The sequence below is a fragment of the Lutibacter sp. B1 genome (assembly GCF_012524075.1).
Taxonomy (GTDB): domain Bacteria; phylum Bacteroidota; class Bacteroidia; order Flavobacteriales; family Flavobacteriaceae; genus Lutibacter.
Genome location: NZ_JAAZUI010000022.1, coordinates 1 through 57073, shown reverse-complemented (window position 1 = coordinate 57073; position 57073 = coordinate 1). Strand labels below are relative to the sequence as shown.

General features: G+C 32.0%; 56 protein-coding genes. 35 read left to right on the top strand and 21 right to left on the bottom strand.

Annotated features, from left to right (window positions below):
- Nucleotides 1–63: 63 nt before the first annotated feature.
- From HGB55_RS12500 to HGB55_RS15600, 5 genes are all read right to left on the bottom strand, one after another.
- Entirely contained in the window at nucleotides 64–1839 is a 1776-nt protein-coding gene (locus HGB55_RS12500) for a hypothetical protein (protein ID WP_247649219.1), read from the bottom strand.
- Nucleotides 1836–2483, bottom strand: coding sequence for a hypothetical protein (locus tag HGB55_RS12495; RefSeq protein ID WP_168817235.1), 648 nt, complete (start codon nucleotides 2481–2483; stop codon nucleotides 1836–1838). Before HGB55_RS12495 ends, HGB55_RS12500 begins: the two co-directional genes overlap by 4 nt.
- Entirely contained in the window at nucleotides 2456–3778 is a 1323-nt protein-coding gene (locus HGB55_RS12490) for a hypothetical protein (protein ID WP_168817234.1), read from the bottom strand. Before HGB55_RS12490 ends, HGB55_RS12495 begins: the two co-directional genes overlap by 28 nt.
- 164 nt (nucleotides 3779–3942) lie before the next feature.
- Nucleotides 3943–4542, bottom strand: coding sequence for an N-acetylmuramoyl-L-alanine amidase (locus HGB55_RS12485; RefSeq protein WP_247649218.1), 600 nt, complete (start codon nucleotides 4540–4542; stop codon nucleotides 3943–3945).
- Nucleotides 4508–4633, bottom strand: a complete 126-nt coding sequence (locus HGB55_RS15600) for a hypothetical protein (RefSeq protein ID WP_256368433.1) — start codon at nucleotides 4631–4633, stop codon at nucleotides 4508–4510. The genes HGB55_RS12485 and HGB55_RS15600 overlap by 35 nt, the downstream gene beginning before the upstream one ends.
- A gap of 146 nt (nucleotides 4634–4779) precedes the next feature.
- Here HGB55_RS15600 and HGB55_RS12480 point away from each other — a divergent pair, with 146 nt between their 5' ends.
- The 8 genes from HGB55_RS12480 to HGB55_RS12445 are packed head-to-tail and all read left to right on the top strand — an operon-like array spanning nucleotide 4780 to nucleotide 11645.
- The gene (locus HGB55_RS12480; protein ID WP_168817232.1) at nucleotides 4780–5067 is read left to right on the top strand and encodes a hypothetical protein; all 288 of its coding nucleotides are present in this window, start codon (nucleotides 4780–4782) and stop codon (nucleotides 5065–5067) included.
- Between the two features lie 37 nt (nucleotides 5068–5104).
- Complete coding sequence (locus HGB55_RS12475; RefSeq protein WP_168817231.1) at nucleotides 5105–5389, top strand: hypothetical protein; 285 nt, start codon at nucleotides 5105–5107, stop codon at nucleotides 5387–5389.
- Entirely contained in the window at nucleotides 5376–7787 is a 2412-nt protein-coding gene (locus HGB55_RS12470) for a TraG family conjugative transposon ATPase (protein WP_168817230.1), read from the top strand. Before HGB55_RS12475 ends, HGB55_RS12470 begins: the two co-directional genes overlap by 14 nt.
- Before the next feature lie 21 nt (nucleotides 7788–7808).
- The gene (locus HGB55_RS12465; protein ID WP_168817229.1) at nucleotides 7809–8402 is read left to right on the top strand and encodes a conjugal transfer protein; all 594 of its coding nucleotides are present in this window, start codon (nucleotides 7809–7811) and stop codon (nucleotides 8400–8402) included.
- A 17-nt stretch (nucleotides 8403–8419) separates the two neighbouring features.
- On the top strand, nucleotides 8420–9250 hold the full coding sequence (locus tag HGB55_RS12460; RefSeq protein WP_168817228.1) for a hypothetical protein: 831 nt from the start codon (nucleotides 8420–8422) through the stop codon (nucleotides 9248–9250).
- A 22-nt stretch (nucleotides 9251–9272) separates the two neighbouring features.
- Nucleotides 9273–9899: a conjugal transfer protein TraK gene (locus HGB55_RS12455; protein WP_168817227.1), complete on the top strand. Its 627-nt coding sequence runs from the start codon at nucleotides 9273–9275 to the stop codon at nucleotides 9897–9899.
- Nucleotides 9880–10815 carry a conjugative transposon protein TraM gene (gene traM, locus HGB55_RS12450; RefSeq protein ID WP_168817226.1) on the top strand — a complete coding sequence of 312 codons (936 nt, stop codon included), beginning with the start codon at nucleotides 9880–9882 and terminating at the stop codon, nucleotides 10813–10815. The genes HGB55_RS12455 and traM overlap by 20 nt, the downstream gene beginning before the upstream one ends.
- Before the next feature lie 11 nt (nucleotides 10816–10826).
- Nucleotides 10827–11645 carry a DUF4138 domain-containing protein gene (locus HGB55_RS12445; RefSeq protein ID WP_168817225.1) on the top strand — a complete coding sequence of 273 codons (819 nt, stop codon included), beginning with the start codon at nucleotides 10827–10829 and terminating at the stop codon, nucleotides 11643–11645.
- Nucleotides 11646–11859: 214 nt separating this feature from the next.
- Here the strand turns inward: HGB55_RS12445 and HGB55_RS12440 are convergent, their stop codons facing one another.
- From HGB55_RS12440 to HGB55_RS12365, 15 genes are all read right to left on the bottom strand, one after another.
- A complete protein-coding gene (locus tag HGB55_RS12440) occupies nucleotides 11860–13917 on the bottom strand; it encodes a copper-translocating P-type ATPase (RefSeq protein ID WP_168817224.1) in 2058 nt (685 codons plus the stop codon).
- Between the two features lie 18 nt (nucleotides 13918–13935).
- Nucleotides 13936–14229 carry a phosphoribosylpyrophosphate synthetase gene (locus HGB55_RS12435; protein ID WP_168817223.1) on the bottom strand — a complete coding sequence of 98 codons (294 nt, stop codon included), beginning with the start codon at nucleotides 14227–14229 and terminating at the stop codon, nucleotides 13936–13938.
- Between the two features lie 6 nt (nucleotides 14230–14235).
- Nucleotides 14236–14880 carry a hypothetical protein gene (locus HGB55_RS12430; protein ID WP_168817222.1) on the bottom strand — a complete coding sequence of 215 codons (645 nt, stop codon included), beginning with the start codon at nucleotides 14878–14880 and terminating at the stop codon, nucleotides 14236–14238.
- Nucleotides 14881–15082: 202 nt separating this feature from the next.
- Nucleotides 15083–15337, bottom strand: coding sequence for a hypothetical protein (locus HGB55_RS12420; protein ID WP_168817221.1), 255 nt, complete (start codon nucleotides 15335–15337; stop codon nucleotides 15083–15085).
- A 36-nt stretch (nucleotides 15338–15373) separates the two neighbouring features.
- Nucleotides 15374–16216 carry a restriction endonuclease gene (locus HGB55_RS12415; protein WP_168817220.1) on the bottom strand — a complete coding sequence of 281 codons (843 nt, stop codon included), beginning with the start codon at nucleotides 16214–16216 and terminating at the stop codon, nucleotides 15374–15376.
- A gap of 2 nt (nucleotides 16217–16218) precedes the next feature.
- Complete coding sequence (locus tag HGB55_RS12410; protein WP_168817219.1) at nucleotides 16219–17049, bottom strand: universal stress protein; 831 nt, start codon at nucleotides 17047–17049, stop codon at nucleotides 16219–16221.
- 78 nt (nucleotides 17050–17127) lie between these two features.
- Entirely contained in the window at nucleotides 17128–18189 is a 1062-nt protein-coding gene (locus HGB55_RS12405) for a class I fructose-bisphosphate aldolase (protein WP_168817218.1), read from the bottom strand.
- Between the two features lie 11 nt (nucleotides 18190–18200).
- Nucleotides 18201–19214 carry a type II glyceraldehyde-3-phosphate dehydrogenase gene (locus HGB55_RS12400; RefSeq protein WP_168817217.1) on the bottom strand — a complete coding sequence of 338 codons (1014 nt, stop codon included), beginning with the start codon at nucleotides 19212–19214 and terminating at the stop codon, nucleotides 18201–18203.
- A 19-nt stretch (nucleotides 19215–19233) separates the two neighbouring features.
- Entirely contained in the window at nucleotides 19234–20583 is a 1350-nt protein-coding gene (locus HGB55_RS12395; RefSeq protein ID WP_168817239.1) for an APC family permease, read from the bottom strand.
- A gap of 13 nt (nucleotides 20584–20596) precedes the next feature.
- Nucleotides 20597–21919: a Na+/H+ antiporter NhaA gene (nhaA, locus tag HGB55_RS12390; RefSeq protein ID WP_168817216.1), complete on the bottom strand. Its 1323-nt coding sequence runs from the start codon at nucleotides 21917–21919 to the stop codon at nucleotides 20597–20599.
- Nucleotides 21920–21933: 14 nt separating this feature from the next.
- Entirely contained in the window at nucleotides 21934–23280 is a 1347-nt protein-coding gene (locus HGB55_RS12385) for an NAD(P)/FAD-dependent oxidoreductase (protein WP_168817215.1), read from the bottom strand.
- Nucleotides 23281–23314: 34 nt separating this feature from the next.
- A complete protein-coding gene (locus tag HGB55_RS12380; protein WP_168817214.1) occupies nucleotides 23315–24097 on the bottom strand; it encodes a helix-turn-helix domain-containing protein in 783 nt (260 codons plus the stop codon).
- A gap of 142 nt (nucleotides 24098–24239) precedes the next feature.
- Nucleotides 24240–24515 (bottom strand): DUF5676 family membrane protein, encoded by a 276-nt coding sequence (locus HGB55_RS12375; RefSeq protein WP_168817213.1) that lies wholly within the window; start codon nucleotides 24513–24515, stop codon nucleotides 24240–24242.
- A gap of 312 nt (nucleotides 24516–24827) precedes the next feature.
- Nucleotides 24828–25100 (bottom strand): hypothetical protein, encoded by a 273-nt coding sequence (locus HGB55_RS12370; protein WP_168817212.1) that lies wholly within the window; start codon nucleotides 25098–25100, stop codon nucleotides 24828–24830.
- Between the two features lie 70 nt (nucleotides 25101–25170).
- Nucleotides 25171–25752 carry an AraC family transcriptional regulator gene (locus HGB55_RS12365; RefSeq protein ID WP_168817211.1) on the bottom strand — a complete coding sequence of 194 codons (582 nt, stop codon included), beginning with the start codon at nucleotides 25750–25752 and terminating at the stop codon, nucleotides 25171–25173.
- Between the two features lie 414 nt (nucleotides 25753–26166).
- Here HGB55_RS12365 and HGB55_RS12360 point away from each other — a divergent pair, with 414 nt between their 5' ends.
- The 19 genes from HGB55_RS12360 (at nucleotide 26167) to HGB55_RS12270 (ending at nucleotide 40843) form a co-directional block, all read left to right on the top strand.
- The gene (locus tag HGB55_RS12360) at nucleotides 26167–26322 is read left to right on the top strand and encodes a hypothetical protein (RefSeq protein ID WP_168817210.1); all 156 of its coding nucleotides are present in this window, start codon (nucleotides 26167–26169) and stop codon (nucleotides 26320–26322) included.
- A 199-nt stretch (nucleotides 26323–26521) separates the two neighbouring features.
- Entirely contained in the window at nucleotides 26522–26938 is a 417-nt protein-coding gene (locus tag HGB55_RS12355; protein ID WP_168817209.1) for a hypothetical protein, read from the top strand.
- Between the two features lie 395 nt (nucleotides 26939–27333).
- A complete protein-coding gene (locus tag HGB55_RS12350; protein WP_168817208.1) occupies nucleotides 27334–29652 on the top strand; it encodes a multicopper oxidase domain-containing protein in 2319 nt (772 codons plus the stop codon).
- Between the two features lie 161 nt (nucleotides 29653–29813).
- A complete protein-coding gene (locus HGB55_RS12345) occupies nucleotides 29814–30398 on the top strand; it encodes a hypothetical protein (RefSeq protein ID WP_168817207.1) in 585 nt (194 codons plus the stop codon).
- Nucleotides 30399–30468: 70 nt separating this feature from the next.
- On the top strand, nucleotides 30469–31776 hold the full coding sequence (locus HGB55_RS12340; RefSeq protein ID WP_168817206.1) for an APC family permease: 1308 nt from the start codon (nucleotides 30469–30471) through the stop codon (nucleotides 31774–31776).
- A gap of 20 nt (nucleotides 31777–31796) precedes the next feature.
- Entirely contained in the window at nucleotides 31797–31985 is a 189-nt protein-coding gene (locus HGB55_RS12335) for an SHOCT domain-containing protein (protein WP_168817205.1), read from the top strand.
- Nucleotides 31986–31991: 6 nt separating this feature from the next.
- A complete protein-coding gene (locus HGB55_RS12330; protein ID WP_168817204.1) occupies nucleotides 31992–32378 on the top strand; it encodes a DUF302 domain-containing protein in 387 nt (128 codons plus the stop codon).
- 11 nt (nucleotides 32379–32389) lie between these two features.
- The gene (locus HGB55_RS12325; RefSeq protein ID WP_168817203.1) at nucleotides 32390–32821 is read left to right on the top strand and encodes a hypothetical protein; all 432 of its coding nucleotides are present in this window, start codon (nucleotides 32390–32392) and stop codon (nucleotides 32819–32821) included.
- A gap of 408 nt (nucleotides 32822–33229) precedes the next feature.
- Nucleotides 33230–33910, top strand: coding sequence for a rhodanese-like domain-containing protein (locus HGB55_RS12320; RefSeq protein ID WP_168817202.1), 681 nt, complete (start codon nucleotides 33230–33232; stop codon nucleotides 33908–33910).
- 141 nt (nucleotides 33911–34051) lie between these two features.
- Entirely contained in the window at nucleotides 34052–34270 is a 219-nt protein-coding gene (locus HGB55_RS12315) for an SHOCT domain-containing protein (protein WP_168817201.1), read from the top strand.
- Between the two features lie 73 nt (nucleotides 34271–34343).
- Nucleotides 34344–34796, top strand: a complete 453-nt coding sequence (locus HGB55_RS12310; RefSeq protein ID WP_168817200.1) for a heme-binding domain-containing protein — start codon at nucleotides 34344–34346, stop codon at nucleotides 34794–34796.
- Nucleotides 34797–34818: 22 nt separating this feature from the next.
- A complete protein-coding gene (locus tag HGB55_RS12305) occupies nucleotides 34819–35358 on the top strand; it encodes a DUF3347 domain-containing protein (RefSeq protein ID WP_168817199.1) in 540 nt (179 codons plus the stop codon).
- Nucleotides 35359–35708: 350 nt separating this feature from the next.
- Entirely contained in the window at nucleotides 35709–35849 is a 141-nt protein-coding gene (locus tag HGB55_RS12300) for a hypothetical protein (RefSeq protein ID WP_168817198.1), read from the top strand.
- A 10-nt stretch (nucleotides 35850–35859) separates the two neighbouring features.
- Nucleotides 35860–36411 (top strand): potassium channel family protein, encoded by a 552-nt coding sequence (locus tag HGB55_RS12295; RefSeq protein WP_168817197.1) that lies wholly within the window; start codon nucleotides 35860–35862, stop codon nucleotides 36409–36411.
- Between the two features lie 246 nt (nucleotides 36412–36657).
- On the top strand, nucleotides 36658–36837 hold the full coding sequence (locus tag HGB55_RS12290; protein ID WP_168817196.1) for a hypothetical protein: 180 nt from the start codon (nucleotides 36658–36660) through the stop codon (nucleotides 36835–36837).
- A gap of 12 nt (nucleotides 36838–36849) precedes the next feature.
- Entirely contained in the window at nucleotides 36850–37416 is a 567-nt protein-coding gene (locus HGB55_RS12285; RefSeq protein WP_168817195.1) for an AraC family transcriptional regulator, read from the top strand.
- Between the two features lie 18 nt (nucleotides 37417–37434).
- Nucleotides 37435–38229: a cation transporter gene (locus HGB55_RS12280; RefSeq protein ID WP_371807822.1), complete on the top strand. Its 795-nt coding sequence runs from the start codon at nucleotides 37435–37437 to the stop codon at nucleotides 38227–38229.
- Between the two features lie 119 nt (nucleotides 38230–38348).
- Nucleotides 38349–40607: a cation-translocating P-type ATPase gene (locus HGB55_RS12275; RefSeq protein ID WP_168817194.1), complete on the top strand. Its 2259-nt coding sequence runs from the start codon at nucleotides 38349–38351 to the stop codon at nucleotides 40605–40607.
- A 23-nt stretch (nucleotides 40608–40630) separates the two neighbouring features.
- Nucleotides 40631–40843 carry a heavy-metal-associated domain-containing protein gene (locus HGB55_RS12270; RefSeq protein WP_168817193.1) on the top strand — a complete coding sequence of 71 codons (213 nt, stop codon included), beginning with the start codon at nucleotides 40631–40633 and terminating at the stop codon, nucleotides 40841–40843.
- A 186-nt stretch (nucleotides 40844–41029) separates the two neighbouring features.
- Here HGB55_RS12270 and HGB55_RS12265 read toward each other — a convergent pair whose 3' ends face one another.
- On the bottom strand, nucleotides 41030–42244 hold the full coding sequence (locus HGB55_RS12265) for a site-specific integrase (protein WP_168817192.1): 1215 nt from the start codon (nucleotides 42242–42244) through the stop codon (nucleotides 41030–41032).
- 579 nt (nucleotides 42245–42823) lie between these two features.
- Here HGB55_RS12265 and HGB55_RS12260 point away from each other — a divergent pair.
- From HGB55_RS12260 to HGB55_RS15595, 8 genes are all read left to right on the top strand, one after another.
- Nucleotides 42824–45625, top strand: a complete 2802-nt coding sequence (locus HGB55_RS12260) for a LuxR C-terminal-related transcriptional regulator (protein WP_211047390.1) — start codon at nucleotides 42824–42826, stop codon at nucleotides 45623–45625.
- Nucleotides 45626–45850: 225 nt separating this feature from the next.
- A complete protein-coding gene (locus tag HGB55_RS12255) occupies nucleotides 45851–48811 on the top strand; it encodes a TonB-dependent receptor (RefSeq protein ID WP_168817191.1) in 2961 nt (986 codons plus the stop codon).
- 12 nt (nucleotides 48812–48823) lie between these two features.
- Nucleotides 48824–50272: a RagB/SusD family nutrient uptake outer membrane protein gene (locus HGB55_RS12250; protein WP_168817190.1), complete on the top strand. Its 1449-nt coding sequence runs from the start codon at nucleotides 48824–48826 to the stop codon at nucleotides 50270–50272.
- Nucleotides 50273–50316: 44 nt separating this feature from the next.
- Nucleotides 50317–51675 (top strand): glucoamylase family protein, encoded by a 1359-nt coding sequence (locus tag HGB55_RS12245; RefSeq protein WP_168817189.1) that lies wholly within the window; start codon nucleotides 50317–50319, stop codon nucleotides 51673–51675.
- 14 nt (nucleotides 51676–51689) lie between these two features.
- A complete protein-coding gene (locus HGB55_RS12240; RefSeq protein ID WP_168817188.1) occupies nucleotides 51690–52412 on the top strand; it encodes a prolyl oligopeptidase family serine peptidase in 723 nt (240 codons plus the stop codon).
- On the top strand, nucleotides 52402–54669 hold the full coding sequence (gene bglX / locus HGB55_RS12235) for a beta-glucosidase BglX (protein ID WP_168817187.1): 2268 nt from the start codon (nucleotides 52402–52404) through the stop codon (nucleotides 54667–54669). The genes HGB55_RS12240 and bglX overlap by 11 nt, the downstream gene beginning before the upstream one ends.
- A gap of 61 nt (nucleotides 54670–54730) precedes the next feature.
- Complete coding sequence (locus tag HGB55_RS12230) at nucleotides 54731–56713, top strand: hypothetical protein (RefSeq protein WP_168817186.1); 1983 nt, start codon at nucleotides 54731–54733, stop codon at nucleotides 56711–56713.
- A gap of 232 nt (nucleotides 56714–56945) precedes the next feature.
- Nucleotides 56946–57073: galactokinase family protein (locus tag HGB55_RS15595; protein WP_168813996.1), on the top strand; the 128-nt coding region annotated here is incomplete at its 3' end.

Below are 57073 nucleotides of genomic sequence, written 5' to 3'. Positions count from 1 at the left end.
TGATAACTTAATCGAACTGTTTGATCTTTAAACTCTTTACTGTAAATACGTTTTTTCATGTTTCTAAGATATTTGTTTTGTAACAAACGGTCTTAAATTTTGTGTCCGAGTAAAGGTAACAACTCCATCATTTAGTAATCCTTTTAAAATTGTCCAATTATTTAATTTCTTTTCTAAATCCCTAATGTCATTTTCTAAAGTTGTCTTTTGATTTGAAAAATAATCCTTGATTTTATCTGAATTACCAGTATCAAATATTGGATTTTTCACATAGGGAATATACTCACGAACACCACCTAAATCTAACCAAAAGCCATCCGCTTCATCTTTTATGATTTGTAGATTTTCAATGAGTAGCTTTGGATTTGGGATGTACCTTGATTTGATGCCATTTGTGGGTTCATTGGTGGTAATATTATCGTTTTGATATTTGTGTACTACACTTTCCTCTTTAAGGCTTAATTTTCTTTTGAGATTTAATGCCCAATGCGCAAGCGATGCAATATCATCGAGATTATTAAGGACTTTTAGCTTCCTTTTTTCGTCAAGCGAAGACTCAAAATCTTTAACCGTTTGAGCAATGGTTAATAGAATGTTCTTATTGAGTTTATCGTTCCTTCCGAAGAAGCTGTAAATATTATTATCCTTTAATAAAGATTTAAATTGTGCTATTCGCTCAATGTCCTGCTTATTTTTATGATATTTGTTATAATGTTCAGAAAGTTCTTTTCCTGTCTTTTCAAAATGCTGCATCCAAGAAAAGTACTTTTTCAAATCATTGCTTTTTCCTCGCCATAACATCCTAGCTGCCGAAGCTTTATCAAATTCTTCATCTAGAGCAGGTATATTTAATTTCAGTTCTTCAACTTTGGTTTGTGCAAAATTTTTAAGCCCATTTAATGTGTTTCGATTATTAAAAAAAGCATCTAATTTTTGCGTCATTTTTTTATTAGACCCTTTAATCTGCTCATTTAAATAATGAAATTTTGTGGTTAAAAATTCTCTTTTTGCTTTGTCTCTATCCTTTTTTAAACTGAGAAGTTCTTGTAGTACAGTCTGCTTATGAGTTAGCATATCTATTTCATCCCTGTTAGATTCAAACTGACGGATATCGCCACTCAATTCTTCTATAGCTTTTTCAAACTCTAGCTTTAGTTCCTTTTCCTTTTCATTTCCGAAGAGAAATTCCTGAATCTTCTCACTTTTCTTAATATCTAGTGATTCCCTAGAAAATGCTTGAATAATTTTAGCGTAGCTTTTTAGAGATTCTTGATTGATGGATAAGTCAACAGGAATGATAAAATTTTCAAATAACAGTTTGTGAAACTTATCTAATCGTGTCCAAGATTCGCATACATATCCTTTGGTATCGAATATGTGATTTTTTAAATCCTCTATTGGCAAAATACTGTTGTCCTGTAGAAAATCTGAAAAACTAAGAGCTTTACTAAATGGAAGCAATTCATCTTTTGGTTCAAAACTTTCGCCTTGTTGAATAACAAAAGAACGTGAGCTTCCGGTACTTTCAAGATATATACCAATAATTACAAAGGCATCTTTGCTAAGTTCTACATTGATAAAGGCATAACCCATATCTGTACCTTTACCAGCTGTCCTTAACACCATCGTTTTAGGTTTCCTTGATTCGCTACTATTGGTAGGCGAATGAAATGCAGCAGAACCCACAAAAATGAGTTGCAAAACATCAGCAATCATACTCTTACCAGAACCACCTTCACCCACAAAATCTGTTCTGAACGGGTTAAAATCATAATCAAATGATTGATGATGCACGATGCCCAAAGTAGATAGTCTTTTTATTCTAGGGTATCTTTTCATTTCAATTCATTTAAAGTTTTATCTATATTATTTATATGATCTTCGTGTATAGCAATCAATCTGTCAAAAGCTGGCAACAGGTCGAATTCGTCATCGTTTAAAGTTACCCAACCTATTTTTTTGAATTCCCTGAGTGCTGATTCTACTGTTGCATCTATGGCATCGTCATTTAAATTTCCGGGATTGGTATTCCTAGATTTTGCAATTAATCTATAAATACCTGGCTTCAAATCATCATAATCAGTCCTAATCTTTTTTTGCAGGTCTTTTACCGAAACCACATCAATCTGGTTATCAATAAAAAATATCTTGTAAATAACGAAACCTATTATAACGTGTTCACTTTTCATATGATATCTATGTCCAGCATCAATTTGACCTCTTGTATTGCCTATAAAATCTAAAAAGTAATATCCTCTTGTTTCTGTACCTCCAAATGTCAATTCAACATTGAATAAAAATTGGTAATACGCCTTTAAGCTATCTATATTTGAATAGATATAATTGTAGAATCTTGCTTGACTTCCTTCTCTTTGAAAATGTACACCATCTTTCAACATATAGTCTAAAGAAGCAAATAGTTCTTCTGTGTCAGGATGGTCTAAAAACTGTACTCTTATATCTTTTGTATGTTCATCTTCCATAAACTTATATGTTCTATTTTGCTGTTGGTCTGTTTGGTTTTATTCATTCTAAAGTCAAAACCTATTGATTTTCGTGCTTGTTGAATTGAACTGTAGATTGCGCTTACAGCTATCTGTCCATCATTAGTTTCTTCCATAATTTTGAAGAACGTTGCCGACAAATCGATGGTGCCTCTTAATTCTATTTTGGCAATAATGTGTTGTTCCCATTTCCTAATCAAATCCTGTTGAGTGAGTACTTTTAAAATCCCTTGTGTGTTTTCCTCAATCTTAACTTTGTTTGATTTATAGGCAACTCTTTTTTTGGGTTTAGAAGGAAATAATTCTCTTTCTCGCTCAACAATAGTAAAATTAGGTGTGTCTGTATGTAAAACAGGATTTTCGAACATCATTGGCAAAAGAGTATCCTTTTTACTAGTTACGGTACTTTTATCTAATAGAAAATGTAGAAATTTTTCAATTTTACTGTTGAACTGAGGTCTATTTAGAATAGCGAATAAATGCCTAATCTTTGGCTGAATTCTATCTAGTTTTCTATCAATGGAATCTAATCTTTCGTTAAGATATTTGATAAAGAAGTGAACATCAGCAATTAAATCGTCTGCTTCAGAATCTGTATCTTCTCGTTTTTCTAGAATTGAGCGTATCACTTTAGTTTCGGAATACGCTGCTGCTAATTCTCTACTTTGCCCTTGTGCTTTATCTAAATTACTTTCTACTTCTAGTAAAAGGTCAATAAAATTCTTATCGGAATTAGTAGTATTATTTTTAAGTTTATTTACAGATTCAATAATTTGTCTATCTAAAAAATCTACCTGTTCCCTTAGATCGGGTTCATATTTTTTGAACTCAGATTTGAGCCAAAACTTTAAATCTTCAAGTGATTCTCTCTGTTTTAAAGAAGCCGTAAGAAGAATGCAAATCTTTTCAATTTGTGTTGGACTAAAATTACCCTCTAAGGTTTCCTTTGCATAGGCATAGAACCTATAAGCATAATCTTTAAAATAATATTTCTGAGTTTCTTGGTTGTAGTCTAAAAAGTATTCCTGAAGATCTTTTATGTGTTCACTATAAATTTCTTTTGGATATCTTTCGTTTGGTTTACTTATCTGCGCGAACGCATCGTGAAGATCTTTTTCGATGAATTTTCCATTAGGTAGCGATTTGTTTTCAATTTTCTGAAACAAAATCATAACTGCTAACCCGACTTCCTTTTTTGGGAAAAGTAGTTGGTAAACGCCAGGCTCTTTAATCTCTTTTACAAAATCAAAATTTATTTTATCGTTTTCGTTCAATTCTAATATTCGGTCATTTCTTAAGGAAAAACTCTACAAATATAATTAATTGAAATTTCTCTATTTACGGTTATCCATATTTTTGTTAATCAATGACCTGAGCTGTATGTAAAATTTGTTTAAAAGCGATTTGATACAAACATAAATCTCAATAAAAAATGCTTTCATAATTCCATATTTAAATAGTTATACAATCCCATCAAAACAGCCAATGCCATCGCTCTTATATTTGAGGGTTTTAAAAAGTAGTTTGCTTCATCATAATTTGTTATAAACCCCATTTCAACAAGAATTGCAGGGCAAAAAACACAAGTTTCCCGTAGCACTTGAAAATCAGCAAATTTCACACCTCGTTTTTTTAAACCTAATTTTAGAGAGCTTTCATTTAGTACAGATAATCCAAGTAAAATAGATTCTTTAGTATTTAGATTATCAGAATTATGCAGATAAATTTCCACTCCTTTTGAAGCAACAGTAGAGGCATTACAATGCAAGGACAAAAACACATTGGCTTTTATACTTTTAGTCAATCTACTTCTATCAGAAAGTGAAATCAAGGTGTCTTTGTATCTGGTTAAAAAGATATCGAACTCATTATTTAAAATTGTTTTATTCAGTCTTAGAATTTCCAACGCAATATCCAACACCACATTTTTTTCTTGAATATAATTTATACCAATTGCACCTGAATCAATTCCACCATGTCCAGGATCAATAACAATAATATTTTTAGCAACGTGATTCTGACCAAAAATGATACACATTTTTAGCATCAAAACCCAAAAACTGACGTTTTTGAGCTTCATCAACTTCCAAAATTTTAGACTTATCAACATAGTACTTTCTATTTTTCATACAATTTGATGTCAATTCACATCAAAGAAATAGTATCTAATTTAAATTTTATTTTATTAACAAAATACTGATAATCAGTATTTTGAATTACAATATACACTATTTTTCAATTATAAAAATCAAACAAATTTTAAAGCAATTTTATTATGAAAAAATTACATTATCTAACCAGTCTGCTCATTCTTATTTCAACTTCCCTTTTTGCACAAATTGGAGGTATTGAAGATTCCGTAAATGATGTTTCCGATACTATCAGAGCCATTTTCCCCATTATTTTAGGAGTCATTTTCTTAATAGGGTTCTTGTTTAATGCAGGACATTTCTTTGGAGAAAATGCTGATTTAAAAAAGGGGATTACTAGAGTATTGGTATTTGTCCTTATTGCAGGAGCAGTAGTAGGCATCTTCACTTATTTAATAGGTATCGTAGTCTAGTCAATAAGCGATAGTAGGCAATTAAACATTAATAATTATGAAGAAATTCGAAATCTATAAAAATATTAGAAAAAGCGCCGTGATTATGGGCTTGCCGATAGCATTGTTTGCGCTGATGATGATTTGTGTTATTTGCTCATTGCTATTTATCATCTTTTCGTTCAGTTTTATGGTGATTATTTCTGTTTTTGTCATAAATGCTGTGTTATATATTGCCTTAACACATATTACGAAACATCCAGCATTGCTTCATTTTCAAAAAGTATTTCCACAGACCATAACTAATAAAAAATCAAGCCACTTACATTATGAAGAAAATTAATCTTTCTACATACCATCCAATTTTATCAGTCGAGCAAAACGTGCTGATGGCTAGTAATGGCAGTGTGGTACTATGCTATAAAAGTCTTTTGCCTGAAGTGTATTCTCTTTCAGAAAAGGATTTTGAAGATATCCACAGTTGTTGGTTTCAGGCTTTTAAATCCTTGCCGACTGCTACTGTTATACATAAACAAGACATTTATCAAAAAGGACACTATGAGGCAGATAAATTACCTGACAGTACTTTCTTGCAAAAAGCAACGCACAATTATTTTAAAGGAAGAAACTATGTTAAACACAGCTCCTATTTATATTTCATCCTTCCTAAAAATAAGGCTTTGAATGCTTCTAAATTTACCAACCCATTTAGAAAGTTAGAAAAAGGAATTCATCAGGAATTCGATCATACGGTTAAAGAATTTATTACTTCAATTTCAGATGCTGTTTCCTATATCAATAATTCTAGAAGAATATCGCTAACACCATTAAATGAAAATCAAATTGTAGATATCACGGATGCTTATTTCAATGGATTTAATGATGGTTTTAATACAGATATTGAGTTAAATAAAAATGAAATAGCCATTGGTGAAAATCATTTTGATGTATTGACAGTTAACAGTGAACTTTGTTTTGGAGATGTAGTTCAGAGTAGCAAAACCAATGATAAATTTACTTCTGATGATTTTGTTTTTCATCAAGGATTTATCGATGATTTAGGATTGAGTTTAGATGAAAATCATATCGTTAATCAAATCATTTATTTAGATGACAAGCATAAATGGAGAAAGCTACTGGAAAAGAAAATTGAAGCCTTGAATAAAAGCTCCAATTTTGGAACTCAGAATAAAGTTATATTAAAAAAGATTGAAGCCATTGTAGCTAAAATCAATGAAGACGATGCTTCCAGAATTATTCGAGGACATCTAAACATCATCTTCTGGAGCCCAGAAGCTGGGCAGCTAGGAAGTGTTGCCTCTAAGATCAAAGCAGCGTTCAAAGAATTAGACATTGTTCCCTATTATCCAAAAGGAGAAGAGCGAAAAAACTTCTTTTTAAACTCTTATTGCTCTTTTGCTTCAAATTTTTCTAATGAAGATTTGTATGTAACTGATTTAAAACACGCACTTTGCTTATATATCAACAATACTAATTATATGTCCGATGCAACGGGAATCATCTTTAATGATCGTCAGCATACCATACCTGTATTAAAGGATGTTTGGGATGAAAAAAAGAAAAGAATCAAGGCACGGAACTTTGCCATTTTCGCACCAACAGGCGAAGGAAAATCATTTTTAGCCAATAATATTTTAAGGCAGTATTTTGAACAAAACGTCCGGCTGGTTATTATAGATTTAGGAGGTTCTTATTCGAAGTTCGCCAAGCTCTATCCAAAAGATCATATCATACTTCGGTACGAGCAAGGAAAGAACTTAGGAATCAATCCATTTTATATTTCTAAAGAAAGTGATTTAACACCAGAACGTTTAGAAGATCTATCTATTTTTATATTGGAATTGTTAGCATCTGGAAAAAAAGCAACCAAAGCAGAAGAAGTTGCCATCAAAAAAGTACTTCTTTATTATTATAAATTCATTCAAAATAATCATTCCCTGACAAGTTTGTACCAGTTTGTAGATGACCGAAAAGACATCTTAATTCAAGAACTTAATATTCAAGAAACTTATTTTAGTATTTATAACTTTTTACACATTCTTTCAGAATATGTTGGGGATGGTTTGTACAGTTTTTTATTCAACACAAGCGAAGATCAAACCAATAAGATTGAAGACAAGCGATTGATTGTATTTGAACTCGATGAAGTAAAAGATAATAAAGAAATCTTATCGGTGATGTTGAAGCTGATTAAATCAGCCATTCAACGCACTATTTGGCGCAACCGTTCAGAAAAAGGAATCATTTTGTTTGATGAGTTTGCCAAACAACTCAAATTTGAAAATGTATTGGAAAGTGTTGAGTTTTATTACCAAGCCATTCGGAAACAAAATGGTGCTATTGGAATTATCCTGCAATCAATAAATCAATTGCCAGTCAATGCTACATCAGCAAGCATTCTTGAAAATACTCAGGTTGTGTATAGTCTCCGCAATGAAAAAGGCTATGATGAATTACAAAAGCGATTGAATCTTTCAGCTCATGATTTAAACCAATTAAAATCTATTCGCAACAATTTTACAGGTTCGAGAAAGTACACTGAAATCTTCATCAAGATAGGTAAAGTAAGTAATATTTTCAGGTTAGAAGTTCCAAAGGAAGTCTATGCAGCTTACTTAACAGATGGAAAAGAAAGTGACGCCATAATGGCGATTTATAAAAAGACAAATAATATGGAAGAGGCTATTGCCATATTTGTCAAACAACAACTATCAAATTAATAACCATTAAAATATAAACAAATGAAAACAGAAAAAAATATCAAAATAGGAGTAATAGCTCTAACGTTAATGCTGATTTTATTATTGCCTGGCCGTGCTACGGCCCAGGGGATGCCTGTTTATGACAATACGAATTTTATCAGTTTAGCAAAATCATTGATAGAATCAGCGAAACAGACTTCACAATTATTAAAAACAGTTCAATTTTTAAAACAACAAAAAGAGAATATTGAAAAAGTAAATAATGTGATACGGCAATTAAAAGCTGTGCGAGAAATGGCAAAAAACAATCAGCGATTGTTTGATGTTGTACAAAGTGATTTGAGGCAAATTTTAAATTCACCATATATCAAACAAGATGAAGTCAATCGCATATCAAAATCCTTTAATGCCATTATAGAAAATTCTTTGGAAGGTTTGGATTATATCGACCAGATATTATCCAGTAATAACCTTAAAATGACAGATGCAGAGCGCGCTGAAGTGCTTAAAGAAAAGGAATTACAATCCAAAGAAATGGTAGCGGAAATTGAAGCAAAGACGAAGCGTTATCGAGAAATTATTGCTTTTAGAGAACTACAAGCCAAAATCAATGAAAGAGAAACTTCCTATTAAAAATAATACATTAAACAATGATACTTAGCATAGGATTAGAATATATAGATACCATTTTTACCACCATTAAAAGCAGTGATTTCTCTCAGTACACCATAACTGGAATGAAAACATTAGCGATATTATTTTTTCTGATAAATATTTTAAAAAAGTACAATGAAGGAGTTGCAAGTAATGAAGGTTATACGTGGGGTTTAACACCTTCCGAGCTGGCAAAGAATTTTGCAGTGATCATACTGGTCATTTTCTCTACACAAGTATTGGGAGTATTCGATAGCATACTAGTGGCTATAGAATCTCAATATAGAGATACAGCTCCAGCACTCCTTCCATTACAACTACAAGACATCGATTTAGAGCAGGAGGTAGGTGCATTGGAAGCAGCTAAAAAAGCAATGGCAATGTTGTATGAAGCTCTGGTCACTCCGTTGTATGGACTGAAAATAATATCCTTTATCATCGCTATGTTTTTGTGGTTGTTGGATTTGTTTATTTATCCGCTATTCTTGGCAGAGCGTTTCTTTTTATTAGGAATTATGCAAGCCTTTTTTCCATTGGTAATCAGTTTGGCGGTCTTTGAAAAGTTTCGAACACTGGCCTATAATTTTTTTAAACTCTATGCAGGAGTATATATGTTAGTACCAGCATTTTTTTTAGTGAATGTTTTTGTAAATAATCTCTATACTGAAATCAATACCAACTTCTGGAGTAATCTATTTGGCACAGATTGGGGCAACCATTTGTTTGCACCTTTATTACAGCTGGGGTCTATTGGTTTTATAGTACTATTGAAATTCAAATTGTATCGAAAAGCTACCTCATTTACATTTAAACTCTTTGCTGCCTAAGGCGGATTTAATAAAAGAAATTATGAAAACACCCTATAAAAATATCTACCAAGTGCTAAAGTTAAATCGTTTTATTGTACTTGCTGTAATTATTGGAGCAATTGCTACCAGTATGGTATCGGTAATCTCGGTGATCAAATTGTATAAAGAAACGGTTAATAATGCTTTTGTAGTAGGCACAGATGGAAGTGCGATTCCAATAAAATTAGTTTCACAAAAAGAAAATTTAGAAGTTGAAGTTTTGTCACATCTAGAACTTTTCCATCGTTATTTTTATCATATTGATGCCAGTAATTATGAAAAGCATTTGGAGAAAGCCTTATGGCTTGGGAATAGTTCAATCGATGATTTGTACAAACAAAAAAAAGCAGAGGGAGTTTACAATCGATTGATTCAATATTCTTTGGTGCAAAAAGTCAAAGAAATTACTTCCATAATTGACCTGCAAACAGCACCTTATCAGTTTGAAACCAACACGGTATTTGAAATTAATCGAGGGTCAATAATTGACATGTATGAATTAACGACTACCGGAAATATCATTCACGTTGATCGGAATTTTCCTAACAACACTCACGGATTATTGATTACCAATTTTTTTGAAAATAAACTAAAAAAAATAGAAAATTATGAAAGTGGAAAAGAATAAAATTGTGTTTGTAGCGATTATTTTATGTGTTGTACTTTTTATAGGTTTCTATACTGTTATAAAATTTTCAGAAGATGAGGAGCCTACTATTGAAAGTAATCAAATTCCAATACCAATATTAATAGATGAACAAAAAGAGTACGATTCAAAACTAGAAGCATTAAATGATTTAAAAGAAACAAGGCAGACCAATGCACCAAGTATGTATGATGAGCGACTATTAGATTCTATGGGCGTTTATGATGCTGAGTTATTAACCAAAGAAAAGATGCGTTTGGTAGATAGTATTTACAATCAAGGACGCATCAGTTATTCAGATAGAAGTTATCGTAAACCTGAAATCCGTACTCCAATAAAAAAGATTCAAATAGATACGATTGAAACTATTGAATTAAACAAAACCATCCAGATCAAACAATTAGTATTGGAGCATCAATTATTTTTTGCTTCAGTTCCTAAAAAAGAGGAAGAGCTCACGATTCAATCTACAGATTCCAATATTTATGTAACTGTAAATGGCGCGCAAACCGTAAAGAAAAATTACCGTTTAAAAATGCGCCTTATAAATGATGCACTTATTGGAGGGACAATCATTCCAAAAAACACAAACATTTATGGTTTTGTGAGTTTTAAACCCAATCGGGTAATAATTGTCATTACTAATATTAATCACCGTCCAATTCATCTAAAAGCTTATGATTTGCAAGATGGAAATGAAGGAATTTATATCGAAAATAGTTTTCAAGCCGAAGCAAGGCAGCAAGTTGTTGGAGATATTGTAGATGATATTAATATCGCTGGAGTACCACAAGTTAGTGGGGTCAAAAAAATATTCCAACGAACTAACAAAAATGTAAAAGTTACCATTGCAGGAAACTACAAATTAATCCTAAAACCAACAAAAGGTACTTACTAAAACTTATTCTTATGAAAAGATATCTATCAATACTTCTATTTTTATTTTCACTAGCATCAGTTGCACAATTAAAAGGTCAATTACCACATAAATTAGATACCATTTTCGCAAATGAAGAGAAAAGCGTGGCGTTGTTTTTTCCAAATCCAATCCGACAAGCAATCACAGGATCTGAACATTTTGTATTTAATTACAATCGTGAAAAGCAGCAATATTTTGGGTTATTACAAGCCACACCAGGAGCAGAAAGTAATTTGCTTACAATTACAGAAAATGGACAGGTGTATAGTTATATTTTAAAATATAAAAAACAGCTTAAAAAAATAAACTATTTTATTACAGAAAAAGAAAGTGTAGGCAATGAAAAACCTATAAAAATTGCAGTAAAACATACGAAACCGATAATTAATAAACAAGCAACAAGAATTCCTAATTACCAAAAGTTTAGTGAATACCTATTAAGTTCAAAATTAAAAAATATTGCTACAAAACGTAAAAAAGGAGTAAAAGTACAGTTGCAAAAAATAGCATACAATGCTTCTGAAGTCTATTTGGTTATTGAAATAAGAAATAATTCCAAGATTGATTTTGAAATTGACTATTTGAATGTTTACAGAACCAATGGTAATAAAAAGAAAAAAGCATCCTATCAAAGTTTGCGACTAAAAGAAATATATAAACATAAAATGCCAAGTATTATTCACAAAGGACAACGTCATAAATTTATTTATGTACTTCCAAAATTTGTGTTAGGAGATAATGAGAAATTACAAATTGAATTACAAGAACTGAAGGGGAGTCGACGCATGGTTTTGGAAACTAAATTTTAAGAAAGAATGCTTTTGATAATATCAAAAAGACACTATCCAAATATCTGCATATTATCACTTTAGAAATGTTCCCATCAGGATTTGTCTTTTAAAGCTAATCTTTCTGTATAATATTTGAGGGTTTGTATTAAAATATCATAACCTAACCTAATATCACTACAAATAAACTCAACAGGATTAAAAATATCATGTTGAGTTTTTCTTTCCTTTTCATTTATTTTTTACCGATTTTTCGCTTCAATAGCTGTGCATTAATGGCCACTATAATTGTACTCAAACTCATTAATACTGCTCCCACTGCTGGTCCTAAAACAAAGCCTGAAGAATATAGTACACCAGCCGCTAGTGGAATAGCTATTACATTATATCCTGTTGCCCAGATTAGATTTTGAATCATTTTATTGTAGGTAGCCTTTCCAAATAATATTAGGTTGGCAATATCTTGAGGGTTGCTATTCACTAATATGATATCAGCTGTTTCAGCAGCCACATCGGTGCCCGAACCAACTGCAATTCCAACATTAGCTTTGGCAAGTGCCGGTGCATCATTTACACCATCTCCCGTCATAGCCACAAATTCTCCTTTATTTTGTAACTTTTCTACTATTTCAACCTTTTGATGAGGCAGAACTTCAGCATAATAACCATCTAGACCAAGCTTATCGCTAACAGCTTTAGCTGTTTGTTCATTGTCGCCTGTAGCCATCAACACTTTAATATTGTTCTTTTTAAATATTTTGATAGCTTCGGCAGATTCGGGTCTTATTTCATCGGCAAGAGCGATATATCCCGCTAATTGTCCATCGATTAATATGAAAACGACAGTTTCAGCAGCGTCACTATAAGCATCTTCAGGAATAGTTATTTTTTCATCCCTTAAATAACCAGGACTAACCACTTTTACTTGTTTGCCTTCTACATTTGCCTCTACGCCTTTACCAGTAATTGCATTGAAGTTTTCGGGTTTTGGGATGGTAATATTATCCTCTTTAACTCTCTTAATAATACCTACGGCAATAGGATGTTCTGAACTCTGTTCCAAAGCACTAGACAGTCGTAAAATTTCTTCGGTTGAATACGCTTCAGTTACAGATTCGATGCGTGTCACGCCAAAATCCCCTTTGGTTAGCGTTCCCGTTTTATCAAAAAGCAGGACTGAAATTTTACGTGATTCTTCAAATGCAGTCCTATTACGAATCAACAATCCGTTTTGTGCAGATACTGATGTAGAGATTGCAACTACCAAAGGTATGGCAAGCCCTAAAGCGTGTGGACAAGCAATAACCATAACGGTAACCATTCTTTCTAAAGCATAGACAAATGGAAAGCCTAAAATCAACCAAACTGCTAACGTACCAAAACCAATCGCCAAAGCTATATAAGTCAGCCATTTTGCTGCTCTATCGGAAAGGTTTTGCATTTTGGATTTGGTCTTCTGGGCTTCCTCTACCATTGTGATAACTTTGTTTAGGTAGCTATCTTTGCCCGTATGCTCTACTTTTACCTTTATGCTACCATTGCCGTTTACCGAACCTCCAATTACTTTATCCTTTTCATCTTTTTTTACTGGTTTTGACTCTCCCGTAAGCATAGATTCATTTAGATAACTTGTACCTTCAATAATAATTCCATCGGCAGGAACTTTCTCTCCCGGCTTTACCAATATTACATCATCTTTTAATAAATCTTCGAGTGAAATATCTTCGATAGTATCACCTTTAACGCGATGTGCCTCCGCCGGCATCATACTTACTAAAAGTTGTAAAGCTTTTGATGCACCTAGGACACTTTTCATTTCTATCCAATGACCTACAAGCATAATTGCGATTAGAGTTGCCAGTTCCCAAAAGAAATCAACACCTTCTAAACCAAAAACGGTTGCAGAACTATAGAAATAAGCCACACTTATTGCCATAGATATAAGTGTCATCATCCCTGGTGCACCATTCTTTACTTCGGAAACAAAACCCTTAAGAAAAGGCCAGCCACCATAGAAATATACAATGGTAGAGAATGCAAACAGTACATAAGGATTTCCTGGAAGTAAGAACTCATATCCAAAAAAATCTTGAATCATTGGCGAGAAGAACAAGATAGGAATTGTTAGGACTAGCGTTACCCAGAATCGTTTTCTAAAGTCTGCAATCATCATCTTATGATGGTCGTGACCCATTTTTCCGTGACCCGGATTATGACCCGAATGGTCTCCACCACCCTTTTTCATTTTAGAATGATCCATTTCGTTGTGTTTGTGCTGCTCGTGATTTTCCATTATAGTATTGTTTAAGTGTTATCGTAATTTTTTTCTCATTGCTTCCGAAATATTTTCGGCATATACACCATAGGCATCTACCAAAAGACCCTTAATGCCGTCTTTAGAAGATATTGCATATAAAATGCTATTATCATCGGTACTACTCATTCCTTCAAAGCGATATATTTTATCTACTTTAAAATCTTCTGGTCGAATCTCAATTTTCAGGGAAGCACATTCCAGACATTCTGGCGTTAAGTTGAAATCATAGGGATATTCGTTTACCTGTAAATCGTTTATGGCTTCTGATAATGTATCGTAATTTTTCATTTGTTTTTATTTATAAGTCATTGTAAAATAACTGTTATCTTCTTCGGTAAATTTCTGAAAGGTTAATAGACCTTTTCCATTTAATTTCTCGTTAACCGTATAGTCGAGTTGCTTGATACGAATTCCCCACGCATAGGCCTTAATATTGATTTTTGAATTAATATTGCTTTTGTTGCCATCTACTTTTCGGTCGTAAATCTTTATACTACTTTTTGAACCAAAAAAGTTTAATAAGCCCGAATCAAAACTCATTTCCAGTTCTATATCTTCCAAGTTTTCTAAATCATACAGCTCTTTAAACTTTGCGGATGTGGTATTGATTTCGGTTTCCTTTGATTTTGGGTTGGAAAATGGAAATGCCATTACCATTATACTGGCTTCATCAGGCTTACAGCTATAAGTCGTGGTATATTTGTCGGTAGATTTATTGTCTTTGTCAAATAATTCTGTCATTACCTCAATTTCAAAATATCCATTTTTCTTTATTGTTTCACCAGCTTCAAAAGTTTGTTTGTTAAGAAAAGTACCTACTTCATTAAAATTTTCTCGAACAATAAATCTGCCTGAAATCTGCCCAATGAGCATTTCAGTTTGTCCATTCATTGTAATACTGAATAAGATAAATAGGAACATGAAGTCTTGTTTTCTCATATATGGTTCATTAATTTCTTTACTTCTTTTGCCATAATATCGCTCAAATCAATTGCATTTGAAGAATGCAGAAGAGTATTGAAGGTTATTTTTTTCTACACCAGAATCCAATAAATCTTGATAGGTGCCCGAAAAACTGCGTGAATTTGAATACATATAATTGATTTCTAAAAATTGATCGTGGATGTTTCATTTTTATTATTTAGTGTCCACCACAACAGGAGGGCGAGTTTCCTTTATCCTGATTTGATTTGCTCAATTCCGCTATTTCATTATATAGATTACGAGAATCATCTTTGATAATAAGTGCCAACTTCTTTATGGATTTGGGTTCAAAGTTTACCATTCCCAGCAATATTTCAAGGGCTTCTTCTAGAAGTTTTGGATCATCTTCTAATGCTTGATAAAATGGCTCTAAATCTATACGGTTTTGTTCTTTCAGTTTATCTGTTTCCATCTGTTATGTTTTTAGATTAAAAATTTATTTAGTGCTCTAATGAATTTTACATAGTTCTCTTGAATCTTCGAGAACCTTTTTATGTCTTGATTTTGGCACTCCTATTTGTTCTAATATTTTTGGGGTTTCGTGAAGCTCTTTGCAGAGTACTAAACCTTTATCCAATAATTTTGTTTTTTCGGCTTTGGTAAGCGTTGTTAATGCTGTTAATGGATGCAACCCCGACTTATCTATTCTGTCTTTTAAACCGTTTCCCATTGGATAATCCCAACTTGTCAATAACATTCCTATGCATTTACCGTATTGTACCGCATCACTTGTAAACCGTGTGTTGGTGTATACACCTCCTTTATGAAGTTTGGCTTCGTGACCTTTTTGGTGTTCCCATTGTTTTTCAACATCTAAAAATCTTGAATGGATATATAAGGGGATTTTTACATTACAAAACCTACCTTGGTCACTATGGTATTTGCATTCAATCATATAATGGTAATTGTCTTTTTGCGCTATCACATCTATTTCGTGTTGTACACAGTTGCCTTGAACTATGACACCAACCTGTGTTGTAAACCCTTCGTGCGCCAATAGTTTGCCTACTAACTTTTCAAAAGGAAAACCTGAAGGTCCTAGTTCCATCAAGGCTTTTTTTAATTTGTATTTTGAAGCACTTATTCTCGATTTCCCTTTTAGCATTTTAAATGCCATTTGGTAGATTTTTTTAGTGGTCATTCCTTCTACAATCTCCCTTTGAATCTTACTGGCTATATCCTGTACTAAACCTTCATCTTGCTGTACACGTCGCAGCGAGTTGATGAGTTTGTTTACATCAAAAGCTTGATATTCGCCAGATTGTTTTTTTATTAATACTGAGTTATTCATCACTACACTTTAATGGTCATCACTGGCAATTCAGAATGATTGGTTACACCTTCAGCGATACTTTTGGAGAACAGGCTTAAGAAACCTGTGCGTCCTTTGGTACACATTGCAATTAAATCGGCATTTTGATACTGTAAAAAATTATTTATACCAATTTCAACGGTAGGTTCATTATATACATTCATTGAATATTTTTCTAAATCGGGAAATTTATTAAGGAATTCCTTAATTGGGTTTAGACCCAGTTCAATATTATTAAAATCCGTTTCAGTATTAACTCTCAATAAATGGATATTCGCTCCACATTTTTCGGCTATTGAAATAACTTCCTTAAATGCCTCGTTCACATCTTGAAGGAAATCTGAAACAAAAACGATATTCTTAAAAGGAAAAGATATTTTCTGTTCCTTAACCACTATTACTGGAACATCAGATTTTCTAACAATTTTTTCTACGTTGCTTCCCGTTAACTCCCTAACACGACCTTTTGTGCCACTACTTCCTGTAATTACAAAATCGTGGTGAAAATGGTCTGAATGTTCCAAAATATCTTTCTGTTCTGAATCAAACTGAAGAAAGGTTCTACACTTAAGATTTTCATTCTCAACTCTTTTTTCCAGTTCACGCAATTTAGCTTTGGCGGTGCCTATCTGTTTTACGATTTCGGGATAATGCTTTTCTTTGAGTTTATCGAGTTTTACCCAATCAATGGGAGTAGTTATTAGGTGTAAAAAGTGAATTTCAGCATTGTACAGTTTAGCCATTCTAATACCAAGGTGCTCCGCTTTGGAACAGTTTTTGGAAAAATCGGTGGGTACGAGTATGTTTTTCATAATATATTGGTTTTAATTATTTATTAAGTGAATAAGTTTATTTATTTTCTTTGGATCAGTTTAAATTTTGAAATATCATTATGCCACAGCTATGTTATTTTCCAGATATACCTTTTGCACAGTATGCAATAATTCAACTCCTTTACCAAAAGGCTTTTGAAATGCCTTCCTTCCCATTATCAAACCAGAACCTCCAGCTCTTTTATTGATTACAGCTGTAGTTATAGCCTCAACCAAATCGGACTTCCCTTTAGAGCCACCACCGGAATTAATTAATCCAATTTTACCCATATAACAATTGGCTACTTGCAACCTACAAAGGTCAATGGGATGGTCTGTTGTCAACGTTTCATACATTTCATCATTATATTTTCCAAATCCTATTTCTTTAAATCCAAAATTATTTGTTGGTAATTTTTGTTTGATGATATCTGCCTGGATAGTCACACCCAAATGATTTGCCTGCCCAGTTACATCAGCAGACGCGTGATAATCTTCTTTTTTTGTTTTAAAAGCTTCGTTTCGGGTATAGCACCATAAAATGGTAGCCATACCTAAATTGTGTGCTTCTTCGAAAGCTTCGGAAATTTCGTTTAGTTGTCTATTACTTTCTTGGGAACCAAAATAAATGGTAGCACCTACTGCAACTGCTCCCATATCCCACGCAGCTTTTACTTTGCCAAATAAGGTTTGGTCATATTTATTGGGATAAGTAAGCAGTTCATTGTGATTAATCTTTACTATAAAGGGAATTTTATGGACATATTTTCTTGCGTTTAATCCCAAAACACCAAAGGTTGAAGCTACTCCATTACATCCTGCTTCCATCGCCAATTTTATAATATTTTCTGGGTCAAAATAATCAGGGTTTTTATAGAATGAATAAGTGGCACTATGTTCGATACCTTGGTCAACAGGCAGAATGCTCAAGTAGCCTGTACTCCCAAGGTTTCCGTGATTATACAATTGTGAAAGACTTCGCAGTACTTGTGGATTTCTATTACTTTGGGTAAATATCTTATCTAAACTTGTCTTACTAGGGGTTTGCAGTTCGTCCTTAGTAATTTTTTCACAAACGTGTTCTAAATAGAAGTCTGCTTTTTCTCCTAAAAGTTCTATTATATTTTTGTATGTTTCCATCTTAATAGTGTTTAATAAATTCCTAAACTATCATTTGTTTTGGCTATGGATTTTGCTCCATCTGTTTCAATGCCAGTTAATGCTCTAATGGCATCAATTGTTTCAGGGATTACAATGGCTTGATTATCGACCACGTAGGCGTAAAAAAGTTCGTCACCCTGTACTTTTAGCATATCTTCCCATAGGGCTACTTCGTACATATCGCCCCAAGGTCTTCCCATATCCAAAAACATTTCTTTAATGGTGTTGTTTGAAACTAGGCCTTGGTCATACTGAATTAGTTTGATACGACTAGACGTCTTAAAAGCGTTCAGTACTTCTTCTTTTGAGACTTGTTTTTTTAACTTCACATTCCAATAGTGCATATGGCTTAAAGTTTCTGGAACTTTTACTGCGGCAGTAACGACATCTAAATCAGGGTCGACACTTTTAGCATCAGGACCTTGGTGGCTCGGGATGTCTTTTTCAGGAACCATCGTATTCATAATACCGCCTAAATGACTTTCCCAAGGATCTGTAGCTCTTCTTAAAAGTGTACCTCTAGCATAATCCAATAAATTGGCTCTTTTTAAAGCGGTTAATGTTCTTAAGATAGAGGTGGTGTTGCAGGAAACAACCCTTGTAGCATCTAGATTTAGAGCTGATTGATAATTGTTTTCAGCACTAAAAGAATGGCCTGTTGTTTCATGTTTTTCGCCTCCGTGCAAAATAAATTTGATGTTTTGTTTTTTATAGATTGCTACATTTTCAGTTGCAATTTTTTTAGGTGTACAGTCCACGACGAGATCCGATTTTTTTAACAGGTCTTGCATATCGCCTTTTACTGAAATACCTTCGGATTTCATTTTGTCTTCTGCTTCTTGAGTTGCTACGTAGATATCGTACTCTTTTCTTACCGCATTTTGAATGCGCCAATCGCTAATGATATCACAAACTCCTGAAAGTTTCATATCATCCTGAAGATTGATAGCATCAGCTACTCTTTTTCCAATCACTCCATATCCTATTACTGCTATATTTTTCATAAAAATTGAATTTTATTAATTATGTTTTATTGTTTTTTTTAGTTTCCATTCCCATCGGCATATTACCTTCATCGTCTGTATGCGAAATCATAAAAAGACGTTCCGCAACAATTATTAGAATAATCCCAATTGCCGCAACGATAAGAACCAATGGATCATTCAGATATTTTATATAAAGGAAAGCTGATAGTACTGCTATATCCATTACAATTGCTATTAATGGAATGATAGGTTGAAATTTCACTTCCTTTTTAAGGTGGCGATAAAGCCCCCAATGGATAGCTATATCCATAATGAGGTAAAAAATAGCACCAATGGAAGCGATTCTTGTTAAATCGAACAGCACGGTCAATAAAATAGCCAGTGAAACCGTGAATATGAGAGCTGGGTTTTTAAAATTGCCCATTCTTTTTAAAGATGGTACTTGTTTCATATTGCTTAACATCGCCAACAAGCGTGATGCCGAAAAAACACTGGCGATAACGCCTGAAAAGGTTGCTATAATCGCTATTGCAATAGTAATCCAAGAACCCCATTCCCCGAAAACGGGTTGTGCAGCAGCAGCCAAGGCATAATCTTTAGCTTCGATTATTTCTGGGATGCTCAAACCTCCTGCAACAGCCAGTGCCAATGCTACATATATAATGGTGCAGATAAGAATGGAAAACACAATAGACCGCCCAAGGTTTTTGTGTGGGTTTTTAATATCCCCACCTTGATTTGTGATTGTTGTGAATCCTTTATAAGCAAGTATTGCTAATGCCAATGCGGCTACAAATCCTAATCCTTTTGGCAAGGATTCGGTATTTTGAGGGATATATTCTCCAGTAATATCTGCAAATCCAGAAACTATTAAGCCTGCTATCGCAAGCAATGCAATACCAGCTACTTTAATGATTGCTGTAAAAGTGGCTGTTGCGCCAATTACTTTATTCCCTAAAATATTTACGATATATGCTGTTACTAATAGCAGAATACCAAGAACGGATGCGTAACCAGCAAAGCTTTCTGGGAACAGCCGAAGGGTATAGGCTCCGAAAGTGCCCGCCACCAAACTTTCTGAAACTACCATTGAGACATACATCAACAAAGAAAAAACACCAGTTGTCGTTCCAGGTCCATAGGATTTGTTCAGGAATTTAACCACACCTCCCGACGATGGAAAAGCATTTGAAAACTTGACATAGGAATATGAACTGAAACCAACCACGATAGCTCCAGCAATAAAGGCAATCGGGAATAAGTCGCCCACCAATTCTGCTATTTGACCCATAAGGACAAATATTCCAGCGCCAATCATTACACCTGTACCTAGTGATATGGAACCTATTAGGGTAAGCTTATTGTTTTTGTTTGTGGTGTTTTTCATCATTATGTTGTTATTAGTTTTTGGATTTTTTTGAGCTTTTGATTAAAATTAAGGAACCGATAATACCTGCAATTAAGGAAGTAAACAGGATGCTCACTTTTGCTGTATATATAAAATCTTCGTTAGCAAAGGCCAATTCATTGATGAATAATGACATTGTAAATCCTATTCCACCAAGAAAGGCAACTCCGTAAATTTGATTCCAATTGACAGTATCTGGTAGTTTGGCAAGCTTAAAGAAAACTAGTAATCTCGTAAAAGAAACAATGCCTAAGAATTTTCCCAAAATCAATCCAGCACCTATACCCAAACTAATAGGGTCGAGTAACACTTTGCCTATTTCTCCGTGCAGGTGTATGCCTGCATTTGCCAAGGCAAAAAGTGGCAATACCAAATAATTCACAACAGGTTGTAGAGCTTTTTCTAATTTCTGAAGGGGAGTTTCGGCTTCAGAACTCGTGGTTTTGATTTCCTCTAATATTTCCAGCTGCTCTTTGGAAATAAGTGGACCTTTTACAGGTTTTATTTTCAGAAAACGAGAGTGCAGATTATTTAAACGCTTCAAAAAGGTGTTTTTGTTTATTTTTACCCTACCTGGAATTGCGATAGCCGTAAGAATACCTGCTATGGTAGGATGAATACCCGAAAAGAAAAAAGCTAACCAGACACCACCAATCCCAATAATGGCATAAAACCACGTTTTTCTAATCCCTGCATAATTTCCTATAATTAAAAGCCCAAAGAACAGTAAGCCGTGAAATAAATCCATTAACGAAATTCCAGAGGTGTAAAACAACGCAATCACCAATACACCGCCTAAATCATCAACTATTGCTAATGTAATTAAAAACACTCGTAATGCAACGGGCAAACGCTTTCCAAAAAGTGCTAACACGCCTAGTGAAAAAGCAATGTCTGTTGCCATAGGAATTCCCCAACCTTGAGAAGCTTCACCAGTAGTATTGAAGAGAAAATAAATAAGTGCTGGGAAAACCATACCACCTATGGCAGCACCGATAGGAAGTATAGCGTTTTGAGGAGTCGATAGTTTTCCGCCCAATATTTCTCGTTTTAGTTCCAAACCTACTTGAAGGAAGAACAATGCCATTAACCCATCGTTAATCCATCGTAATAGTGGTTCGGTAATTTCAAAGTTCCCCACGGCAAATGAGATGTCCGCTCTCATTAAACTGCGGTACATTTCTTGCCAAGGGGAATTGGCCCATACCATTGCAATGATAACGGTGATTAAAAGCAAAATACCTGTGTTGTTCAAACCTTTTGAAGTGGCACTAAACAAACTTTGTATGGTACTGTATGTTTTGTTTTGTAGCATTAGTTAACGGAACTTTATTTTTGGTTATTTACTTTTGATGTTATTTTTTTGGTATTGGTTTTTGGTTTAAAATTTCTAATAATAAGGCGGTTGCTCTTTTCATAGGTGAAATAGCTAATTGCCCAATTAAAACCAACCATTAATCTATTTCTAAATCCACTTATGGACATTAAATGCACAATTGACCATAACAACCAAGCGAAATAGCCTGCAAACTTGAATTTGCCTATATCAGCAACTGCTTTACGCTTACCTACTGTTGCCAATGAACCTTTATCTTTATATTTAAAAGGTTTAAGGGGTTTGTTATTTATAATATTCAATATTGAATTCCCTAAATATTTCCCTTGTTGAATTGCTGCCTGTGCTACTTGAGGATGTCCTTTTGGTGTGGCTTCTGAAATGAGAGCTGCTATGTCGCCTATGGCGAAAATATTATCGTAACCCTCTACTTTTAGATTACCATCGGTTTTTATACGGTTACCTCTAACTATGTGCTTTTCATTAATTCCTTTTGGAAATTGTCCTTTTACACCAGCTGTCCAGATTAGGTTTTTAGCTAAAATTGTTTTTCCATTTTTGGTAGTAACCTTTGATCCGTCAAAATCGCTTACCGATTCATTTAATAGAACCTTTACATTTAAGTCTTTTAAATACTTTAGAGTTTTCGAAGATGCTTTGTTAGACATCGTGCTTAACAATTTATCAATAGCTTCAATTAAATAAATGTTCATAATAGAAGAAGGGTACTCCGGATAATCCTTAGGAAGAATGTATTTACAGAATTCAGCCAATGCACCAGCCATTTCTACGCCAGCAGGACCACCACCAACAATAATAAAATTTGTCAGCGCATCACGTTCTTTATCATCACAAGTGATTGCAGCTTGTTCCAAATTTTGCAGCATCATATGGCGAATATTTAAAGAATCACGAATATCTTTCATTCCCAAACTATGATTTTCCACTTTATCCATCCCAAAAAAATTGTTGGTGGTACCTGTTGCCAATACAAGGTAGTCGTAATGAACTTTTCCCTTGTTAGTTATAATGGTATTTGAAAATGTTTGAATTTCCTCGACTTCGGCCAGACGGAACAATACATTTTTATATCCGCTAATTTGTTTTCTGAAAGGAAACACAATACTGTCAGGTTCCAAGGCACTCGTTGCTACTTGATAAAATAAAGGCTGAAACTGATGAAAGTTATTTTTATCAAACAATACTAACTGTATTTTTTTATGCTTTAATTTTTCCACTAATGCTAGACCTGCAAACCCACCACCTATAATAACAATACGAGGAAAGTCGGAATTTGGAAGGCAGATAGTATCTGTAATTTTGCAATTTGCATAATCCATAATAACTGGTGGTTTAGTATTTTTTATAATATGTTTACGTTTTTTTGGTTTTTAAATAATCCACGGTTTCCTTTACGGTTAAAGGATAGGTAGCGTTACCTGTCCGTACGTAAAAGGTCGTATTCGTTCCGTCATTTACATAAACAGGTTCTTTTGATGGTTCAATGTCTATGACACATATTTCCTTTTCATTTATAATATAAAAAGAAATATGATTGCTAAAACATGCTTCGTGCCCTAGCTGTATCGAAATTATCCTGAAAATTTCACGCTCATAGCCATCCCTGTTTTTGTGCTTAAGCGTTTTAAAATCTTTTTCAAGTCCCAGGGTGTTTCCATCATCGTCAACGCCAATAATTAATCTACCACCTGTTGTATTCATAAAGCCTACAATAGTTTTGGCAATGACTATCTCAAGCTCACGGTTGGTGGTTTTTCTGAAATAATCATAACGTATAGAGGATTTGAATTCTACCTTTTCATTTTCACCATCTTCAATAATATCAGTCAGATCTCTACCGAGTAGACGTTGCTGAGTATCAATAAGATTATTTTTCTTTTTAAGTTGAACAAAGAAAATTCCAGAGATCAACCCTAAAACAACTCCTAGAAGTGTTAATACTGTACTCATCCCTTTCATACTAAAACTGAAGGATTCCAGAAAACGCTCATTTAAAATTTTCAGAAATAGTGAAGTTGTAAAGGGTGTATGGCTATATTCAAACCAATACAGTACCATTGTAAAAGGGTGTACCAGGAAATAAAATACTCCTGCTCCCAATAATATATGAATGAATATAATCTTTAATTTTGTCATTGTTTTTTTAAGCTTTTATTACTTTAAATAATTGTGTTCTAAATTCATCAGACCTTCTCAATCCCCAAATTACTTATTGAATATTTTACTGAAATACATCCAAACAAATTGAATAAGGTTTATATCTTTAATGAACGATAAATTATCCCTTTTTTATTTGTACATTATAGAAAGCACCAATACAAGCACCAATAAGCCACCATAGAATAAATGTTTGAATAATGCCAAAGAAAGCTTCCAATAAGGTAATTTCCATTCTTATAATATTGGTTGTGTCCAGGCCATGTAAGAGGTTGTTAAAAAAGGCAATACTGCCTTCTTGTCCTGCTGTAACCATTACAATCATACAGCCTAAATAAATCAAGGCACCTGTAAGACCGAAAGCAAAACCGAGTTTTTTTATGTTAAATCGATACATAAGTTTAGTTTTAAATTAGTTGTCGGATTTTAAATTTTTTATTCTTCGTCTAATTCTTCCTTAGATATTTCGCTTTTTGCAAAGCGTTTCTTCAAAATATCTAGTGAGTTTTCTTTCGTTGAATTTTGATATTTCTGTAAATCATCAATTGAAAGATTTTATGTCATATTAATGATAGCTGCTCCTATCGGGTTTAAGAATATTTCAGTATTATTAATTGCCAGATGTGCCTCTAAAGTTTTTTTTACTCTTGTGATACAGCCACTACAGCTTATACCATCTGTTTGAAATTTCCGTTTCATCTTATTTAGTTTATTGTTTTTGATGGTGTTGATAATCTTTATGTTCTTCTTTAGGTATCTCTGTCGATTCCTTCTTATTATGATTGTGACTGGTTTTGTGATTACCGTGCTTATACCCACGTTGGCTATGTGACTTGTGAGGCATAAATAGATGAATTACGAACATAAAAAAAATAAAAACAAAGAGGGTTGAACCATCTCTTATACCAAAAGAGGGTGCTAAAAAGATAAATAGCAGTGGTAATCCACAGCCGATAACTATCCATATCCAGTGATTTTTCATTTTATTAGTTTTATTTTTGTTGAATTTAGTGATGATCTTCGTTTTGCATCTGCATAATTTTCTTTGTTATTTATATAATTTCATCGTAAAAATTTCGTTTCCAATTTTCTGTATTTTTATAGTCTGTCATATTCATCCCCACTACTTCTTTAAATTGTCTTGATAAATGATTAATACTACTATAATCTAGTATGTAACTTATATCAGAAAAGGAATGCTGTTTAAGTTGAATTAGTTCTTTTACCTTTTCAATCTTGAGTTTTATAAAGTATTTTTCAATAGATGTCTGCTCATTGGTAGAAAATAATTTACTCAATGTCTTGTAATCTTTATGAAGACTTGATGATAATAGTTCAGATGTTTTTACCTTAATATGTAACGGGAGTTCTTGTAATTGTTCTATTAAAATCAGCTTGATTCTTTCTACAAGTATTTCTACTTTGTTCTTAACGATTTCAAAATCATTTGTATGAAGTACGGTTGTTACTGCATTTAAAATTTCATCATTGTTCTTTTTTGGTGCTTCTACCAACAATCTTCCTAATTCTAAGGAAATTACGATTACTCCAAGTTCATGTAGTTCTTGCGTAATTACTTTTAAGCAGCGGTTACATACCATATTTTTAATCCAAAATTCTTTTGGTTTGCTCATAATATTTAATGTATTATCATCAAGTTTTAGCTCAAAGGTTTGAGAAATTTGCACCTAACAGAGTGCAACAAGTATTAGCCAGAAGTATAATTGTGGCTATAGCGGTAATGCAGATTAAATTTATACTGCGATGTAGAAAATCAAATTAAAAAGGTCTCGTTGACAAGTATTATATCTGTAGATAAGAGAGGCGGCCTATAGGCTTGAAAAGAAATTACGTTATTTTCTAGTCCCTCAAAAAGATTGATATAGGTATAAAAAAAAGTGTTTAAGAAAACCAAAGTCTCGTTTTCCGATATGTTATTGGATTTTTTGAAGGCGTCATCTCCTTTCTTTATCAAAGTGTGATTATCACAGCAGTCTTTTTCTTGTATTGATGTACATTGCTTGGAAGTATTATTTTTATGTTGAGCTATGTCCTTACAGGATTCTGCTTTACTAAAAAAAGCCATATCCATCAATTTATTACAGCAAAAGTGCAAATCTACCGCAAAAGAAGAGGTAGAGAACAGCATGAAAATTGCTAAAAAAAAGGTTGCTATTTTAGTAGATAAGGATTTCACACCATAAATATAATAAATTTTATTTAACATTCAAACGTTTTTAATTTTTTATGATATTATTCAATAATTATGACCTTTGTCATACAAAATTTAGTTTTTTTATAAATTTTATCGAGACATTTCAACGTATTTTTTAGGATTTAGGAATCATAAAAAACTGTTAAAGTATCTTATTATTAATTTTTTTTATATACATTAGTAAGCTAATGAAAGATTTTTTTCATAAAATAACATCGTTTTTTATGGCACTTATTGTGTTATTGTCAACCGTTTCGTTTACTGTTGATAGTCATTACTGTGGTGGTGTTTTAGTGGATTCCTCTTTATTTGGACTTGCTGAAACTTGCGATATGGAAGTTCAACTTCAGTCGCAGTCGTCAGAGTGTGATATCTCAAAAAAAGATTGCTGTAGTGATGAACAATTGAATGTAGAAGGGCAAGATATTTTGAGGATATCGTTTGACAAATTAGAAAAAGAACAACAGATATTTGTTGCTGCTTTTATCCATAGCTATATAAATCTTTTTTTTGAATCTCAAGTAGATTTAAATTCTTATAGAAATTACACTCCTCCTCTCTTGGTCAGAGATATTCACCTTTTAGACCAAACTTTCCTTATTTGATTTTTAAGTAATTAACACTACAGTCCTGCATTAATTTGTTTTGGGCATAACTACTTGTTTATTGATTTTTAAACAAAAAATATAGTTACTTAAATAATCATTTCTATGCTGAAAAAAGCATTATTTAAAGAATCAAACATAAAATATCGGAAACGAATAATCTTGATAAAATTTTCAAAATGAAAATATATTACTAATTGTAATTTGCAATTTAATGATATTTTGGATATTCAGTAACTAAATTTAAATCTTAAATCAATCAAGTAAAGTCTATAAAGAATTACTATTAAAAAAACGATTATTTATTATTTAACGAGTTAAAACTTTTTTCTATTGAGTTAAGAACTTTGTGAGAATTAACATTAATTGAAATTAATTATAAAAAATTATTAAAAATGAACAATTTAAAATATATAGCACTACTTATTTTAGTGGGTTCTCAAACTCTTTTTTCCCAATCTCTTTTTGAACAGTCTCAAGAAGGAAATAACCAAAATTTACCTGTTCACGAATATACTTTAACCATTAAAGAAGAGATGGTAAATAAGGCAGGAAAAGAAGTAAAAGGAATGACTATAAATGGAACAATACCGGGTCCAACCTTAGAATTTACCGAGGGAGAATATGCAGTAATTTATGTTAAAAATGAAATGAGTGTAGAAACTTCTGTTCACTGGCACGGTTTAATCCTTCCCAATTTTTTTGATGGTGTTCCCTATTTAACCACTCCACCCATACAACCAGGCGAAACATTTAAATATGAGTTTCCTTTAAAACAGTCCGGAACATATTGGTATCATTCCCATACAATGTTGCAAGAACAAAGCGGTGTTTTTGGTTCCATTATCATAAATCCTAAAGGAAAAACCTTGGAATACGACCAAGATTTAGTCTTATTACTTTCAGACTGGACAAATGAAAAACCAATGAACGTATTAAGAAACTTAAAACGCGGAAACGAGTGGTACGGAATGAAAAAAGGAACGTCCACACCATTAAACAAAGTAATTGCTCGTGGTGCTTTTGGAGCACAACTCGATTTTTGGAGGCAACGCATGGAAGGAGCTGATATAGCAGATATTTATTACCCTGCTTTTTTGGTAAACGGACAGCAACAGGCTGAATATCCTAATTTTAAAGCTGGAGAAAAAGTTAGATTGAGAATTATAAATGGTGCAGCATCTACCCAATTTTGGATGACATTTGGTGGTGATATGCCCACATTAGTTGCTGCTGATGGGCTAAATGTTGAACCCGTACAGAAAAACAAAACCTTTATTGCTATTGCAGAAACTTACGATTTTATAATAACCATTCCTCAAAATGGCAAGATTGAATTCAGGGCAATGGCACAAGATGGTTCAGGAACTGCTACTGCATTTATTGGAAATGGTAAAGTGCTTCCTGCGGAAGTAGTTTCAAAACCCAATAAAATTAAAATGATGCAAAAAATGGCAAAAATGGATATGAAAATGGGCGCACATGCCTTAAAATTTCAACCAAAAAAAGATGAGCGTTTTAAAATGAAGAGGGAATATGGAATGAAGATGGATAAAATGAGTGAAAAGAATTCTTCAGTTGATGAGGCAGGAATGAATGACGAAAAGAAGAAAATGAATATGCCCAAAGATTCAAAAATGGAGAATGATACTAAGAAAATGGAACATTTTGATATGAACGAAATGCAGATGGACAGAATGGATATGTTTTCAGAATACAATTACGATTACTTGAAGTCACATGAAAAAACAACTTATAAAAAAGATATTCCTGTAAAAGAAATTTTGTTGAATCTTACTGGAAATATGAACCGTTATATCTGGAGTATGAACGGTGTGCCACTTTCTGAAACCGATAAAATAAAAATTAATCATAAGGAAGTAACCCGAATAACGTTGAATAACCTTACAATGATGCATCACCCAATGCACTTGCACGGACACTTTTTTAGGGTGCTTAATAAAAACGGAGAATATTCCCCCTTAAAACATACCGTTAATGTACCACCAATGCAGAAAGTTACCATAGAATTTTATGGCAACGAGTATGGAGATTGGTTTTTTCATTGCCATATTTTATATCATATGATGGGTGGAATGGCAAGAGTTATAAGCTATGACACGCCTAGAGATATTAGATTGAAAGAATCTCCTGTTTCACAATTAATTCACGAAACAAATCAATGGTATTCATGGGGAATGCTAGATGCAGCATCACACATGACTGAATTTAATTTTACTACTTCAAACATTAGAAATCAATTCAATATAATGGCAGAATATGGCTGGAATCAGAATATAGAAGCCGAAGTTACTTATGAATACTACCTCCACGATTATTTAAGAATTTTTGGTGGTGTGAATCTAGAAAATGAATTGGAAGATAGTTTAGATGAAATTTCAACAACAGCAGTTGCAGGGATTCGCTATTTAACACCGTACTTATTTAATCTTGATGTTCGTATTGATAACAAATTACGACCACGAATTAGTTTAAGCCGTGAAATCCTCATTTTTCCGAGAACCGCAATTTTTGGTAGTTATGAATATCAAGCAGATTTTGGCTGGGTAGATACGCTTCCTGCTGGTAACAATTTTGCTAAAGAAGTTACTTGGAATACAGGTATAGAATACTTTTTGTCACGAGATTTTTCGTTAATGGCAAGTTACGACAGCCGTTTTGGAGCAGGTGGTGGATTATCAATAAGGCTTTAAAGGATTGTTCCTTTACGATTGCCATAATCTAGAACACAACGATATGGTGGTGGTACGGTATTTTAAAATAAAATAAACAAAAAAAATAGATTGATATGGAATAGCATTATTTATAAATTAAAACTGACAACAAATTTTTATTAATTCTAAAAAAACGTAAAATGAAAACAATTGTAAAAACATTATTAATTATGGTAGCAGTAAGCACATTAGTTAGCTGTAAGTCAACCTTTAATGCTGCTGAGACATTGGAAGTTCAAGACAATAGAAATGCAGTTTATCAGGAAATAATTTCAAATCCTAGTCAATTTAACGAATTTATAAACTTGGCACAACAGGATGAAGGAGCAAAAAAGCTAATGATGCAAAGTCATATGCAAATGATGGATTCTGGAAAAATGAAATCAATGATGGAGAAAAATCCTGAAATGAAACAAAAGATGAAATCAAATATGCAAAAAATGATGGAGGAAAACCCTGAGATGAAAGAAAAAATGCAGATGATGATGCTCGATAAAATGTTGGAAAAACCAGAAGGCAGAAAGATGTTGATGCAAAAAATGCATGAAAACAAAGAAATGCAAGGGGAAATGAAAGCGAAAATGATGCAAAAAATGAAGGAAAATCCAGAAATGATGGAAGAGATGATGAGAAAAATGATGGAAAACCCAGAAATGAAAGCGAAAATGATGGAGAAAATGAAGAATAAGAAAGAAGGTCCGAAAGAACATAAACATAATAAATAATATAACATTTATAACCAATAAAAGGTTGTAATTATGATGAGGTAGTGGCTTATCGGTAAAATTTAAATTTATGGAAGAATACAAAAAAAATAGTTTGAGTTTGACCGGTGCTGTATCTCTGGGTACTGGTGTAATGATTGGTGCTGGTATTTTTGCACTGTTAGGGCAAGTTGCAGAATTATCAGGAGAATTTTTTCCTATAGCCTTTTTGGTAGGTGCAATAATTTCAAGCTTTAGTGCTTATACATATATAAAATTATCTAACGCTTATCCTTCTGCTGGAGGTATAGCAATGTACTTAATCAAGATTTTTGGTAAAAGTGCCGTTGCAGCATCTGGAGCATTATTAATGGCGTTCTCTATGATAATTAATGAAAGCCTCGTGGCTCGAACTTTTGGTTCTTACACGTTACAATTATTCGGTATTGACAGTAGTAGTCTGTTAGTACCGCTTCTTGGAGTTGGATTGATAATCATTGCTTTTTTAGTAAATATAGCAAGTAATGATTTTATTGGTAAATCATCTTTTGTAATGGCAATAGTCAAAATTGGAGGTATTTCAATTTTTGCTATTGGTGCATTATGGGCTTCAGGATTCACTTTTTCAGAAGTCTTACCAAGCAGCAACATATCAGATTATCCTATACAAAATTATTTTGGGGCATTGGCGCTTTCAATTTTAGCGTATAAAGGTTTTACTACAATTACTAATAGTGGTGACGAAATAGTAAACCCTAATAAAAATGTTGGTAGAGCCATAATCATATCATTGCTCATCTGTACTATAGTTTATCTACTTGTTGCATTTGCAGTTTCTAGCAATTTATCTATTGAAGAAATTGTTAAGGCAAAAGACTATTCTTTGGCCGAAGCAGCCAAACCAGCTTTTGGTAAATATGGATTATGGTTTACTGTTGGGATTGCTATAATTGCAACTATATCTGGTATTATCGCCAGTATTTTTGCAGTTTCAAGAATGACAACTATGCTTACAAAGAAAGATTTAATTCCACACAAGCATTTTGGCATGCCCGGAAAATTGCAAAAGCACATGTTAGTTTATGTAGTTGTAATTGCTATTATTCTAACCGTTTTTTTCGATTTGAGTCGTATTGCATCTTTAGGAGCAATATTTTACCTAGTTATGGATATTGGAATTCAATGGGGAGTTCTTAAAAATTTGAAAGCAGAAATAAATGCAAACCCATTCATCATTATAACTGCCATTGTTCTTGATTTAATTGTGTTAGGAGCATTTCTATGGGTAAAAGCAACAACTGACATATTTATCATTTGGGTTTCAATCATTTCAATTGTATTAATTTTTATAGGAGAAAAAAAGTTTATAAAATTTAAAATGAATAATGTAAACGAATAAAATTAAAAAAATAAAATAAGATGATGTACTCATGGATTATAATACTGGTAATAATTATTATAGGAATTTTTATTTACGCAGGAAAAAACAAAAGTTTTATTGGTAAAAAAGAAACCCCCAATAATATTTTAGACAGACGCTATGCAAATGGGGAAATTACCAAAGAACAATACGAAGAACAAAAACAAATTATTAATTCTAAAAAATAAAAAATAATGAACTATTATTTTAATAAAACAGTCAAAGGCACTTTTGAAGAGGTAATCGAGAAAGTGACAGAGGGATTAAAGGAAGAAGGTTTTGGAATACTCACAGAAATTGATGTAAAAGAAACCTTAAAGAAAAAACTGGATATAGACTTTAAAAAGTATAGGATACTGGGAGCTTGCAATCCTCCTTATGCACACAAAGCATTGCAAGCTGAAGATAAAATTGGAACTATGTTACCTTGCAATGTTATTGTACAGGAAATTGAAAAAGGAACTATTGAAGTAGCAGCTGTAAATCCAATGGCATCTATGCAAGCTGTTGAAAATAAAAAATTAGAAAAAATAGCTAAAGAAATTACAGATAAGCTAGAAAAAATTATTAATAAACTTTAAAAATAAATATTATGAGAACATTAGGAATTATTATTTCAATTATAGGATTTGTAACGTTAAGTAGTTGCAACCAAAAAACTAATTCAAAAAACATGCTCGAAAATTCAGAAACAAGAACTGAGATTTATGAAGCAATTTCTAACAATCATGAATATATGACAGAATTTATGGATAAAATGCAAAGTAGTAATCATGGTATGCAAATGATGCAAGGCAATAAAAAAATGATGGGTACTATGATGCAGGGTAATGGCATGCAAATGATGATGAACGATAGTGTGATGATGAAAAATATGATGCAATCTATTATGAAAGATGGAAGAATGATGGGTACTATGATGAAAATGATGCAACAAAATGGTATGATGAGCAATGATTGTATGCAATCCTCAATGAAAATGATGAATGATAAAGGAATGGACATGAAGGGAATGAAAAAGTAAGTTACTATATAACCCAAATACCTAAGCATAACCTAAAGATTTTAAATAATGATGCACAATAAAGGAGATTATTATTACTAGAGAATACATATGGGTTGGTGGTTTTTCATACTTCTAATTGTAATAGTATTTACAGTGTTATTTTTTAATTCCACAAAAAGAAAATGACCAATCACCTTTGACATTGTCAAAAGTATTTAAAGGGTTCAGTTGTCTCAAAAATTTTGTTATAGCTAAAACCTGAAATTATGGCATAATGAAAGGAATTGACATAAAAACACCTATCAAAGAGAAAGATACTATCAGTTTTATAAAAATATAATTCTTGATAGCAAAAACCCACTGCGAGTGGAATAAATATAAGAATCAAAACATTTTTTAACACAAAAATTAATTAAAGAAAAATTTATGGAAATTTTAATAGCAGCAACCAAAACCTGTCAACATAGACCCTCACTTGAGAAATTACTTCAAACCGCTTGGTTACCCTATAAGGTAATTTATTTTGAGGACCATCCTGAATTAATTGAAAAATATCAATTGAAACACTCACCTTCATTGATTGTAGATGAAAAAGTGGAATCTGTTGGTATGCCCGAAATAGATAAAATAAATGAACTAAAGGCAAGAAATAAAGATATATCCCAAATTAGAATTTCTAAAAGAGATGAGACCCATATGATTCCCAAAAATGTAGGAACAGAATCTGGTTTAGTCGAAGTTGATATAACATGGGGCAGTATTCAATCGATAAAGGCTGCACAAAAAGTACATACTGTAGGGGAACTAGAAGTATATAATCACCACAATAAGGGTTTATCCATTATCGATGCGAGAAAACCTGATACATCTGGTTCAGTAACCATTCCAGGCTCTAAAAACATACCTTTTGACGAGTTGGTGGAAAGAATGAATGAATTGGACGAAAACAACCCCAGTATATTTTTTTGTAATGGACCACAATGCCCACAATCATCAACAGCTATAAAAAGCCTCTTGGATGCAGGTTATCCAGCTGATAGAATTCTATACTATAGGGGAGGAATACATGACTGGATCACGTTAGGTCTTCCAGTACAACAAGTGTAAAAATAGTAATAACTATTTTCAGTTGGGTAATGAAATTTATGAACCATTGAAAATAAGTTGAAATAGGCTAAGAATAATTAATAAAATTATTATGACAAAATAATTTTTAAATAATCAAAAATTAATTTAAAACAAAAAATTATGCATTTTAATGATGGACACTTCGGAGATATACACTTTATATGGTGGATTATATTGATAGCTATTTTAATCTTGATTTTCTTTGTCTTTTATGGTATTCCTTATCAAAAAGCAAAAAAAGAAAGTCTTAAAGATATTTTAGACAGTCGATATGCAAAAGGAGAAATCACCAAAGAACAATACGAAGAAATAAAACGAACAATTAATTCAAAAAATTAAAAACCCTTATTATGGAAACAAAATATTGAAATGCTTTAATGCGCAAAGAGAGATTAACTAAAAGATAAATTAAATGAAAATTGTAAAAATCATAGCAATAATATTACTGGTAGCGTTTGTGGGTATTCAATTTATTTCCACTACACGCAATCAAAGTGGTACTGTTCCTTCAACTGATTTTATGCTAGTAAATAATGTCCCTGAAACTATTCAAAAAAAGTTGCAGGTATCCTGCTATGATTGCCACAGTAATAATACTCAATATCCTTGGTATAATAAGATTCAACCTGTTGCTTGGTTTTTAGAAGATCATATCAAAGAAGGAAAATCTGAACTTAATTTTAATGAATGGGATTCCTTATCCAGTCGAAGAAAGAAAAGCAAATTAAAATCAATTATAAGTCAGATTAGAGATAATGAAATGCCTTTGGATTCTTACACTTTGATACATAAAGAAGCAGTATTTACAGAAGCAGAAGCAGAAGAATTGATCAATTTCATCACACAATTAAAAGACAGTTTATAAACAATAATTAATTATAATAAAAATGAAAAATCTAAAAATGAGTATAGCAGCAATGCTATTGTTAGCAGTTTCTTTTTCCAATGCACAGGAAAAAGAAAAAATGAATCACGATCATAGCAAAATGATGAATAAAAATAGCGATGCTAATGCTGAGGCTATTTTAACTGATTATTTCAGTTTAAAAGATGCTTTGGTTGGAGATGATACCAAAAAAGCCGCACAAGTTGGAACTAAATTGGTAGCCTCTCTTAAAGCTTTTGATATGAGCAGTTATAAAACGGAAGAGCAAAAAGAACTGACTGATATCATAGAAGATGCTACTGAACATGCCGAACATATCGCTGAAAATGCTATAGATCATCAACGTGAACATTTTAAGACCTTGAGCACAGATATAACAGATATGGTTGCGATTACAGGGACAAAAGGCACGTTGTACCAACAATTTTGCCCGATGTATGATAAAGGAAGTTTATGGTTAAGTACAAGTAACGAAGTCAGAAATCCCTACTATGGTAGCAGAATGCTTAAGTGCGGGAAAGTTCAAAAAATAATTCAATAGATAATTCTTTGTAAAAAAAATATTTTTTAAGCCCTGTCGTGGGAGGGGAACAAGTTTGATAGTTAATTAACCCCTTCCAGTGTCAGGCACAATGAATTTTAAAAAGTAAAGTTGATTTGGATAATAACAACTTGTAAAATGGAGAGAGATTAAATCTCTAAAAGAATGGCATATATCTTCATTTGTCAATTAATTATAACTTATGATAAAGAAAAATTTGATAAAGAGTACTTGATTTTGATGAGGAACATTCTGGTTAATGAATTGGTTAATAGTTGCAAGCCTCTAATCTCAAGTATAATATAATATGTTGAATTGTATTAAACTAAGCATTAAAATTAACAGGGTTTATGAAAGAATGTTGTAAAAGCGATTGTGATAAAAAAACAAAACAAACTGGATTAAGAAAGTGGTTAAATTATTTACTCTATACGGTAATAGCTGTTATCGTTTTAGGTGCATTGCTACTTCAACTATTTGGTGAAAAATAGGCATATAATAATGCAAAAAACAAGTAACATATCTGAGTTTAATAGTTTTTACAAACAGTTATTTAATAAGTTTTTATTAACTACAACTTTAGTTGTAGTTATATCGCTGAGTTATATCCTGTTTATATCTCTAGATGTTGTTAATCCATACTTATCTTATATTATAGTAGCATTAGCATTCATTAAAACTATTTTTATTGTCAGCCTTACGTTCATTCAACTGAGTAAAATAATTGGAGAAAGCCACAAACTTAGTCATGTGTTAACACTTTTTGGATTTTTAATTCTCTTAATTGTGTTATCATTCTCATTCGATTATCATGCCCTATATGCAATAAATGCTGAAAGTTTTAAAACATCCCTAACAGGCAGTGGTTCATTTATTAGGCAATTTTTTGAGTTTTTATATTTCAGCTTAATCACGTTTTCTTCAGTTGGATTTGGAGATATCGTACCAATTTCTGTTTCAGGAAAAATAATAGTAATACTAGAAGTCTTTTTGAGCTTTTTTGTTTTGGTTTTTGGCATTGCGAATATTAATAGAATACACGTTGACAAATAACCTTTTTAAAACTATAACTATTAAAGTGCATAAATTAATTATAGTAGTAACAGTTTATATTGCAACAGTTAATTTTATGAATGAACAGAATAGTAAAGATTCTAAAGCTAAGAAGGGAGTATCAACTTCGGTTTTAAAGAAAATAGATTAAAAATGGAAAATTATTAAAGCGTATTCTTCTTCAAGAAATAAAAAATTACAATGTAAGACCAATAATTATTATATTTAACAATGAAATATCAGCCAATGAAACGGTTAACTCAATTAAAAGAAGTACAAATGAAAAAAAATAAGCATCAACATAAAAGTGATATTTCAAAAAAAGATAAAATTATAGCTTTTGTTGTGATAGTATTGATTTTTGTTATCGCTGCAATAGCAGCTGTTTATTATTCTCTATCCAAATCTGGATTAACATTATTTTGAAACAAGTAGAATATGAATGAGACTATCCATATTAAAAGCATGGTCTGCCCAAGATGTATCACGGCTGTATCTAATATTTTGGAACAACTTGAAATACCGTATGTTTCTATCAAATTGGGGGAGGTTAAATTAGTTTCAGCATTAAATAAAAACACCAAAAATGGCCTTTCCAAAGCGCTTCAAAACTCAGGATTTAGTTTGATAGACAACCGTAAAAGTCAACTTATTGAACAAATGAAAACATTAGTTGTAAATAAAATCCATCATTCCTCTGAAGAATTGGATCTTAAATGGGCAGACTACATAAGTCAAAATCTACATCTCGATTATAAATATCTGGGTTCACTGTTCTCATCAGTAGAAAGTATTACGTTTGAACAATACATCATCAACCAAAAAATTGAACGTATAAAAGAACTCATAGTTTATGATGAATTGACCTTAAGTGAAATAGCTTTTCAGCTACATTATAGTAGCGTTGCATATTTAAGCAATCAGTTCAAGAAAATTACTGGGATGACACCATCTCAGTTTAAGAAATCGATGAACAAAAACCGAAAATCCTTGGATGAGATTTAAATTTAATAAAAGAAATAAGTGCTAAAATCAATATTTGAAATAACCAAAATGGATTGCCCTTCTGAAGAAAATCTAATCCGAATGAAATTGGTTGGGGTTTCGAGTATAGCGAATCTAGATTTTGATATTACTAACCAAAAACTGACCGTTTTTCACAAAGGTCAAATTGATGAAATAGAACAATCAATTTTACAACTTAATTTAGGCGGAAAATTACTCACAACAGAAGAAACAGACCAAATCGAATTCAAAGAACATAAAAACCAAAAGAAATTACTTTGGACTGTTCTCGGAATTAACTTTGCTTTTTTTATTATTGAAATGACCACGGGCTTGATTTCAAAATCAATGGGACTTGTTGCAGACAGTTTGGATATGTTAGCAGACAGTTTTGTTTATGGAATTAGCCTTTTTGCAGTTGGGGGAACTTTAATCAAAAAGAAACGAATTGCAAAACTTGCAGGATATTTTCAAATCACACTTGCAGTTATTGGATTTGTAGAGATTTTAAGACGATTTTTTGGAAACGAAAAACTTCCAGATTTTACGACAATGATTGTTGTTTCAATTTTCGCTTTAATCGCAAACGGAATTTGTTTGTATTTAATGCAAAAGTCAAAAAGTAAAGAAGAAGCGCATATGAAAGCAAGTATGATTTTCACTTCAAATGATGTGATTATCAATTTAGGAGTTATAACAGCAGGAATTTTGGTAAACTGGTTGAGTTCCAATAAACCTGATTTGATAATAGGAACAATCGTTTTTGTTTTAGTTATTCAAGGTGCTTTGAGGATATTAAAATTGAGTAATTAACCATACAGAGTGTCGTTAGTTTCCGTAATCAGCAAATTCTACAAATCATTCAGCATATAACGTAATACATTAATGTCCTTTAATTCTGAAATTTGTAGTGTTCAAATAAGAATAAGATTATGGAGACAATTAATATATTTGAAACTAAAGAGAAAAACCATAAGCAGGGTATAAAAGAATCATTCCCAGTTACAGGTATGACCTGCGCATCGTGTGCATCGAGCGTTGAATCTGTATTAAAACATACAGACGGTGTATTTGGTGCAAGCGTAAACTTTGCGAGCAGTTCTGTTCTTGTAGAGTACGACAAAGAGTTGAGTCCTAACCAACTTCAAAATGCACTTCGCGAAGTTGGTTATGACATTATAATTGATGCGGAGAATCCTTCGGAAGTACAACAAGAACTTCAGCAAAAGCACTATCAGGATATAAAATACCGTACCATCTGGTCGGCAATACTTACGCTTCCCATTTTTGTATTAGGAATGTTTTTTATGCAATGGGAACCTGGAAAATGGATATCCTTGGTATTAACTTTTCCTGTCCTATTTTGGTTCGGTCGTAGCTTTTTCATCAATGCTTTCAAGCAAGCCAAACACGGTAAGGCGAATATGGATACCTTGGTAGCATTGAGTACAGGAATAGCTTTTCTCTTTAGTGTTTTTAATACTTTTTTTCCTGAGTTTTGGTTGAGCCGTAGTATCGAACCTCACGTCTATTATGAAGCAGCTACAGTAATTATAACCTTTATTTCTTTGGGGAAACTATTAGAGGAAAAGGCAAAGTCAAATACTTCTTCGGCCATTAAAAAGTTGATGGGATTACAACCCAAAACACTAAAAATTATTGAGAATGGGGAAGAAAAAGAAATTTCTATTTCGTCAGTGCAAGTGGGTCAGACCATTTTAGTACATCCGGGAGAAAAGATTCCTGTAGATGGAGAGGTTTCCAAAGGAAGCTCTTACGTAGATGAAAGTATGATTACAGGAGAGCCTGTTCCAGTAGAAAAATCAAAGGATGAAAAAGTTTTTGCAGGAACGGTAAACCAAAAAGGTAGTTTTCAATTTATTGCTGAAAAAGTAGGTGGGGAAACCTTGCTGTCACAAATTATTAAAATGGTTCAGGAAGCGCAAGGAAGCAAAGCACCTGTCCAGAAACTGGTAGATAAAATTGCTGGAATATTTGTTCCGGTTGTCTTGGCTATATCTATTATTACATTTATTGTTTGGATGTCAGTTGGAGGCGATAATGGTTTTTCGCAAGCCTTACTAACTTCTGTAGCAGTATTGGTTATAGCCTGTCCCTGCGCGTTAGGATTGGCAACACCTACTGCCATTATGGTGGGTATTGGTAAAGGTGCAGAAAACAATATCCTTATAAAAGATGCCGAAAGTTTAGAACTCGGTCATAAAGTGAATGCCGTTATTCTTGACAAAACAGGCACAATTACAGAAGGAAAACCTTTAGTAACTGATATACTTTGGAAGGATAAACTTGAAAAACAAAATCAATACAAGCAAATTCTTTTGGCGATAGAAGCGCAATCAGAACACCCTTTGGCAGAAGCGGTAGTCAACCACTTAAAAGATGAAAATATTGAAAAAGCTGAAATTGCTTCTTTTGAAAGTATTACAGGTAAAGGTGTGAAAGCTCAAACAGAAAATGGTTCGCAATATTATGTTGGAAATTATAAACTGATTGTTGAAAAGAACATTCAAATCGATGCTTCCTTGATGCAAACAGCAGAAAGTCTCGAAGAGCAAGCAAAAACAGTCATTTTCCTTGGCAATGAAAAACAAGTGCTGGCGATACTCGCAATTGCAGACAAGATTAAGGAAACTTCAAAAAAGGCTATAGCAACACTTCAAGAACGAGGCATCGAGGTCTATATGCTTACTGGAGATAATAATAAAACTGCATCAGCTGTCGCAAAACAAGTAGGGATAGCAAATTACCAAGGAGAAGTAATGCCTTCAGAGAAAGCAGCTTTTGTTGAAAAATTACAAGCTGATGGTAAGATAGTAGCTATGGTTGGAGATGGTATAAATGATTCCCACGCTTTGGCTCAGGCAAATGTAAGTATTGCAATGGGTAAAGGTTCGGACATAGCAATGGACGTTGCGAAAATGACATTGATAACGTCAGATTTGCAATCCATTCCCAAAGCATTGGAACTATCAAAAAGAACCGTATTGGGCATACGTCAGAATCTATTTTGGGCATTCATTTATAATATCATTGGTATTCCAATTGCAGCAGGCGTTTTGTATCCTGTAAATGGATTTTTATTAGACCCAATGATTGCGGGAATGGCAATGGCTTTCAGTAGCGTATCTGTAGTTCTAAATAGCTTAAGGCTTAAACGAGTAAAACTTTAATATTAATTATAAATTCAAATACAATGAAAACTTTAAAATTTAAAACAAATATAAATTGTAGTGGGTGTATATCAAAAGTAACACCATTTTTAAACAAACAAGAAGGTGTAGAAAGTTGGGAAGTGGATACCGCTAATCCTGATAAAACTTTAACCATAGAGAGCAACTGTGCTTCAGAAGAAAATATAAAGGCTACATTGCAAAAAGTAGGCTTTAAAGCTGAACCTGTAGATTAATACTCGCGTTTTAAGATGGTTTATATTTTAATTTTGGTTGTGATTCTTCTGTTTGCCATTTATTTTTATAGAAAGCGAAACAGCATCAGCATAATGTAAAGCTATTTCCAGAGCATTGATACAAATTATTAATGGGGAATGTTCTTTATTATAGAAAACTTTAAAAACATAAGCTCTTTGATTTATTCAAAAGTTGATAACACTATCTAAAGCATCATCAGCCTCTTTATGGATGAAATTTGCCTGATAGTTCAATGTAGTTTTTAAATCGCTATGACGATACAATTTTTGAAGCATTAATGGGTGTATTGAATCCCCAGCGATATTTCCAAAGCTATGACGAGCTATATGCATAGTTATTTTCTTATTGATTTTGGCCTTTTTAGATATTGATTTTAAATTGTTATTAAACTTTTTAGTAGCTGTTTTTCTTTTATTATAAACATCTTTAGCATTATCGAGATTGGCTTTTTTTAATTCAGGAAAAACGAAATCATCTTCACTTCTTTTATCATCTTTATATTGGTCTAAAATCTTTAGTACTTTTTCGGGAATTTTTAATGATAGAAGTTTTGAGTTTTTATGCATTCTATAATGCAGTCTGCCATCATAAAAATCAGACCATTTGGTACGTAAAATATCGGAAACCCGCATACCAGCAAAATTGAAACTATATAACCATACATTTCTAGTGTGTAGTTCAATTGGGGAGAGGTTATTTAACGATTCTATCCTTCGGATTTCATTGATATTTAGTCCTACCTTGGTAGTTTCAGGAAATTTAATACGAATTTTATCCGTACCGAATGGATATAACTCTCTATTGACTATTTTTTGTTTAATTGCTCTATTGAATAATAATCTAATTAAAACTAGAATATTCATAATAGATGTTTCAGATAAAGAATGTTTAGTCTTAAGGTTGAGCATTAGTTTTTTTAAAAAACGTTCATCAATCTCTTGAAAAGAAAGTTGTTTAGATTTATTGAATTTTACAATAAAGCTAACCCAAGCTTTATCAGTAGAAAGTCGATTCAACTTTTCCGAGCTTTCCAATTCATCCAAATGTTCCTCTGCCAATTCAAAAAAAGTTGACTTATTTGCTGAAGAATATATTACCTTTTTTATTTGATTGGCAGAGGCATCTTTTTTTTCGGATTGCAATGTGATAAGTGCTTTATTGACTTCAGAAAGTTTTAGTGATAATAAACTATTTAGGTTTTTATAATTGGAGTTTGATTTTTTAACACGAATATTCTTTTCGTCCCAATCTTCTAATTCAATATAATGACCAAGATATTGATATGTTGACCTACGATTTTTTGTAATGCGGATAGCAAGAGGATAAAGACCTTCTCTATTCGACTTTTTGCGAAGAACTATTTTTGCGTTTGATGACATTGTTACCTGTTTTTAGCACGAAAGTCAAATCAGGTACAACATTTGGTCTTAAAACCATTATAAAGATACAATTTTATTTGGTTCTCTGGGTACAACATAGGTACAACAAATGCTGAAATCAATTGATATTAGTTGATATCAAATAAAATGTGAAATCACTTAAACAATTGGAAATGAAATGCTTTGCTATTATTTAGGCAAATATACGCCAGACTTAGGATCTAGTGCCGCAAGGTGTGAGAGTTCGAGTCTCTCCGCCCGCACATAAGCTCTTCGAAAATCGAGGAGTTTTTTTTTATGAAACAATTTTCAAAAGAATTGATGAAGGAGAGATGAGAAGTTTATCCTGAGCGCAGTCGAAGGGAGTCTCTCCGCCCGTACATAGGCTCTTCGAAATCGAGGAGCTTTTTTTATTGAGTTAAGTTTCTAATGCAAAAATTTATGAATACCGTTGTTGTAATTCTTTTTAAACTGAAAGAATTATACACTAATAGCAACTTTTGATTTATGCAGACTTTTTAAAAAGACGTATATTTGTTATAAACGACGACCCTTAGTGAATTAAAAGTTTGATAAAATATGTCTTTAAAATATAGTATTCATTTTTACTGTTTTTTTTTATTTATAGCATTCGTAAATCAACCGGCTTTTGCACAATATGCATATTATTTTAAAAATTATACTTTATCGGATTATAAAGCGGGGAACCAAAATTGGGATATAACCAAAAGCGATGATGGGAAAATTTATGCTGCCAATAACGAAGGCTTATTAGAGTTTGATGGTTTAAATTGGAAGTTATGGGAAATGCCTAATAAAACCATTGTTAGATCGGTTTTGGCTTATAACAATAAAATTTATGTTGGATCTTATGAAGATTTTGGGTATTGGGAAAAAGACAAGAAAGGAATTTTACAGTATACTTCACTAATAAGCTCCAGCGATAAAAAAAGTCTTAGAAGTGATGAAGAGTTTTGGCAAATTGTTTTGCTAAATAAAGCAATTATATTCAGGTCTTTTTCAAGTATTCAGATTTATGAAGACGGTAACATAACATCCTATAATTTACCATCAACCATTATGGCTTGTAATGTTATAGATGGAAAATTATTAGCGTCAACTTTAAATGAAGGTATTTTTGTTTTTAAGAACAATAAGTTTGAACAATTTTTATATTCACAAGATTTACTTAACGCAAAAATTATTTCAATAGATTCAATAAAACCAAATCAATTTTTATTAACAACTGCTCTCAAAGGATGTTTTTATATTGATAATAAAAAAATCACAACTTGGGAAAGTGAAATAAATCAATTCATAAAAAAGCATCAACTAAATAGATTTACAATTCTAGAAAATGGAAATTTAGTATTTGGAACCATTAAAAACGGAATTTATATTACCAATAGTAAAGGGAAAGTTTTATACAATATTAATAAAGAGAACGGGCTTTTAAATAATACCGTTTTAGGGCAATTTAAAAGCAATAATGAATTGTGGCTTGGTTTAGATAATGGCATTTCATTAATTGATTTAAATACAGCAAACTATTATTTTAATGATATTTCAGGAAAACTTGGAGCTGTATATGATGTAATTGATTTTGAAAATACAAGATATGTAGGAAGTAATACAGGTTTATATTTTATTGATGAAAATCAGAATATCCAGTTTATTGAAGGCTCTCAAGGACAAGTTTGGGATTTGCAAAATATAAATGGTGAACTGTTTTGTGGGCATAATGATGGTACCTATTTAGTAAAAAACAAAAAATTGAAAAAAATCTCCGGCTATACGGGAGGTTGGGTTATAAAAAAAGTTCCTGAACGTAATACGATGTATATTCAAGGAACATATACCGGATTGGTGAGTTTTAAAAAAGAACAAAAGGAATGGAAAATTAAACACTTAGGTAAAACAACTATTCCAATACGATTTCTTGTATTTGAAAATGAATATACGGCATGGGTAGCACATGCATATAAAGGTTTATACAAGGTTAGATTTAATAAAAATTATGATAGTATAGTAGATTTTAAAAACTATAGTAATAAAGGGTTGTGGTCAGATTTTAATGTTAGAATACATAAAATAAACAATATGATAACTTTTCATACTTTAAAAGGATGGCAGAAGTACGAAAGTTTATTAGACAGTATTGTTCCTTTTGATTTATTAAATGAAAAATTAGGAGAAGAATCTTATATAATTTCTGAAGATAATATTTCAAAAGCAGTAATAAAAACAGAGAATGCAATCGCTTTCAATTCATTAGAGGATGAATCTAAATTTGTGCCTAATAGATTTTATAAAAAGAGAATTATTTCTGGCTATGAAAATATTTCAAAAATAAATGATTCAATTTATGCTCTTAATTTATATGATGGATTTATGCTTATTAATTTAGCAACTTTTTCAAAAAATATAAGTTTAAGTAAACCAATTATTGAAGAAATTTTAGTTAATAATAAAAATATAAATATTGATACAAGCATTATTGAACTTCCATTTAGAAAAAATAATTTACTTGTTGCTGTTTCATCTCCAGAATCAAAAAATTTCAGTTTTAAATATAAATTATTAAATTCTGACATTACTTCAAATTGGAAAGATTTAAAGCAAGGTAAGGTTGAACTGTCAAATTTAATGGATGGTGATTATGAACTGTTAATTAAAACTGTTGATGATACTAACAATGAATCTACAATATCTAAATTACCTTTTACTGTTTTAACTCCATGGTATAAAAATAAAATAGGCTTCGCTGTATATCTATTTCTATTTTTAGTAACAGCTTTTTTAGTTTATGTATTACATAAAAGAAAAATAAGTAAAGAACAAAAATTACTAAAGCTAAAGTACGAAGAAAAACAAAAGAGATTGCTTGAAGAAAAGGAAATGGAAAATGAAAAAGAAATTATTAAATTAAAAAATGAGTCTCTTAAAAATGAGGTAAAATTAAAGAGCAAACAGCTGGCTAATACTGCAATGGCTTTGGTAAAGAAAAACGAAATACTTTCCGTACTAAAAAAGGAATTGCTTTTACATAAAAGAAGTTTTGAAAATCAATATTCATTTAAAAAAATGATTAAGCAAATAGATAATTCAATTGAACATGAAGATGAGTGGAAATTATTTGAATATAACTTTAATCAAGTGCATGAAGAGTTTTTTAATCAACTTAAACTTAAATACCCAAACCTTACACATAAGGAATTAAAAATTTGTGCTTATTTAAAAATGAATCTAACTACAAAAGAAATAGCTCAGTTAATTAACATCTCAGTTAGAGGAGTTGAAACGCTCCGATATCGTTTAAAAAAGAAACTTAATCTTAGTAAAGAGGATAGTTTAAGACAGTTTTTGCAAAATTTCCATTAAATTAGTATACTTCTTATTTTTTTAATAGTATAAAATAATACGTCATTTATACGTCATTATTGATTACTAAAACCTTGTAGTTCCTCTATTTTCGTATTTTACTATACGTCAAATAAGGCTTTTATAAGCCATAAATTAGATGACGTAATTAAAGTGTATACTTTTTTTTTAATAAAAATTTAACACTGCCTAACTTAGTATTTAATTAACAATAAATTAACATACATGAAAACAAAATTAATATGTTCCTTATTATTATTTCCTCTCTTATTTTTTGCTCAAGAAAGAAATATTACAGGAAAAGTAACCTCATTTGATGGTATGCCTATACCATCAGTAAGTGTTTTAATTAAAAATACTACCAGAGGAGTTGTTACTGATTTTGATGGTGTTTATAGCATATCTGCTAGAGAGAACGAAATATTGGTATTTAGTTATATTGGTTTAAAAACTAAAGAAGTAGTAATTGGTACTTCAAATATAATTGATGTGACCTTAGAAGAGGATACTTCAACATTGGAAGAGGTTGTAGTTATAGGTTATGGTGTGGTTCAGAAAAAAGATTTAACAGGTTCAATTACTAGTATTAAATCTGATGAAATTTTAAAACAACCCGCGCTAACTCCTGCTCAATCATTACAAGGAAAGGCTTCTGGTTTACAAATTATTTCTTCCGGTGCACCGGGAAGTTCTCCGGTTGTACGTATTAGGGGTACCGGTACTATTTTGGCAGGGAGAGATCCAATTTACGTAGTAGACGGAATTATAACGGATAGAATTGATAATATAAATAGTGATGATATTGTTTCGATGGATATTTTAAAAGATGCTTCTTCATTGGCAATTTACGGAAGTAGAGGTGCAAATGGTGTTATAATGGTAACAACAAAATCTGGAAAGCAAGGAAAAATGAAGATCGATGTATCGTCTTACTACGGAATTAAAACCATGCTTAGTGAAGTGAATATGGCAAATTCGGAGTCTTATGTAAGTTATTCAAACTTAGCTTTTGGTTATAATCGTTTTTCTACAGATCAACAATATAATACAGACTGGTTTGATGAAATAACAAGAACAGGTTCCGTAATGAATCATAATATAACAGTTAGTGGCGGCAGTGAAAAAATATCAGCCTTATTTAGTGCGAATTATTTCGAAGAAGAAGGTATTTTAAAAGGTAATGATTATAGAAGATTGAATTTAAGAAATAAAGTTAAATATGATATTAGTCCAAAGTTAAAGTTTGAACATAATATATCGTTGTCTATAAATAGATCTATACCTAAACCTTATTCTGCATTTACTACGGCATATAAACAATCACCGCTCGTACCGGTAAAATATGAAGATGGTGTATTTGAAGGTAGATGGGGTGTTCCTTTTGACGATAGTGGTGCACGGTATAACAATGTTGGAAATCCGGTTTCTCAATTGGAGTTAAGTAATGAAAAACATAAGAACACCATAATTCAAGGAAATGTTAGTGTTGAATATGAAATTTTGGATGATTTAAAATTTAATACCAGTTTTGGTATTGAAAGTGGTTTTGGTAAATACTATATTTTTAATGATAATTTAGCCGCATATTTAGCCGGAGACCCAAATAGAGAGGTTGAAGACTTTGAGAGTTCTAATTTAAATACTTTAACTGTTAGAAAAAGTGATTATTACCATTGGATATATGATGCCTTTTTAACTTATACTAAAACATTGGCAGATGATCATCATTTTAAATTAGTTGTAGGTACTACAACCGAAAAAGAGCAAAGCGATTTCTTAAAAGGAGTTAGAAATAATGTTCCAAATAATACAAATTTATTTTCTTTAAATAATGGTGAAGCTGGTACTGATATTGCTACTAGTGGGCTTTCTAATTTAAAAACGTTACGTTCTTACTTTGGAAGACTAAGTTACGATTATTTACATAAATATTTGTTAACAGCCACAATTAGAAGAGATGGTTCAAGTGTGTTTGCAAATAAAAATAAAAATTGGGGTAATTTCCCTTCAGTTGGTTTAGGATGGGTAATTTCTGAAGAAAATTTTTTAAAAGATGTTGAATTTATAAATCAATTAAAAATTAGAGGAAGCTGGGGTAAATTAGGAAACCAAAATATTCCTTTAAATGAGTTAACTTTTAATTCAGATTTAGGTTATGTTTTAGGTTCTGATCAATCGTATGTGCCGGGCTCAACAGTTACTGCAATAGTTGATGAAAATGTAAGTTGGGAGGTAACTGAAGAGTTTGATTTAGGTCTCGAATTTTCATTACTTGATTATCGTCTTTCAGGGGAAGTGGATTACTACAATCGTTTAAACAAAAATGCAATTTTACCAATAAGTTTACCTAAAGCTTTTGGAGCAAGTGGTACAACACTTACACACGCCGGAAAAGTTAGAAACAAAGGTTTTGAATTTGCCTTAAACTGGAAAGATAAAATTGGAGATGATTTCACGTATAATATAGGTGGTAATTTAACGTATAATGAAAATGAACTTGAAAAAATTACTAACCAATTTGCTTTTGAACAATCTGGTGGATCAATTGATAACGGTCAGGTTACAAAACTTTTAAGAGAAGGAGAACCTATTGGAAGTTTTTATCTGTTAGAAGTTTTAGGTTTTGATGAAAGAGGCGAATTTGTTTATAATGATATTAATGACGATGGAGTTATTGATAATGATGACAGAAAGTTTTTTGGCTCTTATCAACCGGATGTATTTTATGGTATTAATATAGGTTGTACTTATAAAAATTGGGATTTTAGTGTTGATGGATACGGTAATGCAGGTAATAAAATTTATAATGGTAAAAAAGCACAACGATTTGGTGGAGAAAATATAGAACAAACTGTGGCAAATAATATGTATTCCGCAACAAGTGCTTCAAATCAAAATCCTGCACCTTTTAATGATGTGCCGCCATCATCAACCTATTTTTTGGAAGATGGTGATTTTTTCAGAATAAATAATATAACTGTAGGTTATACATTTTCTAATGTAATTGAAGGAATTCAAAAAATAAGAATTTATGGTTTAGCTCAAAACCCTTTTATATTTAAAAGTTTTTCAGGATATACACCAGAGTTACCCGGAAACGGAGACCCTTTAGGTACTTCAGGAATAGAGCTATATGCTTATCCTTCAGTTACTTCTTATTTGTTTGGTGTTAACATTAATTTTTAAACTTTTGGCTTTATGAAAAAATATATAAAAATAGCAATTACAAGTATGATGCTTTTAGCTTTCTTAGCTTGTAATGATGATGATTTTCTTGATGTTGATCCATCAGTGGAAACTCCGGAACAAGCATTGTCAAGCCCAACAGCTGCAACAGAGTTAGTGAATGCAGTTTACAATAAATTGTTAGATTGGAACATCAGTTCATTTTCATGGATTGGAGTAACCAGTATTATTTCTGATGATGCAGATAAAGGAAGTGATCCCGGTGATACTGGAACCGATAAAAATTTATTAGATGACTTTACATTTACATCTACTTCGGCATCTTTTAAAGATGTTTGGGAAGGAAATTATCAAGGTATTGCCAGAGCAAATCAAGCTTTTAAGTATTTGCCTGAATTAGAAATTGATGAATCACTTAAAAATAGATTAATTGGTGAAACAGAATTTCTTAGAGCATTGTTTTATTTTAGATTGGTTAGAATGTTTGGTGATGTACCTTTAATTAAGGAAGTACCGAATATTCAAAATCAAGATGATATTAATAGAGCAAATACCCGAGCTCCAAAACAAGAAGTTTATGATTTTATTGTTGCAGATTTAAACGATGCCATTAACAAACTTCCGGTTCAATATAGTTCAAGTGATCTTGGAAGAGCTACAAAAGGTGCCGCGTTAACATTATTGGCTAAGGTACATATGTACCAAGGAAATTGGCAACAAGTTTACGATTTAACAAACCAAGTAAAAGGATTAGGAATTTATAGCTTAACACCTAATTATGAAGATATATGGAAAGAAATAGGTGAAAATAATTCAGAATCTATTTTTGAAATCCAAGCAAGAGGTGAAACCCCAAATAATGGGGTAAATAATTATTCTGTTACCCAAGGTGCGCGTGGTGCCGGAGGTTGGGGTTGGGGTTTTAGTACTCCAACAGAAGATTTAGCCAATTCTTATGAACCAAACGATGTAAGAAGAGATGCTACCATTATTTTTAGAGGAGAAACTCTTTGGGATGGTTTTGAAGTTGCTACAACAGTATCTAATGCTATGTACAATCAAAAAGCCTATGTTAGTAAAACTATGGAAACATTTAACGGCAATGATTCTGAATCAAATAAAAATATTCGCGTTTTAAGATATGCTGAGGTTCTTTTAATGAATGCAGAAGCTGCGTTAGAAGTTGGAGGTGATGCCGCAACACCATTAAACATGGTTAGAAATAGAGCCGGATTAGAGAATGCACCTGCAGTAAATAAAATGGCTGTTTGGCAAGAACGAAGATTTGAATTAGCTCTCGAACATGATCGCTATTTTGATTTGGTAAGGCAAGGAAGAGCAGGAGAAGTACTTAGAGCACATGGCAAAAACTTTGTTGATGGTAAACACGAGTTATTTCCTATTCCACAAACTCAAATTGAGTTGAGTGGAGGCTTGTTAAAACAAAATCCTGGATACTAAAATTAAAATTTATAGATAAAATAATTAAATTATTTAAAATTAAAATGAAATATATATTTCACATAATAGTCATATTTTTTTGGAGTACATCATTACAATCTTGTTCAGGTGGTAGTGATAACAATTCAAATCCAACACCATCTCCAACACCATTACCTCAAGAACAACTTTCAGATAATGAGTTATTAGATTTGGTTCAAAAGCAAACGTTTAAATATTTTTGGGATTTTGCTCATACTAAAAGCGGTTTAGCTTTAGAAAGATCTAATTTAGATGCTTATGGAGGTGAGGCAGCAGAGACTGTAACTTCAGGAGGTAGTGGGTTTGGTGTTATGGCTATTATTGTTGGAGTTGAAAGGAATTTTATTACAAGAGACCAAGCTGTAGAAAGACTGTTGAAAATCACTGATTTTTTATTAAATGGAGATCGTTTTCATGGTGCTTTTCCACATTGGTATTATGGTAGTACAGGTAAAGTAAAACCATTTTTTACTGAAGATGATGGTGGTGATATTGTAGAAACATCATTTATGATTCAGGGTTTATTAACTGCTCGACAATATTTTAGTAACAATACAACTAATGAAAGTTTACTTCGAGACAATATAAATAAATTATGGAATGAAGTTGAATGGGATTGGTATACAAATAATAAAGATGTGTTAACATGGCATTGGTCTCCAAACTATGGTTGGGCAATAAATCATGAACTTAAAGGCTATAATGAAGCACTTATTACTTATGTGTTAGCAGCATCATCTACAACGCATGCTATAAATGCTTCAGCCTATCATAACGGTTGGACATCGGGAAGTAATTTTATAAATGGAAATGTTTATTATCAAAAATGGAGATTGCCTTTAGGTTTTGATTATGGAGGACCTTTATTTTTTGCTCACTATTCATTTTTAGGTTTAGATCCTAATGGTTTAACTGATAATTATGCAAATTATTGGGATCAAAATGTAAACCACACACTAATAAATCATGAATATTGTGTTAAAAATCCAAAAGAATATGTTGGTTACAGTTCGGCAAGTTGGGGACTTACAGCAAGCGATAACCATGAAGGTTATTCCGCACACAGCCCAACAAACGATTTGGGTGTAATCTCTCCTACAGCAGCGTTATCATCATTTCCATATACGCCAGAATATTCTATGCAAGCATTACGACATTTTTATTATAATTTTAATGGAAAATTATGGGGTCAATATGGCTTTTACGATGCTTTTAATGAAACAGAGAATTGGTACTCAACCAATTATTTAGCAATTGATCAGGGACCTATAATTGTTATGATTGAAAACTATAGAACAAAGCTCTTATGGAATTTGTTTATGTCGTGTCCCGAAGTGCAAGATGGTTTAAATAAATTGAATTTTACAAGTCCTCATTTTTAAATTAAAAAGTTAATATGAAACAAATAATAAGCATAGTTTTTCTGACTTTCAGTGTATTTTTAAGCAATGCACAAGTTCAGTATAGGCAATTCAAGAAAGAAATTAAGCAAGAAATTTCTATTAATTACGCTTTACAATTACCTGATAACTATGATAAAATTGAAAAAGAATGGCCGTTGATTTTATTCCTGCATGGATCAGGTGAAAGAGGAGACGATTTAGAAAAAGTAGCTATCCATGGTCCTTTAAAATATGTAAGAGAAGGTCATAAAATAGATGCTATTATTATAGCTCCTCAATGCCCTGATAATCAATATTGGGGAGATGTCGATTTTATAGTTCCTTTAATTTCTGATTTAGAGGAAAATTACGCTATTGATACAACTAGAATTTATATAACAGGATTAAGTATGGGAGGTTATGGAACGTGGTTTTATTCATTAAAGCATTCTGAGATTTTTGCAGCAATAGCTCCTGTTTGTGGACCAACATTTAGAACATTCCCTAGAAATGCTAATGTAATAAAAGATAAACCTATATGGATTTTTCATGGGGCTAAAGATGATGTTGTTGATGTTTCTGAATCTGAAGCAATGTATGAAGCATTAAAGAATGCAGGAGGCAATCCAAAATTAACAATTTATCCGGAAGCAAATCACGACAGTTGGACTGAAACGTTTAATAACCCTTTGTTTTATGAGTGGTTATTAAGTAAAACATTAAAAAATGAAAATTAAAAAATTAATATTATTTTTCTCACTAAGTGTCTTTTTTGGTGTTTTAGGTTGTAAAAAAGACTCCATTCAAAATGAAAATAACGTTTTATTAAATAATAAAAACGTTAAGATGGAGTCTTTTTTAGATAGCCTAATGCAAGTGATGACTTTGGATGAAAAAATAGGGCAAATGGTACTTTTTTCAACCGATTGGGAAAAAACAGGACCTTCTATAAATAACAGTTATAAAAAATTAGTTGAAGAAGGAAAAGTAGGGAATATTTTTAATGCGTATACTTCAAAGTTTACCAGAGAATTACAAAAAACTGCAATAGAAAATACGCGTTTAGGCATTCCGCTTTTATTTGGGTACGATGTAATTCATGGGCATAGAACTATTTTTCCAATTTCATTGGGAGAATCGGCAAGTTGGGATTTAGAAGCTATAGAAAATGGCGCTCGAATTGCAGCAATTGAAGCTGCAGCAGAAGGTATTCACTGGACTTTTGCTCCAATGGTGGATATTGCTCGTGACCCACGTTGGGGAAGAGTTTCAGAAGGCGCAGGTGAAGATGTGTATTTAGGTTCTGAAATAGCGAAAGCTAGAGTAAGAGGTTTTCAAGGAGATGATTTATCGGCTACAAATACAATTTTAGCGTGTGCCAAACATTATGCTGCTTATGGAGCTGCTCAAGGAGGAAGAGATTATAATACAGTTGATATTTCTGAAAGAGAATTAAGAACAACATATTTACCACCTTTTAAAGCTACTGTTAATGAGGGAGTTGCAACATTTATGACTTCTTTTAATGAGTTAAATGGAGTTCCGGTAACCGGAAATAAATATCTGTTAACTGATATTTTAAAAACAGAATGGGGCTTTAAAGGTTTTGTAGTTACCGATTATACTTCAATAAATGAGATGGTAGCACATGGTATTGTTAAAGATGATAAGGAAGCTGCTGAATTAGCTGTAAACGCAGGTGTTGATATGGATATGCAGGGAGCAGCTTTTATGGATTATTTAAAAGAGTTAATAGCAGAAGGAAAAGTTTCTGAAAAGAAAGTAGATGAATCTGTACGAAGCATTTTAGCACTAAAATATCAATTAGGCTTGTTTGATGATCCTTATAAATATTGTGATGAAGAAAGAGAGAAAAATAGCTTAATGACAACTGAAAATTTAGAGGCGGCAAGAGATATGGCAAGGAAATCTTCTGTATTACTTAAAAATAATAAGGAAATCCTTCCAATTTCAAAAGATAAAAAAATTGCTTTGATTGGTCCGTTGGCAGATAATAAATGGGATATTATTGGATCCTGGTCAGCCGCAGGTGATAGATATGAAAAACCTGTAACAGTACTTGAAGGCTTTAAAACTAAAATTTCAAATTCATCAAACTTAATGTTTGCAAAAGGATGTGAAATTAATTCGGATGATACAAAAGGTTTTAATGAAGCAATTGCAATTGCTAAAAAAGCAGATGTAATTGTGATGGTTATGGGAGAATCTCAAGATATGTCCGGAGAATCAGCTAGTAGAACAAATTTAGATTTACCGGGCAATCAAAAAGATTTACTTAAAGAAATTAAAAAAACAGGAAAACCAATTGTATTGGTTCTTATGAATGGAAGACCGCTTACTTTAGAATGGGAAAATGAGCATATTGATGCAATTTTAGAAACGTGGTTTCCGGGAACTATGGGAGGAATTGCAATTGCCGATTTAATTTTTGGAGATTACAATCCTTCAGGTAAGTTAACAATGTCTTTTCCAAGAAATGTAGGGCAAATACCAATATACTACAATGTTAAAAATACGGGGAGACCAATAGATCCTAAAAATCCTTATGAAAAATATAAATCGAATTATTTAGATGTTCTTAATTCACCTTTGTACCCTTTTGGCTATGGATTAAGTTATACAACTTTTGAATATTCTGATTTGAGTATTGATAAAAACAAATTCACTTTTAATGAAGATATTACTGTAAGTGTAATTATAAAAAATACCGGAAAATATAAAGGTGAAGAAGTGGCACAATTGTATGTGCAAGATTTAGTAGGAAGTGTAACACGACCACTAAAAGAACTTAAACGGTTTGAGAAAATTTTACTTAACCCGGGAGAATCAAAGGAAGTTTCATTTACAATTAATTCTAAGGACCTTGCTTTTTATACTAGAGATATGAGTTTTAAAGCTGAACCTGGAGAATTTAAAATTTATGTTGGCACAAATAGCCAAAATGTTCTTGAAACACAATTTAGCTTAAAATAAAAGGCTGAAACATTTATTAAATATAATTAAAAGACTAATTCTAAATAAAATAATAACTATCATGAAAACGATTAAAAGCTATATAAGTAATTTATTATTTGTGGTATTGGCAATTTTTTTAACCTTTTCATCTTGTGATGATGATTTACCAAATTATCCATTTATTGCTTCTATACCATGCGATAATCCTGATGTAGTTGCAGATCCAAATATTATAAATGATTTTGAATGTCAAAATAACGTTGTGCTTTCGGGTGTTGAACAGGTTTTAAATCCTGATGAATCAGGTATAAATACAAGTAGATTTGTTGGAAAATATACTGATCCTACTGCGCCTTGGGATGCACTTATTATTGATTATGGAGCACCAATAGATCTTTCAATATACAATACATTTAAAATTAAAATTAAAACAAATATTACAGGTGTTTTAATAGTAAAACTTGAAGGAGGGACATCACCTGCAAAAGAACTTAGTAAAAACATAACTAGTAGCAATTGGACAGAATATACTTTTGATTTTAGCGATCAATTCAATCAAAGTCATAACAAATTAGTAATGTTTTTTAATGCTGGTGTTGATACTGATGGTACAGATGAATATTATATTGATGACTTACGCTTTGTTACCACAACTGATCCTTGTGTTGGTGTTGTTGCTGATTTTAGTATCGTGAATGATTTCGATTGTCAACAAAATCAAGAAGTACCTGAAGTTGAATTGGTTGCAACTCCAAGTAAATCAGATGTTAATAGTAGTAAATTTGCCGGTAAATATATTGATGAATTAGGAGCTTGGGATGCTGTAATTATTGATTATGGTGAAGCAATTGATCTTTCAACAAATAATGTATTTAAAATAAAAGTACTAGCTCCGGTAACCGGTACCTTAAAAGCTAAGTTAGAAGGTGGTACATCAAGTGCAATTGAAAAAGATGCTGTTATTTCAAAAACAGGTGAGTGGGTTGAGTATTCTTATGATTTTAGTAGTGAAGCTTCTGAAAATCATACTAAAATAGTATTATTCTTTAATGCGGGTGTTGATACAGAAGGTACTGATGTGTATTATATAGATGATTTAAGATTCAGAGAAGCTTCTGACCCTTGCGCTGATGTTATTACGGATCTAAGTATAATTAATGATTTTGATTGTCAAATAAATTCTACAATTCCGGGTTATTTAGCAAATACAATTATTGAAAATCCTGATAAGTCTGATATCAATTCAAGTGATTTTGTTCTTGAAGTAACTGATAATGGAACAGACGCATGGGATGCGCTAATTTTTGATTATGGTGGAGCATTGGATTTGTCAACTAAAAATTATTTAAAAATAAAAATATTGTCTGATAAAGCAGTTCCGTTATTAGCTAAATTAGAAGGGGGTACATCTGGAGCTAAAGAGGTTTGGGGAGAAATTGATACTGTAGGAGAGTGGAAAGAATATATATTTGATTTTAGTGATCAGACAGCAGAAAATCATCAAAAAGTGGTATTCTTCTTTAATGGAGGTAAAGATGATGGTACAACATCAGATATATATTATATTGATGATATAAGATTTACAGAGTATGATCCTTGTGATGGAGTTGCAACAGATTTAAGTGTTGTTAATGATTTTGAATGTCAGCAAAATTATGAGATAACTTGTTGTATTGATACTGTAATTATCGATAATCCTGACGGAAGCGGAATAAACACAAGCAGTAAAGTACTTGAGGTAACTGACAACGGTACTGAAGCTTGGGATGCATTAGTGTTTGATTTTGGTGGAGCTATTGATTTATCTACTAAAAATCAATTGAAAATAAAAGTACTTTCTTCAAGAGCAGTACCTTTATTAGCAAAACTTGAAGGTGGATCAATTGCAGCTAAAGAAGTTTGGGGAGCAATTGATACAGCCAATGCTTGGACTGAATATACTTTTGATTTTAGCAGTGAAGCTTCAGGTGATCATCAAAAAATAGTATTCTTCTTTAATGGTGGAGAAAATGATGGAACAGCAACTGACATATATTATATAGACGATATTAAATGGGAATAGGTTAATTGAATTTGTGTTTTCTAAAAGGGTTTCTTTTTTACGAAGAAACCCTTTTAATATAAATTAATAAATAATGAGTTATACTATTGGTATTGAAATTTAATTTTGACAAAAAAACATATCCTTTTGTCAAAATTTATGTGGTAATTTTATTAGGAAATAGCTAATTTGCCATTGATTTTTTTAGTAAGTTAGCTAACTTAAAGTTTTAAGATTATAATTAATAAAATTAGTGAAAGAAACAGACTTATCACAGGGTGAATATGAAGTTATAATAGACTCTCCTGGAAGGATAAATATTATAGGAGAACATACTGATTATAATAATGGATTTGTATTACCAACAGCAATTGACAAAAA

Excerpts from the sequence above, each read along its gene's own strand:
- HGB55_RS12245 (WP_168817189.1), top strand. The coding sequence starts at position 50,317 with ATGAAATATATATTTCACATAATAGTCATATTTTTTTGGAGTACATCA.
- HGB55_RS12255 (WP_168817191.1), top strand. The coding sequence starts at position 45,851 with ATGAAAACAAAATTAATATGTTCCTTATTATTATTTCCTCTCTTATTT.
- HGB55_RS12480 (WP_168817232.1), top strand. The coding sequence starts at position 4,780 with ATGAAAAAATTACATTATCTAACCAGTCTGCTCATTCTTATTTCAACT.
- HGB55_RS12380 (WP_168817214.1), bottom strand. The coding sequence starts at position 24,097 with ATGACAAAATTAAAGATTATATTCATTCATATATTATTGGGAGCAGGA.
- HGB55_RS12295 (WP_168817197.1), top strand. The coding sequence starts at position 35,860 with ATGCAAAAAACAAGTAACATATCTGAGTTTAATAGTTTTTACAAACAG.
- HGB55_RS12320 (WP_168817202.1), top strand. The coding sequence starts at position 33,230 with ATGGAAATTTTAATAGCAGCAACCAAAACCTGTCAACATAGACCCTCA.
- HGB55_RS12465 (WP_168817229.1), top strand. The coding sequence starts at position 7,809 with ATGAAAACAGAAAAAAATATCAAAATAGGAGTAATAGCTCTAACGTTA.
- HGB55_RS12260 (WP_211047390.1), top strand. The coding sequence starts at position 42,824 with ATGTCTTTAAAATATAGTATTCATTTTTACTGTTTTTTTTTATTTATA.
- HGB55_RS12350 (WP_168817208.1), top strand. The coding sequence starts at position 27,334 with ATGAACAATTTAAAATATATAGCACTACTTATTTTAGTGGGTTCTCAA.
- HGB55_RS12415 (WP_168817220.1), bottom strand. The coding sequence starts at position 16,216 with ATGAATAACTCAGTATTAATAAAAAAACAATCTGGCGAATATCAAGCT.
- HGB55_RS15600 (WP_256368433.1), bottom strand. The coding sequence starts at position 4,633 with ATGAAAAATAGAAAGTACTATGTTGATAAGTCTAAAATTTTGGAAGTT.
- HGB55_RS12305 (WP_168817199.1), top strand. The coding sequence starts at position 34,819 with ATGAAAAATCTAAAAATGAGTATAGCAGCAATGCTATTGTTAGCAGTT.
- HGB55_RS12430 (WP_168817222.1), bottom strand. The coding sequence starts at position 14,880 with ATGAGAAAACAAGACTTCATGTTCCTATTTATCTTATTCAGTATTACA.
- HGB55_RS12470 (WP_168817230.1), top strand. The coding sequence starts at position 5,376 with ATGAAGAAAATTAATCTTTCTACATACCATCCAATTTTATCAGTCGAG.
- HGB55_RS12495 (WP_168817235.1), bottom strand. The coding sequence starts at position 2,483 with ATGGAAGATGAACATACAAAAGATATAAGAGTACAGTTTTTAGACCAT.
- HGB55_RS12250 (WP_168817190.1), top strand. The coding sequence starts at position 48,824 with ATGAAAAAATATATAAAAATAGCAATTACAAGTATGATGCTTTTAGCT.
- HGB55_RS12440 (WP_168817224.1), bottom strand. The coding sequence starts at position 13,917 with ATGGAAAATCACGAGCAGCACAAACACAACGAAATGGATCATTCTAAA.
- HGB55_RS12340 (WP_168817206.1), top strand. The coding sequence starts at position 30,469 with ATGGAAGAATACAAAAAAAATAGTTTGAGTTTGACCGGTGCTGTATCT.
- HGB55_RS12385 (WP_168817215.1), bottom strand. The coding sequence starts at position 23,280 with ATGGATTATGCAAATTGCAAAATTACAGATACTATCTGCCTTCCAAAT.
- HGB55_RS12485 (WP_247649218.1), bottom strand. The coding sequence starts at position 4,542 with ATGTGTATCATTTTTGGTCAGAATCACGTTGCTAAAAATATTATTGTT.
- HGB55_RS12445 (WP_168817225.1), top strand. The coding sequence starts at position 10,827 with ATGAAAAGATATCTATCAATACTTCTATTTTTATTTTCACTAGCATCA.
- HGB55_RS12240 (WP_168817188.1), top strand. The coding sequence starts at position 51,690 with ATGAAACAAATAATAAGCATAGTTTTTCTGACTTTCAGTGTATTTTTA.
- HGB55_RS12420 (WP_168817221.1), bottom strand. The coding sequence starts at position 15,337 with ATGGAAACAGATAAACTGAAAGAACAAAACCGTATAGATTTAGAGCCA.
- HGB55_RS12360 (WP_168817210.1), top strand. The coding sequence starts at position 26,167 with ATGTCCTTACAGGATTCTGCTTTACTAAAAAAAGCCATATCCATCAAT.
- HGB55_RS12325 (WP_168817203.1), top strand. The coding sequence starts at position 32,390 with ATGAGAACATTAGGAATTATTATTTCAATTATAGGATTTGTAACGTTA.
- HGB55_RS12400 (WP_168817217.1), bottom strand. The coding sequence starts at position 19,214 with ATGAAAAATATAGCAGTAATAGGATATGGAGTGATTGGAAAAAGAGTA.
- HGB55_RS12460 (WP_168817228.1), top strand. The coding sequence starts at position 8,420 with ATGATACTTAGCATAGGATTAGAATATATAGATACCATTTTTACCACC.
- traM (WP_168817226.1), top strand. The coding sequence starts at position 9,880 with ATGAAAGTGGAAAAGAATAAAATTGTGTTTGTAGCGATTATTTTATGT.
- HGB55_RS12475 (WP_168817231.1), top strand. The coding sequence starts at position 5,105 with ATGAAGAAATTCGAAATCTATAAAAATATTAGAAAAAGCGCCGTGATT.
- HGB55_RS12435 (WP_168817223.1), bottom strand. The coding sequence starts at position 14,229 with ATGAAAAATTACGATACATTATCAGAAGCCATAAACGATTTACAGGTA.
- HGB55_RS12265 (WP_168817192.1), bottom strand. The coding sequence starts at position 42,244 with ATGTCATCAAACGCAAAAATAGTTCTTCGCAAAAAGTCGAATAGAGAA.
- bglX (WP_168817187.1), top strand. The coding sequence starts at position 52,402 with ATGAAAATTAAAAAATTAATATTATTTTTCTCACTAAGTGTCTTTTTT.
- HGB55_RS12365 (WP_168817211.1), bottom strand. The coding sequence starts at position 25,752 with ATGAGCAAACCAAAAGAATTTTGGATTAAAAATATGGTATGTAACCGC.
- HGB55_RS12335 (WP_168817205.1), top strand. The coding sequence starts at position 31,797 with ATGATGTACTCATGGATTATAATACTGGTAATAATTATTATAGGAATT.
- HGB55_RS12455 (WP_168817227.1), top strand. The coding sequence starts at position 9,273 with ATGAAAACACCCTATAAAAATATCTACCAAGTGCTAAAGTTAAATCGT.
- HGB55_RS12500 (WP_247649219.1), bottom strand. The coding sequence starts at position 1,839 with ATGAAAAGATACCCTAGAATAAAAAGACTATCTACTTTGGGCATCGTG.
- HGB55_RS12405 (WP_168817218.1), bottom strand. The coding sequence starts at position 18,189 with ATGGAAACATACAAAAATATAATAGAACTTTTAGGAGAAAAAGCAGAC.
- HGB55_RS12375 (WP_168817213.1), bottom strand. The coding sequence starts at position 24,515 with ATGTATCGATTTAACATAAAAAAACTCGGTTTTGCTTTCGGTCTTACA.
- HGB55_RS12310 (WP_168817200.1), top strand. The coding sequence starts at position 34,344 with ATGAAAATTGTAAAAATCATAGCAATAATATTACTGGTAGCGTTTGTG.
- HGB55_RS12230 (WP_168817186.1), top strand. The coding sequence starts at position 54,731 with ATGAAAACGATTAAAAGCTATATAAGTAATTTATTATTTGTGGTATTG.
- HGB55_RS12290 (WP_168817196.1), top strand. The coding sequence starts at position 36,658 with ATGAAACGGTTAACTCAATTAAAAGAAGTACAAATGAAAAAAAATAAG.
- HGB55_RS12355 (WP_168817209.1), top strand. The coding sequence starts at position 26,522 with ATGAAAGATTTTTTTCATAAAATAACATCGTTTTTTATGGCACTTATT.
- HGB55_RS12345 (WP_168817207.1), top strand. The coding sequence starts at position 29,814 with ATGAAAACAATTGTAAAAACATTATTAATTATGGTAGCAGTAAGCACA.
- HGB55_RS12410 (WP_168817219.1), bottom strand. The coding sequence starts at position 17,049 with ATGAAAAACATACTCGTACCCACCGATTTTTCCAAAAACTGTTCCAAA.
- nhaA (WP_168817216.1), bottom strand. The coding sequence starts at position 21,919 with ATGCTACAAAACAAAACATACAGTACCATACAAAGTTTGTTTAGTGCC.
- HGB55_RS12315 (WP_168817201.1), top strand. The coding sequence starts at position 34,052 with ATGCATTTTAATGATGGACACTTCGGAGATATACACTTTATATGGTGG.
- HGB55_RS12300 (WP_168817198.1), top strand. The coding sequence starts at position 35,709 with ATGAAAGAATGTTGTAAAAGCGATTGTGATAAAAAAACAAAACAAACT.
- HGB55_RS12330 (WP_168817204.1), top strand. The coding sequence starts at position 31,992 with ATGAACTATTATTTTAATAAAACAGTCAAAGGCACTTTTGAAGAGGTA.
- HGB55_RS12270 (WP_168817193.1), top strand. The coding sequence starts at position 40,631 with ATGAAAACTTTAAAATTTAAAACAAATATAAATTGTAGTGGGTGTATA.
- HGB55_RS12285 (WP_168817195.1), top strand. The coding sequence starts at position 36,850 with ATGAATGAGACTATCCATATTAAAAGCATGGTCTGCCCAAGATGTATC.
- HGB55_RS12395 (WP_168817239.1), bottom strand. The coding sequence starts at position 20,583 with ATGAAAAACACCACAAACAAAAACAATAAGCTTACCCTAATAGGTTCC.
- HGB55_RS12275 (WP_168817194.1), top strand. The coding sequence starts at position 38,349 with ATGGAGACAATTAATATATTTGAAACTAAAGAGAAAAACCATAAGCAG.
- HGB55_RS12370 (WP_168817212.1), bottom strand. The coding sequence starts at position 25,100 with ATGAAAAATCACTGGATATGGATAGTTATCGGCTGTGGATTACCACTG.